Raw genomic sequence first — 55,644 nt, 5'->3', positions numbered from 1 at the left:
GCCAGCCGACCGTCGCTGCTTTGCCTTTTTCCATCCTCGCCTCGCCGACGAGCCGCTTGTCTTCGTCGAGGTTGCACTCACGCGGTCGGTACCAAACACCATCGCGGACGTGCTCGACGAAGGCAGAGAGCAGATCAACGCCGACGAGGCGACGACGGCTGTCTTTTATTCGATCTCCAATTGCCAGGACGGCTTGCGCGGAATTTCCTTCGGCAATTTTCTGATCAAGCAGGTCGTCGAGGACTTGCGGCGAGACCTGCCCGGATTGAAGAATTTTGTGACGCTGTCGCCCGTGCCAGGCTTTGCCCGCTGGCTTGCCAATCAGCGTGCCTCGACCGCCAGCCCCTTGCCGTCGGATGCCGATCAAAAGGCCCTTGCGCGACTTGACGACCCGAAATGGGCAGACGACAAGGCCAAGGCGGCCGAGGTGGAGCGCGTATTGCTGCCTCTTGCGGCGCGCTATTTTTTGATCGAACGCACGCCGCAGGGTCGCCTGCTTGATCCCGTCGCCCGTTTCCATCTCGGCAACGGAGCGCGATTGGAAAGATTGAATTTTCTCGGCGACCGCTCGGCCCGGGCAATGGCTCAGGCCCACGGCCTGATGGTCAACTATCTCTACAAGCTCGACGACATCGTAGCCAACCACGAGGCCCTGGCGCAGCGTGGCGAAGTTGCAGCCTCACCGGCCGTCAAAAATCTCCTCGACCGCAGCGGGGACGCCACAAAAGTCGTCAGGCTTCGCGGACTTTCACGCGAACCGTAAAACAGCAATTGGAGGAGCGCGACATGAGCAACCATCTTTTCGACGCCATACGGGCCGCCGCACCCGGCAATGCGCCATTCATCCGCATCAATGGCGGACGGATTTGGACCTACGATGAGGCGCTCGATCTTTCAGGACGCATCGCCAGTGCGATCGACGCCCTCGGTATTCGTCCCGGCGATCGGGTTGCCGTGCAGGTGGAAAAGAGTGCCGAAGCCCTAATCCTCTACCTGGCCTGCCTTCGCTGTGGCGCCGTCTATCTGCCCCTGAATACAGCTTACACGCTCGCCGAACTCGACTACTTTATTGGTGATGCCGAGCCGCGCCTGGTTGTGGTCTCGCCGGCTCAGCGTGAGGCGGTGGCAGCAATTGCAAAGGCTCATGGCGCAATCGTCGAAACGCTTGACGCCGACGGTACGGGCTCGTTGCTCGATCTTGCAAGGGACGAACCAGTCGATTTCGTGAATGCGTCACGTTCAGCAGATGATCTGGCGGCTATCCTTTACACCTCAGGAACCACGGGTCGCTCCAAGGGGGCGATGCTCACGCATGGAAATCTCCGTTCAAACGCCACGACCTTGCGCGATTGCTGGCGCGTGACTTCCGGCGACCGTCTGATCCACGCACTACCCATCTTCCACACGCACGGGCTGTTCGTTGCCACCAACGTCACGTTGCTTGCCGGTGCCTCGATGTTCCTGCTGTCGAAATTCGATGCAGACGAGGTCGTGGCGCTGATGCCGCAGGCTACCATGTTGATGGGTGTCCCGACCTTTTACGTGCGCCTCCTGCAGAGCCGTCGCCTCGACAAGCAGGCGGTCGCGAATATGCGCCTCTTCGTTTCTGGTTCGGCGCCGCTGCTTGCCGAAACGCATGTCGAGTTCGAAAAACGCACCGGTCATGCCATCCTTGAGCGCTACGGGATGACAGAAACCAACATGAATACGTCCAATCCCTATGACGGAGCGCGGATCGCCGGAACCGTCGGCTTTCCCCTTCCCGGAGTGACGGTGCGCGTTACAGATCCTGCCACCGGCGCCGTGCTGCCACCCGATGAAACCGGGATGATCGAAATCAAGGGGCCGAACGTCTTCAAGGGCTATTGGCGAATGCCGGAAAAGACGGCAGCCGAATTCACTTCCGACGGGTTCTTCATCAGCGGCGACCTCGGCAAGATCGACAAGGACGGCTATGTCCATATTGTCGGTCGTAGCAAGGACCTGGTGATTTCCGGCGGATACAACATCTACCCCAAGGAGGTCGAAGGCGAGATTGATCAACTCGATGGCGTCGCCGAAAGTGCCGTCATCGGAGTTCCACATCCTGACTTCGGAGAGGGCGTCACGGCCATCGTGGTGCGCAAAACCGATTCGGCGCTTGACGAAGGCGCCATTCTTCATGCGCTCCACGACCGGCTCGCTCGTTACAAGCAGCCCAAGCGCATTATCTTCGCCGAGGACTTGCCGCGCAATGCCATGGGCAAGGTCCAGAAGAACGTCCTTCGGCAGAAATACGCCGACCTTTACGCAAAAACCTGATCCGCCTGTGCGCCTTCTGGGAGGACGGCGCGCAGACATTTTCAATTGTTGCAAACGAAAAGCTGCCGGCGCGAGAGCGCCGGAGGGAGGGGAATCATGAGCATCGAAATACTATCCATACTCTTGCTGATCGGCATGTTTGTCGTCGCAACGATCCAGCCAATCAACATGGGCGCACTTGCCTTTGCCTGCACGTTCGTACTCGGAACGGTCATCATCGGGATGAAAGCTACCGATATCTTCGCAGGCTTTCCAAGCGATCTGTTCCTGACCCTGGTCGCCGTCACCTACCTTTTTGCGATTGCGCAAATCAACGGCACCATCGACTGGCTTGTCGAATGTGCCGTCCGTCTGGTGCGAGGACATGTCGCATGGATTCCCTGGGTGATGTTCATGGTCGCAGCGATCATCACCGGCTTTGGAGCACTGGGGCCGGCAGCCGTGGCCATCCTTGCGCCGGTGGCGCTGAGCTTTGCCGTGCAATACAGGATCCACCCTGTGATGATGGGCCTGATGGTCATCCATGGCGCACAGGCCGGCGGCTTTTCGCCGATCAGTGTCTATGGCGGAATTACCAACCAGATCGTCGCAAAAGCGGGCCTGCCCTTGGCTCCGACGTCGCTGTTCCTCTCCAGCTTCTTCTTCAATCTGGCGATTGCCGTACTGGTGTTCTTCGTTTTTGGCGGTGCGCGAGTGATGAAGCAGCAATCGGTATTGTCCGGCCCCTTGCCCGAACTGCACCCTGAAGGCGTATCGGCATCGATCCGGGGCCATGGGGGTACGCCCGCAAAGCCGCTCAGAGAGCATGCCTATGGCACGGCCGCCGACACAGCTGCAACATTCCGCCTCACCAGCGAACGGATATCCACCCTGATCGGCTTGACGGCTCTTGGCATCGGTGCCCTGGTCTTCAAGTTCAACGTGGGTTTGGTCGCCATGACTGTCGCTGTCGCTCTGGCACTGCTGTCACCAAAAACCCAAAAGGCGGCAATCGACAAGGTGAGCTGGTCGACCGTGCTGCTGATTGCCGGCATCATTACCTATGTCGGCGTCATGGAAAAGGCCGGGACGGTCGACTATGTCGCGCACGGCATTTCAAGTCTGGGCATGCCGCTCTTGGTTGCGCTGCTGCTATGCTTCACAGGCGCCATCGTCTCGGCCTTTGCATCCTCGACAGCGCTCCTTGGTGCCATCATTCCCTTGGCGGTGCCTTTCCTGCTGCAAGGTCATATCAGCGCCGTCGGCGTAGTAGCGGCAATCGCGATCTCGACAACGATCGTTGATACCAGCCCGTTTTCCACCAATGGCGCACTCGTCGTTGCCAACGCCCCGGATGACAAACGCGAGAAGGTGCTGCGTCAACTGCTGATTTACAGCGCCCTGATCGCGATCATCGGGCCTCTGGTTGCCTGGTTGGTCTTCGTCGTGCCTGGCGTTGTCTGACGCAGCGCGCCGCAGCCGAAAGGAACCGCCTGCCGACGATGAAACGACCGGCGCCCGTCAGATCCCATGGGCGCCGGTAAAGCGTGCCTGGTGCATGACTACGGCCCAGCCGGCCGCAATTCGGCTGTGCAGCCCACGCCAACCGCAGCTACACGGAATGCGGCTCGGTCAGATCGCCGGATCGTCGAGGCATGTAGTGGAATACATAAGTCGTTAACGCAAGCAGCGGCCGGCTACTATGACGAGGCGGTCTCAAATGCCCCCATGTGCGCTCAGATCAAGATACGATCGAGTGCGTCTTTCACTCTTGGCATGTCGGCCCGCTGCAGGGGCAGGATTGGCCGTGGAGGCGCGGGGCGGCAAAGGCCAAGGATGTCAGCTATCGCATACATTACGCGGAAGCTGCCGAACTCCTTGAAGAGCCTCCATAAAGGTTGAAAGGCCTGATCGAGGCGCTTGACCTCGCAGACGTCTCCTGCTTGGGCTGCTCGCGTGAGAGCAACGGCTTCGGACGGCAACAAGCCTCCGATTACGCTGTACCAGGCGTCGCAGCCCGCCAGCAGTGCATCAGCTGCGCCCCAATCGCCACTGTAGCCGATTGCGAAACCGTCCGGTGTGGAGCTTCGCAAACGCGCAAGTTCAGCCTTAACATCCCCATCGGCGGGAAGCGGCATTTTCGCGGCGACAATGTTCGGTGCGCTCGCCAGACGGACGATCAGATCGTCGGTGAAGGTGAAGCGCGTGGTGCTCGGGTTGTTGTATATGCACAAGGGCAGCTCACCCGCGTCCGCAACCGCCAAAATATGCTGAAACACTTCCTCTTCCGTCAGGGGAGTATAGGACATGGGTGCCAACAGAAGACCATGCGCTCCCGCCTTCCTGGCATCACGGGCATGCGCCTGGGCCTCGTCGGTTCTCAACGCGCCGACACCGACGATGACCGGTATCTTCCCGCCAACGCACGCCATTGCCGCCTCAACGGCACGCTGCCGCTCGTGTCTCGAAAGAAAAGCGTAACCGCCGGTGCTTCCCAGCAGTCCGATCGAGTCGACGCGAGCCGCAGAAATGCGTTCGAGGAGGCGTGCAAGCGCAGCCGTGTCGACACATCCGAAGGCATCCGTGGGCGTGATGGAAAAGGCCGAGAGGCCAGCAAAGAGCTTCATGATGTTTCTCCCATACCTTACGTGCGCGCCAGTAGCAGCCGGAGACCGGCAACGCCGAAAAACAGGGCCAGTACTCCTTCGATCCAGCGCCTCGCCAGGCGGTACAAGCGCACCATGGGTGCGGTCGAGAAGATGACCGCATAGCCGCAAAAGATGGTCACGCTCAACACCGCGCAACCGCCAAGGATCGCTGCAAGGGTGTGCCATGACGAATTCGGGCCGAGACCCAGAGTTACCAAGGCGATCCACGCAAGGATCGATTTCGGATTGCTCAGATGCATGAGTAAGCCGCGCCGGTAGAGCTCGGTTCCCGACACTGCGGCGCCATTTGCCCCCTTTTGCGACACAGTCTGATCGCCCGAGGCAAGCGCGGCTTTGCCCGCCTTGAAGGCAAGATAAAGAAGATAAAGACCGCCGAAGATTTTGAGTACAATCAGCGCTTCCGCATAGCGGGTCAGGACTGCCGAGACACCTGTTGCAGCCATCGCACCCCAGAAGATCGAACCGCTGACCACGCCGGCAGCGAGTATGAGGGCTGCACGCCGGCCGTTATGCATCGCCACCCCCATGATGCGCATATTGCTGGGGCCCGGGCTTCCGGCGGCTATTACATAGGCGGTGTAGACGATCAGGAGATGGTGGAGTTCGGAAGACAAGCTGAGGCCCAATCACTGTTGGCTGTTAGGGAAGGTCGATCGAAGCGTAACGTGCAAACCGGGCGCCTGTCTCTATCTTTGGGCGAACGATCGAATTTTTTATGACGTCGCCGAAAGCAGATAGCGGGCGGTGCAATCCCGGCCTATGCGGACCTCGCGGCAGATCGGCGGCTACATTTCCCTCAACAGGTTAAAGGCAATCAGCCACATTGTAAAAGTAATGAGCGTTTCCAGAATTCGCCACGATGCCGGCTTCGAGAAGATCGGCCGTAGCCAGGTCGCACCGTAGCCAAGCGAAAAGAAGAACAGAAGCGAGCCGGTTGCGGCTCCCGCCGCGAACGACACCTCGTATCCAGGAAACCGGGTCGAGATGGTGCCAAGCAGCACGACCGTATCGAGGTAGACGTGCGGGTTGAGCCAGGTAAGAGCAAGACAGGTCGCAAGGGTCGCTCGAAAATTCGGTAGAGCCGCCTCCTGCACCGTGAGCGCTCCCGACGAGCGAAAGGCAGAATAAAGGCTTTTTGCGCCATACCAGATCAAGAACGCCGCTCCTCCATAGCGCATTGCCGGATCGAGCCAGGGCAGCAACGCGCTGATCTGCCGGAAACTGGTCACCCCCAAGGTAATGAGCAAGGCGTCCGACAGCCCACATGCGAGGCAGACGGCGAATACATGCTCGTTGCGCAGGCCCTGGCGCAGCACGAACGCGTTCTGCGCACCAATCGCAACTATCAGGCTGAGCCCCATCATGAGGCCGGTCCCAAAAACTGGAAAATTCACCTTGAAACGCTCCCGAAATATCGAGACTTTCCGCTATCGCATCCCGTCAATTTAGTATAATTAATGCTGCTAATCCTGATTAAGCAAAACTAATGATCGATTACTCCGCTCTCCGCGCCGTTTCGGCGGTCGTTCAAACAGGCAGCTTCGAAAAGGCCGCAGGCATTCTCAATGTGACGCCCTCGGCCGTCTCGCAGCGGGTGAAACAGCTTGAGGAACGTCTTGGCATCGTCTTGGTCGCGCGCGGCACTCCCTGCACTGCAACGGAGAAGGGAGAATGGCTCTGCCGGCACATGGAGAATGTCGGAATGCTCGAAGCCGACCTGTTCAAGCGTCTGCCCGCCCTCGTGGATCCGGCAAAACCCGAGGCGAGGGTGACGCTGCACATTGCGACGAATGCCGACAGTCTTGGAACATGGTTCCTGACCGCCATGTCAAGTTTCGCCAGACGCTCTGCGTATCTCTTCAATATTGCGATTGATGACGAGGATCATACCGCCGAATGGCTACGGCGTGGGCAGGTAGTCGCTGCCGTCACCAGCCTGGAGAAGCCGGTTCAGGGCTGCCGACGAATGTTTCTCGGCGCGCTCCGCTATCATGCAACGGCAAGCCCCGATTTCGCCGCCCGGCATTTTTCAAAGGGCGTAACGGCAGGGGCCATTGGCAATGCGCCCGCGTTGACCTTCAATCAAAAGGACCGGCTCCAGAGCCGTTGGATACGTCAGGTGCTCGCAGAAGACCTCAGCCCTCCGACCCATTGGCTGCCTTCGACGCAGGCGTTCATCGAGGCCAGCCTTTCCGGCATGGGATGGGGCATGAATCCGGCCCACCTCGTGCGCGAGCACTTGGAGTCCGGGCGTCTCGTAGAATTGATTGCACAAACGCCACTGGACGTTCCTCTGTACTGGCAAATGAACCGTCATGCAGCAGATCGGCTGGTCGACTTGACGCGAGAAGTCACGACCGTAGCCAAGCATCATCTGCTGGGCTGAAACGCGCGCTAGTCTAAAATCGGGAACTTCGCGTCCAGAGGGATCGGAAGCGGCGAAAATTGTCCTTTCTAAGCCCGAGCGACTTGCGATTGGCTTTGTGCCAGTATCCACGCCCTGAAAGCATCCATGGCAGGTGTCGGCTCCTTGCTCTGAAGCCTGGTGAGCCAGTAGCTGCCGGTAGAAATCAAATAGGGAAAAGGCTGAACAATTGTGCCAGCTGCCAGTTGACGATCGAACATAAGCGGTGGCGCCAGGGCAACGCCAGCGCCCTGAATTGCGGCCTCCATCATCGAGAGCGAAGAATCGAACACCATTCCTCTTAGTGGCGAGGGCGGATTTTGAACCCCGGCGGCTGCAAACCATTTCGGCCATTCATCACTGCGATAGGACATCAACAGTGTGTGCCGCATCACTTCGTCCGGCGATGATAGCTGGGCTGCGATATCCGGATTGCACAAAACCGATAGGCGAGCCACGAAAAGCTCGCTTGCGTCCAGACCATGCCATGCGCCGGATCCGAAGCGGATTGCAAAATCAAGTCCTTCTGCCGCAATGTCGACACGATTGTTATTGGTCGAGAGCCGAAGATCGACGAAAGATGCGTGGCTGGCAAAGTCGGTGAGGCGTGGCAGCAGCCAGCCGACTGCAAAGGTTCCAACCGCCCCAACCGTCAGGACCTCTCGGGCCTGGCCGCCTTCGAAGCGGTCAAGCGCGCTTCCGATACGGTCGAAGACATCCCGCACGACCGGAAGCAGTGACAAACCTTCCTCGGTAATGAGCAAGCCGCGCGGAAGCCGGCGGAAAAGTGATACTTTCAACATCTCTTCGAGACGCTTTACCTGATGACTGACAGCTGCCTGCGTGACGCAGAGTTCAATTGCTGCTCGGGTGAAACTGAGATGTCTGGCCGACGCCTCGAAAGCGCGAAGCGCGTTGAGCGGCAATCGAGATCGATCCATCGAAAACCCAAAAAATCTAATGCACAGTCGAATATCATCGTTTGCTGCAACAAAGCTAGGTCCCTACAGTCGCGCTAGCGAACCTGATGAAATCATCGAGGTGGCGTGTCGGTCTGCACCTCGTGAGGCCGACGCCGGTAGAGATTTTCAGTTGCACGCGGAAACCTTAGGGTCAATGCGATGCGAAGGATTCGTATCCTGCGCGTCTTTCAATGGCAGGCAAAATCGCCTGCTGAGATAGGAGAATAGGTGGGCTTTTTATCCCAGGCCGGCGGCGACGTTGCCATTCGAAAATATGCGGTCTTGCTCCTGTCGCAGCCTCCACAGCTCGGAACTTGCATCGATTTCGACGTCACCACATAAGATCACGTTTCCCCCCGATACCGGTCGAGATAGCCTGCGGTTGGCGGCGAGATAAAAAGGCACCGGGCTTTCGGCCGACATCGCCTGCGCCGGCACCATCCTGCCGGAAACGTTGGTAATCGAATGATGGTGGCCGCTTGCCGCAAGCAGCGTCCCCGCGGGCAGGTCGGCATCGGCATGCGCGACGAGGTCAATGACCGGCTTCGGCTCCTCGGCCCCGCTCGACACGCCCTTGAGACCAACCTCCAGGATGCTGCTTGCCGCCTCGATGCCCAGGAGGTGGCGTGGCAGGTAGAGCATTGCGGTGCGCCCCGACCTGCTGACCACGTGCCCCTTTTCAGCAAGCATGGCCCATGTCTGTGCATCGTTGCATTCGACGGTAACGAAGACGCCACCGGCGAAGCTGACTTCGCCAGGGCGCCGAAGGCAATGAAACACGTCAAGACTTGTCTTGCGAGTGAGCAGGCCACCCTCCTCCACCGGAGAGAAGAAGTCTGCCACTTCGCCGATCCGAGCGATGGGGGCGTGCAGGTCCAGCCGATCCACTGTGAAGCCGGTCGCATTGGCAACAAGGGTCAGTTCGCAAAGGTCGGGCACCGCCCTCTGGGGCAGCGCTGCGGCTGCTTGCGCCCTGCCCGCGGCAACATCTGCGGCAGCCAGGTCACCCAGCTCGAGCCAAGCGGCAAACTCCGGCACGCAGACCGACGTGCCGTTGCAGGTCAGGACGTTTTCGGCCGGATCATAGACGAAGTCGTATTCGCTGGATTTGCCGGCAGCGATGATGTTCAGACCGAGAACCTGGGCCCAGCTGATGAGCCCCATGAGAAGGCTTGGCTGGTCGCCATCGACAGGGGTTACCAGCACATTGTTGCGGCGTGCCCGCGCAGCGAGACCAGGGCCTACCACGCTGTCGACCTCCTTTGAAACGAGCGCCACATGCTTGCTAGCATCGATGGCAAGGCGCGCATGCCGCGCGCCGGCTTCGGGATGGCCAGTCGCCTCGACAACCACGCTAAACGGCAGACCAAGCACTGTCTCAAGGTTGTCCGTCGCGATGAACAGATGCTCGGCCCAGGCAGCCGCGGCCTCCTCTTTTGTCCGGCAAAGGGCGATTTCATCGGCAGGTACCCCGATCGAATGGAGTGCAGCCACTGCAGTTTTCGAGGAAAGATCGACCGCGACACGCGTGCTGACGAGCGGCGTTCTGCGGCTCTGGGCAAGGAAGCTGCGCCCGAAGGCGCCGGTGCCGACGATGCAGCATTCAACGGGGGCGGCGCCTTTGGCAAAGTAGCTATGGTAGTTCATGATCACTCCAACCTCGTAAGAAATAGCGGCGGCCGGCCCTAGTGGGCCGAGCCTGCCGCACCCCGTCGCCGCAACCGGGAGAGCAGTTTGACGGCCTGGGGAATGACGACGAGCGCCAGCGCCAGCGTGGTAATGGTCCCGACAAGCGGATTAGAGAAGAAGACGCCAAGGGAGCCGTCCGAGATGATCATCGATTGATGGAAGGCATTTTCAGCCTTATGGCCAAGCACCATGGCAAGCACCAGCGGGGCAATGGGGAATTCAAGCTTGTTGAAGACGAAGCCTAGGACGCCGAAGACGAGCACCAGCCAAAGGTCGAACGTCTCGCTGGAGACGGTATAAGCGCCCACGAAGCAGATCGCGACGATGACTGGCCCGATGATCGAAAACGGAATGCGCAGGAGCGCTGCAAACATCGGTACCGTGGCAAGGACTAAAATTACGCCGACGATGTTCGACACGTACATGCTGGCGATCAAGCCCCAGACGAAATCGGGCTTCGTTGTGAAGAGCATCGGTCCAGGCGTGAGGCCCCAGATCATCAGTCCTCCCATCATTACGGCAGCAGTCGCCGAACTCGGCAAGCCGAGCGCCAGCATTGGCAGCATCGCGCAAGTTCCCGCCGAATGATCGGCCGTTTCTGGCGCAACGATCCCTTCGGCCCGCCCGCTGCCAAAGGCCTGGCCCGGCTTGGAGCACTGCCGTGCGATGCCATAGCTCATGAATGACGCCGCAGTTGGCCCCCCCGGAGTAATCCCCATCCAGATCCCGACCGCGCAGGAGCGGATGACTGTGGTGAGGTATCTGGGCAGTTCAGCGATAGTGCGGAGCACGTCGCGCAGATCGATCCTTGACGAGAGGCCGCGAAATTTGTGGCCGTCCTGGACCGTCGCGAGGATTTCGCCAATCCCGAAAAGTCCGATGACGACCACAAGGAAGCTGATGCCGCCAATGAGCACGTCGAGCCCGAATGTCAGACGAAGCGATCCGGTGACGGTATCCATGCCAACTGTCGAGAAGAGAAGACCAAGTCCCAACGAAACCACCGTTTTCAACGGAGCAGCGCTGCCCATCCCGACGAAAGCGCAGAAGGCAAGGAAATAGACGGCGAAATATTCCGGTGCGCCGAATCGCAAGGCGAAGCCAGCTGCCCACGAAGACAGCAGCGTAATGACAACAACCCCGGCAAGCGCACCGATGCCCGCCGACATGAAGGCAAGTGTCAGCGCGCGCGTGGGCTGGCCTGCGCGGGCCATCGGATAGCCATCAAACGTCGTGGCGACCGAACTCGGCTCACCGGGAATGTTGAAGAGGATGGAGGTCGTCGACCCCCCGAAGAGGGCACCCCAGTACATCGACGCGAGCAGGATGATGGCCGACACCGGATCCATCGAGAACGTCAGCGGAATGAGCAACGACACGCCATTCGGCGCGCCAAGGCCCGGCAGTACGCCGACGATCAAGCCAAGCATCACGCCCACCACCATGAGCATGATGTGGTAGGGCGTCAAAGCGATCTGGAATCCGTCCAGCAGCAGCCCAAAATTTCCCATCCAAGCCTCCCTGTCGTTCAGTAAACGCCGAACATGTTTTCGAGCGGGCCTTTGTGCAGCGGGATCTGGAAGACGATCTCGAAAATTAGATAAAGTGCCACCGCAAATCCCAGGCCAAGAAAAACGGCTGCAAAGGGATGATATCTGCCCTGTCTCCACGCGACGTAGAAGAGATAGAGCGCGCTGCCGACGTAAAGCCCAAGCTGGATGGCAACGACCACGAAGATCGCCATCGGCAAGAAAAACGAGGCCAGACGTCTGACCTGTTCGGCCTCCAGGAAGATCTCTTGGCGCTTTTGTCCGTGTCGTCGGAGCGCAAGAAGCGTCTGCGCGGCGGAGGCGACGCTCGCCAGGAGCACGATCAGCCCGACATAAAAGGGAAAATAGCCAGGTTGCGGACCAGAGCTTTCCCAACCCACTCCAAGATCGAGCGAGCCCGTCGCAGCAAGAAGTCCGATCCCTGCGGTCAGTGTTGCGGCAACCAGCTCCATGTGGATGCGTCTAATGTGCATTTGCTATCCTCCCTATGAGAAAGAACCGGTCCGGCGGCGCCCGCCGGACCGATCCTCTCACTGGACGAGCCAGCCTTCGGTCTTGAAGACCTTGACGGCATTCGTCTCGCTGGTCGCGATGAAGTCGCCGAGCGCCTTGCCGGTCAGGAAATCACCGGTCTGCGACGTCTTGCGCACATACTCTTTCCATTCGGAGGTTTCGCTCACCTTGCGAAGGACCTCGGTGTAGTAGGCGAGTGCATCCTCCGGAACATCGGCTGCAGTCCAGACAGTGCGCGGCATCTTGTAGGATTTAATCGGAATCCCAGCCTCGATGCAGGTCGGAATATCCTGCCAGCCCTTGCCGTCATGGATCGGCTCGCTTCTTGCCATTTGCGTGGACGAGAAGACACAGAGAGGTTTCACGGCACCGGCCTGCCACTGGCCGACATTCTCGTTCGGGTTGTTGACGTTTGCAGCCACGTGACCACCGGCCAGTTGCACGCCGACTTCGCCGCCGCCGTTGAACGGCACGTATTTGAAACTCGCGCCGGTCTGCTGTTCAATCAGGGCGACAAGCGTCTCGTCCGTATCCTTGGACTGGCTGCCGGCAAAGGCAATCGTTCCAGGCTTTGCCTTGGCCGCCTCAACAAGGTCCGTAGGCTTCCCATATGGGGAATCGGACTTTACCCAGATCAGGAATTCGTCAAACGCAAGAGCTGCAACGGGCGTCAGATCCTCGGTCGAGTAGGCCATCTTCGCTACATGGGGCAGCAGATAGGCGTTGTTCGTTCCGAAATAGAGCTTGTTTGCGTCGCCCTTGTTCTGCCTTGCATAGAGAAACGCTTCCGCGCCGCTGCCGCCACCCTTGTTCAGGACGACCATCGACTGATCCATCAACTTGTACTTCGTAATGATGGACTGGATGGTGCGAGCGAAATTGTCAGTGCCGCCGCCGGCACCCGAGGCGACGACGAACTCGACCGGGCGGTTCGGCTCGAATGCGAATGCCTGAGTAGCCGTGCTTAGCGCCGCCAGGATAGTGCATGCAATGGAAAAAGGCTTCTTCATCATTACTCCTCCTTTGTACTCATCCGGCACGAACCCTCCTCCGTGCCGGGCGATGCTGCAGATTTCTGAAGTCAGGCCGCAGCAGACAGTGCTGCAGCCCTCCTGGCCATGCGCGCCGCCAGAAGCAGCGCCTCGCGGCTGGCGCCTACATCGGCGATGCCCTTTCCAGCAATGTCATAGGCCGTGCCATGGGCCGGCGTGCACAGCGGGAACGGCAGGCCCCCTATCATTGTCACCCCTTTGTCGAAACCGATCAGTTTCATCGCGATCTGACCCTGATCGTGATACATGGTCAGGACGGCGTGGAACTCTTCCTTGAGTGCGCGCAGAAAGACGGTATCGGCAGGGAACGGGCCCGCGACGTCGAGGCCAGCCTTTTGCGCGGCTGCCACGGCCGGCTCGATGATCTCAATCTCTTCCATCCCGAAGTTGCCGCCGTCACCAGCATGCGGGTTGAGGCCCGCGACGATGATTCTCGGATTTTCGTGACCGGCGCTTTTCAGGCATGCCTGCGTCAGCGCCAGCTCGGCGACAATCCCCTCCACCGACAGAGCTGACGCAACCTCGGCGAGAGGTATGTGCGAAGTCACGCGTGCGTTCCAGACGCGCTCGAGAACATTGAATTCACGCGCCTTGCCAGTGAAACCGATGACGTCGGCAACGAAACGGATTTCGTCGTCGTAGCCCGAATAAGCGTAACGCATCGCCTTCTTGTTGAAGGGGGTAAAGCAGACGGCGTGCGCCCGGCCGCTGTCAGCAAGCTTTAATGCAGTGCGGAAGTTCGATGTGGCGAAAATGCCGCCTGCAAGTGTCGCCTCGCCGCGTACCACGTCGGCGGGATTGAGATGAGCAAGGTCGATGAAGACGTGGCGATCCTTACCCGCCTGCTCGAAACTGTCGAGCGGCGCGCTGGCAAGGCTCAAATCGAGCCCCGCTTGCTTGGCTCCGTCCTCGAGAATACGGCGGTCGCCGATCACGACAAGGTGCGCCGCCTCGCGAATTTCCGGAAGCGCAATGATGCGCGCGGTGAGTTCGGGACTGATGCCGGCCGGATCACCCATCGCAAGGGCGATTACTGGACGCGTTTCGGTGGCGCCGTCTTTGATCATGAACCTCTCCACATGTTTCTCCTCGAAGAAGCAGATACACCGGTTCGGCACTCAATATCAAGAGCTCTGCATGCTGTATGCAGAATATTTCGTTGACTTGATCACTGCGGAGTCATTAGGTGGCTTCAGCACCCTCATATGGAGAATCAAGGTGGCTCGGATGAACTCAGTCAAGGTGGATGCGGGTGATGTCAGCAGCGTTGCGCCGCTGCAACGGACAGCCTTGCACGACACGCTTGTGAACCACCTGCGCGACATGATCATCGAGGGTAATCTCGCACCGGGAAGCCGCATCCATGAAGGCCAGCTCGGTGAGCAGCTTGGCGTTTCAAGAACGCCGTTGCGTGAGGCGATAAAGTATCTGGCGAGCGAAGGCCTTGTCGAACTCGTCCCCAGTCGCGGAGCAGTCGTGAAGCGATTCAGCCCCAAGGATGTCGAAGACATGCTGACAGTGTTGCAATCAATGGAGGAGCTAGCCGGGCGGCTCGCATGCGAGGTCGGCTCCGCCGAGGAGATCGCACATGTTCGCGCCCTTCATGATGAAATGCTGGACAAATACAGGTCGGGCGACCGGCTGAACTACTACAAGCTCAACCAGGCAATCCATACGGCAATCGTCCAGATGGCGCATAATGCAACGCTCTCGAACATGCATACGACGTTGCAAACGAGGCTGAAGCGCATCCGTTTCGTCGGCCACGAAGGCCCTGAGAAATGGGCTGCCGCAGTTGCCGAGCACGAAGAGATGATCCTCGCCCTGGAACAGCGCAACAAGCCGGCATTGTCAGAGGCGCTTGGGCGGCATCTGAAAAATGCGTGGGAGCGCGTCAAGGACGGTGTGTGAGGCCGTTATGCCGGCGCTCAAAGTCTGCTGCTGTGGCGCCCACGCGGCAGTCAGCTGACCTTTTGGGCGGCCCGATGCGCTGGAAGTGTGACGACGAAGCAGGCGCCGCCATCCGAGGGGGAAACATAGCGGACTGCACCGCCATGGCGCTCGGCGATCTGGCGCACCAGCGCCAACCCCAGGCCCCAGCCGCCCGTGGCCTCGCTTCGCCCCGGGGGGCGGTAAAATGGTTCGAAAACACGGGCGCTCTCGCCGTCGGGTATGCCCGGGCCCTGGTCGCGGATCCTCAGTTCCACCGTACCGTCTAACAGCTCAACACTGGCCGTTACAGGAGAAACGCCGTGGCGCAACGCGTTCTGCATAAGATTACGCACGAGTCTGCCGAGCAGGCGCGCATCACCTATGACAGTCGCGGGCGTGCCAAAGACCTCGATGCCGTGGCGCGCGCCTTCTTCCGAGACCAGAGCCAAGAGGTCGATCACCTCAAGCGCATCTAGCCTTTCGATATGGTCGAGCCTGCTCGCCAGCAGGATCTCCTCGACGAGCGTGTCCAGTTCGGCGAGGTTGCGCACGATCTCATCCTTGCGGTTCTCGTCCGGCGCCTGCTCATAGAGATCGAGCGCCATGCGAAGGCGGGCAAGCGGCGAGCGCAATTCGTGACTGGCATTGGCAAGCAGAGCGCGGTTTGACTTGATTAGCCGCTCGACATGATCAGCCGCCTTGTTGAAGCTCTTCGCGACCGCCGCGACCTCATCGCTGCCGTCTGCGGGTACACGCGCCACGAAGTCGCCCCTCCCCCAGGCATCCACGCCCCTGCGCAACCGCTCCAATCGGCTGGTCAGGTGGCGTACCACCGGGTAGGCGGCGAGCCCAATGACGCCAGCGATCAACACCAGATAGGCTAGCGGATTGCGTCCGGGCGGTCGCAAAGGCCGCGCCATGCGCGCCGCCACCGTGCGACCGTCGGGCAATTCGGTCATCATTGTGTGAAAGCTGCCTCTGCCGTGGCGCCAGCGCCCCTCGAGAACGTCGCGCGGAAATGCCTGGCCGGCATTCGCGATCAGCCTGCCGCGCGGATCGTAAAGTGCTATGTCGGCGTCGAATGCGCGTGAGAACTTCTCCAACATCGCCTCGGTCGACTGCAGGTCCATCTCGGGCGGAATAAGTGCGGCGACGAACCGCGCGCGTTGGCTCTGCCAGCTGGACTCCTCCTCTCCCTGTCCCAGCCACACGAAGGCCGCACTGGCAAGCGCGACCGCTGCAAGGCTCGCGAGCAGCGTCAGATAGATTTTTAGGAACAGCCGGCTGCGCATCGCTATCTCTCTTCGTCCTGGAAACGGGCGAAGACATAGCCGGCGCCGCGCACGGTTATGATGCGTCTTGGATGCTTGGGATCGATTTCGATCGCCGCCCTGATGCGCGATATATGGACGTCGATCGAGCGGTCGAACGCCTCCAACTCCTCTCCCTTGACCGTGTCCATCAACCGTTCGCGCGACAGCGTGCGCCCGGCATTTTCGGCCAACGCCACAAGCAGGTCGAACTGGTAGCTGGTCAGGACACATTCGTCGCCGTCGATCCTGACCGAGCGGGATCCCGGATCGATCTCCAGCCGTCCGAAGCGCAGGACGCGTGAAACCGCTGCGCTCCCGTTTCGGCGGCGCAGGATCGCCTTCAGACGCGCCAGCAATTCGCGCGGATTGAAAGGCTTGGGCAGGTAGTCGTCGGCTCCAAGCTCCAGCCCGACGATACGATCTGTCTCTTCACCCTTGGCCGTGAGCATCAAGATCGGCACGTCCGAAACCGCGCGCATGCGCCGGCACGTCTCGAAGCCGTCAAGGTCCGGCAGCATGACATCGAGGATCACGACGTCCGGCATCCGGCGGCCAAGGTCGGTGAGGCCCGCCGCGGCCGTCGCCGCGGCGTGGACGGTGTAACCGTTGCCGGAGAGATAGTCGGCGAGCATGGCGGAGAGGCGCGTATCGTCGTCAACAATCAAGACCCGTTCCGCCATTATCTGCCCTCCGTTCAATCGCTCGGCCCACTTAGCCTTACCACCGGCCGTGGCCCCTGCGCTCTTTCAAATGCTCGACGAGCTTAACGCGTTGTTCCGGCGTCAAAACTGCAGCGGCGTCGAGCAGAGCAGTCGTCATCTTGCGCGAGGCCTCGTCGATGGCCGCAATACGCTCGCTGCGCAGCTTCTCGGCCGCGGCCCGGTCTATAGTCGGAGCCCCAAGGAGTTCGATAACCTGCGCACGCGTCTCGCGGAAGTCCCGGAAAACCGGCCCGATCTCATCGCGAGCCTTGTCGATGATCTCCCAAAGCTTGTCTTCCTGCTCGGATGTCGCATCGAGTTCGTCAAGCACGGAGCCTAGTCGGTGTTCCATAAAGCCGCCACCTCCCATATGTGCTTGCATCATGTGGCCGCCCATGCCGAAGCCGAAAACATCGCTCCGCGCGGCTGCAAAACCGGCCGCGCCCACGACAGCGACGGCTACCAGGCCGCCAATCGCGGCGCGCCGCCCCCATCCTTTCGAGGCTGGCTCGCTGAAAGTCAGGTCCGCCAGGTTCTTGTCCTCATTTTCCATCGTTAGTCTCCCTTCACTCCGCAGCACCTGCTGCAGTGAAGGAACGCTAACAGGGCAGTGTTTCGAGTTTTCTCGATAAATGTAAAGCAATGTAAAGCCGGGGCCGCTCGGTCTCGAAAAGGCTGGGATGCATCAATGCTTCTCAGTCGGCCGTCATGGCGCCCAGTAAAAATTTCTGGGCCCAAACAGACAGTTACAGCGTCAAAACGTTAAAGTATGCCGAAGTGTATTTTCGAGAAAGAAACATTAGACTACAGTCATACTCGCTGGGGTCAACAGCAGGTAAAAGTAGTATTTTTGGGAGGAAATAGAATGTCACACAAAGTGGCCTTGAAGAAACGCGTTCTGACTTCAAACGATCTAGACATGCTGGACGGTTTGCTCAAGGAATGGTGCGACAGTCGCCACTACGACATTTTGAACTTGGAGGCCCAAGAGGCGGCAAGGGAGTTGGTGATGTGGTTTGAGTTTGGCGTCGATAAACCCCATCAACTTCGGGAATTGCTTGCAACGCGTTAATCGATAATGCCCGTCTGGTAAGCGCCAGATGGGCACATCAATCCGGGGTTTCGCCACGGCATAAAAGCCTGAGCTGCCTGCGGCGTATTTTTTAGTTTCCAGCCCGCAGATGCTGCCTTTAGTCGGCAGGTCCCGTCAGCCTTCAGCCCTTGATCTGACTCAACAGGCGTCTTCCATGCTGCTTTCCAGGCGAAGCGGGAGAGTTTGCCACGGCGATCTGTTCAATCAAGGAAGCGTTTGGCTTCATGGATGATCCTGCAAGATCGGCGGCCGAGATCGTCGTCTTCGGAACCTACGCGTCTTCTGCGGCATTAGGAGCATTTGCCGTGATTGTTTCAAGGGAGGCCAAGACGTCAGGAAAGAAGAAGAGCGTTCGCACCAGCGCCGCTCCCGTTCGGCAACATCGCCCTCGCCCGAAGCGAGGGGCACGCTTTCGCGTGTTCCAAAAAGCCAATCGCCAAGCCACACAGATCGCCTGGCTCGTCGTTGTCACCTTCGTTGCCGCCATCGCACTGCATGCTTTGTTGACCTGATCAACATTGGTCGCACTCTCTGATGAGTCGATGTGAGCGCATTTGCGAAGTCGGACCAGGTGGCAAGTCCTTCTGATATTGCTCGTTGGTACACGCAAATCCCGCTTGGATGCCGCGGCAAAGGAATAGCGCCTCGCGCAAATGCTTGGCAGACCGTTCTCGGATAGATGATGGAGATCCGAAGATTTAGTCGGATCAGCTCATGCGACAAGCGCGGACGAATTCCCCATTCCGGCAGTTCGGGGCTTCTTGTACAAGAAGGTCAGACTCCTCCAACTGGCGAATTTATGGCAGTATTAGCGACGCCTTAAATGAAAGGGAGGAAACACTCGTGTCTCTGATAACGAAACTGCCAGCGGGCCAAACTGTCCTTGAGTTCGAGGGGCACAAGTTCTGGGTTGATATTTCGGAGAAACCGAAATTCGAAATGAGGGTTGGCATGGTCCCAGAAGGTGACGATCCAGAACTGGTAGTGAAACTTATGGCCGCTCTCGAAGAAGGAAGTAAATGGAAGAAGAATAAAGACGGTTCTTGGAAGTGTGTCGATGAAAGAGGGTCGGCAACTGACGGCATGCACAGAACGAAGCACTGAAAGAGGAGACCATCCGGCTTGGCGAGATGGGCGTTCGAAAATTGCGCCCCGGCCAGAAAATCTGCAGCATCAGGGTGATCGGCGAATTTTCGCCATTGCCTAATGCATCAGAACCACTGCATGGCGTCGTTCCTTCGATTGATGATGCGCATTCTTTTGGCGAAACGTCGCGAGGCATTCGAATGTCGCCTATTCATAGCTCCCGGGCGGTAGGCTTAACCGACCGCCGATGATCGCGATCAGCTAACCCGGAAAGGTCACCCGACAAATTGAAGAGCTGCTGCGCAATCAGGCGGACGAATGACGCCCACTGGTTGCGCCATTTTCTTGGCGATCCGTCATGACGCGTGATATCCATGAATGTTGAAATTCCGAACCTTGTTCTAATTTTGATCGAGATGAACGTCCGACAACGAGATTCCATGCGAGGCGACCAGCAAAAGGAGATGGCTTCCTGGTTGCAGTCACTGGAGCCTGTCCAACCAAGGCACATGATCGGGCTTTGGAAAGGCGTTGGCATCCCCTCCGGTCATCCCCTGGATGGCGTCCTCGAAAATTTGCACTGGTTCGGAAAGCGCTTTTATGCCGACATGCGAGCGGATGCTTTGCTCTTCCAACGGCGGTCTGGAAGGCTTGTGGCGATCGATCCCAGCTATATCCCCATCGGGCTCGCCATCAAGGCGGCACCGTTGGGACGAACGGCTCTTGCAAGGATCCTGTTTCTGCATCTTCAGGAGTCGTTGCGTGCAAAAGATACAACGGCCTCGATAACGCTCCGAACACTCGTACAGGTCGAGAGCGCGGCAATGATCTATGACAAGCAGCCCATCGTGGACCACTTCCGGCTTGCAGGCCATGGCGACCTGGTAGGGATGATGTGCGTGCGCGAGGACCCACGTCGGTATTTCTTCAGGCTTCGAAGAGTGAAGGAAATAGGCACGTAGGGCATGGCTTGGGCTGCGCCGCCCGGAACATTTTTCGGGCTCCGATCGTTGGCAGGACGAGCAGCAAATCGGAGGATCATATGAGCAATCTTTATAACGATAGCGCCCCCCCGGTCTCGGGCGAGCTAGCAAAAAGCGTCCTGACAGCGTTCTTTGACTCTCAAAGCGAAGCGGAGGATGCCGTCGAGCGCCTGAAAGAAGCAGGCGTCACCGACGTCCGGCTGATGCCGGGCTACGAAGCCGATGCCGAAAAGACCACAGTCGAAGGCTACGATCGCGGACGGTTCTGGTATCGACTTGAAGGCTGGCTTCTTCCGGACGAGGACCGTGCCGTTTATGCCGAAGGACTTCGCCGCGGTGGCTTCCTGGTGTCCGCTTCGGTGGACGAGGCCACATACGAGACGGCCCACGACATACTCGACGATGAAGGAGCAATCGACATGGACGAGCGCGCCGACCTTTGGCGCAGCGAGGGCTGGGACGTCATGCAGCCGAATCGGAACGAGCTGGGAGATGCCGACCGCGACCAGGCGGCCTTCGGCTCTCGCGACGATGTGTTCGAACCCGACGCCGCCGCAAGGTCTCGCACGAGCGCAGGTCGGTACATGAGAGGCGGCGGATCGACGCCTTCGCGCGTGCGCGCCTATAAGCTCGATGAGGAAGTTCCCGTGGACGAACATCTGGACAGCGACATCCTGCCGACCGGTCATCAGCAAACGGTTGCCGAGGGGCAGGATCCTGCCGAGCGCGAACTTCGTCAGAGCCAGGACCTGGGCGGGCTGCGTCAGGGGCAGACCTTCCCGCGCAGCCGATAAATTCGGGCTCTTGACGCTGTCGGCGCAGATCGATGCTACACAGGGAGCCGGACGTTTGTGCCGTCTCCCCCACATTTTTTGAGCTGGCCGCTTGACGCTCACTGCGGGAATATCGGCATGGGCGGCAACGGCTAAAGGCGTCGCGACTCCTTGCCGATTTTGGCAGCTGCATCCGCTCGTCGATGACGCCGACGACATCGACGGAAATCTCATTCGTCCGAGGAGAATGCAAATGAAGAGCAAGGAACTTGCCGAAAGTGATCCATGGCGCGAGCGAAACTTTGTGCTCGTCCTCGAGGATGGCGAAGAGGCCTTCGAAGCAATAACGCGCTTTGCCGAAGAGCAAAAGATCGGCGGCGCGTCGCTAACCGCTATCGGAGCCTTCAGTAGCGCCACGCTCGGCTTCTTCGAGTTCGCGACGAAGAATTATAAGGAAATCCCGGTTGAGGAACAGACCGAGGTCCTAAGTGCCATTGGCGACATTGCTACCGGCGACGACGGCAAGGCCAGCCTGCATATGCATGTCGTCCTCGGCCTGCCAGACGGAGCCACCCGAGGCGGCCATCTTATCAAGGGCGCGGTTCATCCTACACTGGAGATCATCATACGCGAAGGCGCAGCCGGCTTCCGCCGCAGAAAGCGCGAAGACCTCGGAATCGCCCTTATAGACCTGTAGACGGTGGTCTGGAACAGGTGGTCATCGACGAGTAGATCGGCGCTCGCTCGGTCGATGTTCGGCGATCATGCATCTCTTGTGCTGAAAGGCGGCACCTGGCGGCACGCAGGGCTCTGGCTTACCAGGATCGAATTGCGCCTACAACGGCTGGCTGCTGCCAAGCCAGTCTGACATCAATAAAGACTGTTCCGATCAATTGCATGGCCTTGTAGAGCAACGGCGTGGAAACGACGACGGTGGCCCGGAGGTATCTGGACAACGCCTGCCGCAACTCACCCGAAAGCTTTCGCTCAAACGTCTCAATGCCCTCGCCATCATGATCATCGTTGCCTGAAAGCATTACTTGCCTGTCCTTCCACCAAAAGGGGTTCGTCGCTAAATCCCTGGAGAGCAGCCAGCTGCCCTGAATAAACCCAATCGGACCAAAGTCTTGAGTGCTTCGGGCCAATGGTCTGAGGGAGGGAACTGCTGCTGGGTGCGGTCGTTTGCTCCCCTGTGAGGCTGCCAAGACAGCCATGGAAATGGAGAAGAAAATGTTTAGCAAAATCTTCATCTCTACCACCGCGATCGCCCTCATGTCGGGTGCTGCCCTTGCAGGGTCTTCGACGGTTAACGGCGCGGTCGGCGGTGCAGCCACAGGCGCAATCGTCGGCGGTCCGGCCGGCGCCGCAGTCGGTGGCGCAGCAGGTGCGGTCGTCGGGACGCTGCTCGATCCGCCGCCGCCGAAGGTTGTGACCTATGTGCGTGAAGCGCCTCCTCCGGCAGACACCGTCGTCATCAAGGAGAAGGTCGTCGTCGGGCAACCTCTGCCTGAGGCCGTCGCAATCACGCCGGTGCCCGATGATCCTAAATACGCCTATACGGTGGTCAACGACCAGCGTGTGATTGTGGAGCCCTCCTCGCGGAAGGTCATACAGATCGTTAACTGACGACAAGGTTGGACCCGCATGCGCATCCAACCTGCAGACTCAAAACCAACTAGACACCACAAGGACGCCGTGCTGCGCTGCCCTGAGGCGGAGCGCGGCCTCGGCTGGGAGTTAAAGCTATGAACCGCAAGATCCTACCTGCCCTGCTCGCCTCGCTCGCGCTTGGCGCTTCGCCAATTGGTCTGATTTCAACAGCCGCGCAGGATGCCACCCCGATATTGCCCAAGAAAGGCGCGCCGCAAGGCGAACAGCCGCAATCCGGAACATCGCAGCAGCCGTCAGGCACAGAAGCGCCAAGCACTGGCTCGGGTCAAGAAGCCCCGTCCGGAGGATCGGGCAACGCCACAACCGAGCAACCCGATAGCGGAGGAACGGGAACGTCCGGCTCGGCTTCACAAAGCACTGATAAGCCTGCCACTCAACAGCAAGACACAACGAAACCTGCCGAGGGATCCACTTCGCAGCAGGCGCCTGCAACCGAAAGCGAAAGCGGAAAGAGCTCGACTCAGAGCTCCGGCGAAACAACTTCGCCTGATGGAAAAGCCCCATCCGACAAGCCGTCCGACGCCACTGGATCGGGCGAGACTGGCACGACGGGGGCAAGCCCGTCGACGGAAACGTCCGGCCAATCCACTTCCACGACCACTGAGACCGATGTCAATATCTCTGTCGAACAGAAGACCGAAATCCAGCAGGTCGTGAAGGAAGTCAATGTCGAGCCGGTTCGCGAGGTCGACTTCACTGTTGAGGTTGGCACAGCCATACCAAAGACGATCCGACTTGAGCCGCTGCCGCCGCGGATCGTCAAGATCGTCCCGCAATACGAAGGCTACCGCTTCTTCATACTGGCAGATGGCAGGATCGTCATCGTCGAACCATCGACGTTCAAGATCGTCTACATCATCGCCTGAACGGCACCGACGTCCCCCGGCGGCAAAGCCGGCCGGGGGACGAGAGAAACCTTGTTGACGCTCGTTCGCTGTTACGGGAAAAGGCGATCGATTTAGCCCGCTCTACTTGTGCAAGAACCATCCCATCCAGCGAAGTAGATACGGCAACGCGCCGAAAAACATCGTGATTACGATCAAGGCTGTAAAGATCACCATGCGCGGGATGAACGGCACCGGTTCCAGAACGGGGAACAGGAACCATATGTAGAAGGATGCGATGGGAAAGATGCCCATCCAGATCACGATCGCCATGCGCCAGCGCGGCGGCTGGTTGTTAACCGTCAGTCCCGTCGTCGAGAACCAAAGATCGGCCGTGTTGAATGTCCGGTATTCTGGAGTGTGTGCGCAGACCTCGTTGATGCGTTCGTGCCATTCATGGGCAGCCCGGGACTGCCGCCAGGCATCAAGATCAGCCTGCGACGCGAAGGTCTGAACGACATGGAACTCCTCGCCCTCGACACGTGGAGGGATGAGCGTGGAGAACAGATAACCCTTGGCGCGCGAGCAGGCCTCGAGCATGCCCCTTGCGAGTTCCTCATAGTCTTTCTCCCGGCCGGGATCGGCCCGACGGTGCATGATGCGTGTCACCTGTTCCATGTCACGCACACTCCGTACCGACTGACACCTTAATGCCAAGGATGAAGGTATCGAGATGGGGAAAACATTCTGCGAATTTCGGATTGCCGCAATGCTTCATGGTGACCTCGATGAGGAGCTTGAGACCGGCGCAGAATTCAAAGACTTCGGCTTCGGGACCCTCGTTGCGCCTTTCCTTCTTTGTGATCTTCGTCAGGTCGTCGTGGGTGTTGAATTTGGATTCGTACACTGTTTCTCCGACGGGATTTTCTCGCTGGCCGGAAAGATGCTTGAGCGTCAGATGGTATGTGTGCGGCAAGGCCGAGTCTCCGTTCGCGAAATAGGTTGACAAAGTCACCTACTTACGAACGATTGACATTGTCAACCTTTTCCGACATTCCCTGCTTTATGAGCGAAGAAATCACCAACCTGCTGAGCGAAATTTCCAGGCGATTCCGGATGCAACTGCGCGCGGCGGCCATCGACGGCGAAGAGCCGACGCCGTTTCAGAGCGAGGTCGTGGCCATTGTCGGCCGCAACAGCGGTATCGGAACGCTCGCGTTGGCGCAGCTTTCCGGGCGCGACAAGGCCCAAATAACGAGGATTGTCGCCGAGCTGGAAACGCTGGGACTTGTCAGACGCGAACGCTCAACGCGGGATCGCCGGTTGTCATTGCTGACGTTGACCAATGCCGGAGATGACCTGTTTCGACAGATAAGCGCGAGACGGACTGCACTCTCCGCCACCATGCTGGGCCCGCTCACTCTTGGAGAGCGCGAGCAACTGCTAGTGATGTTGCTGAAGATGCGGTCTGCTCTCAAAAGCAGTGCCGAGAGCGATGACGAGACGACGGGCGTCGTCGGGTCGAGCCACTCTCGAAGCGCGCGCCCCTTGTGAAAACCACGTTCCCGTCATCGGCTGCCCTAACACACTTCGCCTTAGTGCAGCACAGCCGTCGGCAGGCGAACGATGCTCGTAATCGTCTCGAGCAGTTCAGCGAACTGGTCGAGGACCATTCCAAAATTCTTGTCATCCATCCGCGCTATCTCCGGGATCGTGTCGTAGGTGCGTGCGACGAGGTCGCCGAGGCCCGTGCTGTTGGAAAGCGGGCTGTTGGAAAAGTTGCTGCTTCGCACCGCATGCAATTCGTCCACAATCCGGCGAACCAGACGCTCGCGATCTTTGATTGACAGGCTCAACAGTTCTTTCCGCGCATCGCGAATTTCGGTGATGATATCGTGGGACATGAGCCTCCCCGACGTAACAGTGGCGGCAGCGCGCCTTGCCTGTAAACGCACTGTAGCAGCTCCTTGGCGACAGGACGTCGGACCTTGGTCTGATCGCTCCCTTCACTTGAGACCTAAGTCCCCGATACCCACGTCATTTACCCGCAGACGCCCTTCAAGTCGCAGTCGCGTAGCATCTGTAGGCGTTTTCATTGCGACGTCATGCCCGTCCTATGGAGGTCTCACCGATCTTCTGGCGCACGCTAAAGAATGGTCTCAAGGAACGCGGATAATGGCGTGCAAGCGCATCACGGTACGCGGTTCCATCGTCGGCACACGGCAGGACCTGGAGGAGGCATTGGCCTTTGCAGGCGACGGCAAGGTTTCGGCCCATTTCGCTTGGGACAAGCTCGAAAACATCAACGCCATTTTCCATCGCACGGAACAGGGCAAGATCGACGGCCGTATCGTCATCGATCTGACGGCCTGATCACCTGATAGACCACCGGCGGGGTCCTACACTGAAGCGGCAGGCCTAGAGGTGCGCCGTTCATCCGCAATTAAAGGACGACGAGGCGCGCCATCGCACCGCGCAGCGTCCGCCGCCGGTATCGCATTCGACCAGGACCCCAAGCGGCTTGCGTTCGGCGAAATGCGCTGATGCCTTCGGCGAAATGCGCTGAAAGGCCTTCTGGCAATTGATGCCTATGGCCCGGGCGGCGACCTGAGCTGCGGCAGGCGTTGGGGACTTTGTGCGTCTTGAATGCACACGCAAATGCAGGTCGTGTGCATCCATGTAGGATTGCACCCGGCTGATGTTTACCGTCATTCGGTCTTCATCGGCGATCGGCCGCGGCGTCGAAAGATCAGATCCCGTCGTCCACCTCGGCGACAGCGGCAAACCGGTTTTCCCGCATCTATGCGGATCCACGTTCATTTCCATGAGGGTGGGCCACCATCGGCCAGATGTTTCTCGGTGCCCGGCGATAGGGCGTCTTGGCCGGATTGTTAGGATATGGCGTCCCCGCGGAACAATAGAGGATTTCGGTGGCAATCTTCGAAAACGACGCGAAGAAGTGGTTCGTAGATTTGATGACCAGGATCTTCTTCTTGGTCGGATCAATGCCCATGACTGTAAAAAGGCTGGCATCAAAGCTCTGGGCACGCGTTGAGTTCAAGATGATGTCGAGGCCGTTGAGAACCACATGAGCAGCATCGCCGAAGGGTGCGAGGCTCTCGCCGAACTGCATTTCGGCATCTCTCACGAGCTTGACGACCGTCACTGTTCCATCGATCGGATTTCCGGTGCCGGGCGCCGATTTCGCACCGAATCGAAGCGGAATCTCAGCGCCCTCCCCTGCCGCAAAACAGATCTGCACAGCCATCGGGTCCCAGATCGTGCCGATCGCCGTATCCGTTGCCCCATGGCTCAGCAATTCTTCGAGAATGACGGTTGCATCACCTGCGGTACCGCCGCCCGGATTGTCCCAGATATCGGCGATGACAACCGGCCAGGCGGTGGCAGCCAGCGCGCGCGCGACCGCTTCCTTCTCGTTTATCTGAGGTGCCATGAAAGTTCCGCGCTTGCCAAACAGTTCAAGGCCCAGGTCGCGGGCAAGCGCTGCTCCCTTTTCCGGCTTGTCATCCGTCACCACCAGCATCTTCGTTCCCATTTCGGGAACGTCACCGACCATGAAGCCGTGAACAACGGAAATCGACAGGACTTCAGGGTCGTCCCTTTCGATCTCGATGATCCTGTCGACGAAGGAGCGCATCGGTTCGCGCGACGTGGGGAAGACGTCGATCATTCGGCAATCGAAGACGGAAACGACAGGTTTTACCCTGCCTTCAAGCGTATCGACGGCGATGCGCCACAGATCTTCGGCGCGCTCGACGAAATCCGTGTGCGGGAATTCCTTGAAGTAGACGGCAAAGTCGAGGGCCGCCACGCGCTTTGCGGTCAGATGGCTGTGCGGGTCGAGCTCGGCGCAGACGAGAATATCAGGTCCCACGATCTCGCGGATGCGCGCAAGAATGTCGCCTTCGGTATCTTCGTATCCGGCCGCCACCATGGCTCCGTGCAGCCCGAGGACGACCGCGTCAACCGGCATCGCGGCACGCAGCTGAGCAAGTATCTCGTCGCGCAAATCTTCATAGGTGGAACGGTTGACGAGCCCGGCCGGATCCGCCCAGGTTGCCGTCCCTTCAATCAGGTCCCAGCCCTTTGCCGCGGCCACACGCCTGCCGACGGTGATCGGGGCAGTGCAAAGCGTCGGCGTTTCTGGGTGCTGTCCCGGTGGTGCGTAAAGCGAAGCCTCGAAAGCCCGCCGGTCGACACAAATTGGTGAGAAGGTGTTGGTCTCGGTCGCCAGAGCTGCCGTGAAAATGCGCAAGAGATTGGCCTTTATGTTTTCGACACCGCCTCAACCCATCGGATTCGGCAGATAGCCGGTGAACCCCGAGATCTTCCAGCGCCCCTCGTGAAGCCGGCAGTAATAGAGCGTCTGCCACTGCATGACATCGCGGCTGCCGTCGGTCTTGGCAATGCCGCCATCGAACTTCTTGCGCACCAGCGCCATACCGCCTTCGATTTCGATATCCTCGAGCGTCGTCGTAGCGAAAATTGCAGTGCGGGCGTCTTCCGCAAGACTTTCCTTGGCAAACGCCCTGGCCTGCCGCAGCCACTCGTCGCGATAGGCGGCAAGGCTCGGAAAGGCAAGCCGCCATTTATCCGGGCTCAACTGCTTGCGACCATCGATCCCGATGAAACCATCTTCCACGAAGTCGTTTTCAACCATCGACCAATCGCCAGCCAAGAACGCCTCGATGTCGCGCGAAACGAGCATTTCCCAGATGGAGTGCCGGGCTGCGTCGGACGACGGGAAGGGATTCTTGAAAGGATCGCGCATGCTCGCCCTTATTTAAATTCTTTTCATAAATCGCGTTTTTCTCTGGCCAAATTCCGCTTTCTATGGTCACTTGTCAACTTATCAAGAAAATAATTTGCAAGGATCCGGAATGCACATGAAGCGCTATGGCACTGTTCAAACCGGCGCCGGCGGCAAGTCCCTGCCGTTTGCGCGCGCCGTCGAAGCCGATGGCTGGCTCTATGTTTCCGGTCAGGTTGCAATGCAAAACGGCGAGATCGTCGAGGGCAACATCATCGCTCAGACGCATAAGACAATTGCCAATGTGCTAGCGATCCTCGAAGAGGCCGGCTACGGCGTCGAGGATGTCGTGCGCGTCGGCGTCTGGCTCGACGACCCCCGCGATTTTTGGACCTTCAACAAGGTCTATCAGGAGTATTTCGGCGAGCATCCCCCGGCACGCGCCTGCGTGCAATCTTCAATGATGGTGGATTGCAAGGTAGAGATCGACTGCGTCGCCTATAAAAAGAAAGACCAGTAGCGGCGACATCACCGGGAGGATCGGTTGGATATCTTTTCCACATTGCAGGAAGACAAGGGTCGCCTCTCTCCATCGGAGAACCGCATTGCCGAAATCATCGTCAACGATTTCGAATTTGCCGTGAACGCCTCCATCATCGAGCTGGCGGAAAAAGCCGAGGTTTCGCCGCCGACCGTTACGCGCTTCTGCCGCCGGCTCGGCTGCGAAAGTTTCTCTGACTTCAAGGTACAACTCGCCCGCACGGCCCATATTGGCGTCCGCTATCTGAAGCCCGAGTCCAAAAGCAGCGATCCCGCCGACGTGGCGCAGGACATCATCACCAAGGCCCAGAACGCGCTGTTCCTCCTGCACCGCTCGCTTGACATCGCCTCAATCGGACGCGCCGCCGACCGGATCGCCAAGGCGGATATGATTTATGCCTTCGGTTCAGGTGGCAATTCCTCAATGATCGCCGACGAGTTCCAAAACCGCCTCTTCCGCCTGGGCCTGCGCATCACGGCAAGCTCGGACCACAGCATGCAGCTGATGATGGCGGCGGCAGCGCGCGCGGGCGACGTGGTGATCGGTTCGTCCTTTTCGGGGCGCAATGCCGAACTTGTTCGCGCTTTCGGGCTGGCGCGCGAAGCCAAAGTCACGACAATTGCACTGACGCAGACCGCAAGCCCGGTGGCAACGGCGGCCGAGATCGTCGTGCCGGTCGATCTGCCCGAAGGAAACAATATATTCCGCCCCACCTCGACGCGCATCGCCTATATCGCAACCGTCGACATCATCGCGAGCCTTGTCGCCTATGCCATCCAGCCAAAGGCGGCGGCAACGCTAAGACGCATCAAGCAACAATTGGTCGCCCACCGCGATGGCGACGACCGTCAGCTCCTCGGAGACTGAGGACGTGCAAAGGGAAGGATGAAGCATGACGCAATCGGTCGCTATCGTGACGGGAGCTGCTGGAGACATCGGCGCTGCGATCGCCGCCAGGCTCGCCGACGACCATGACATCGTCCTGCTTGCCGACATCGACCTTGATGCGGCTGCGGCCGTTGCCGCCACGCTTGGTCCGCAAAGCCGTTTTATTGCGGCCGGGTGCGACGTCACCAGCGAGGAGAGCGTTTTTCGTCTTGCAACGCATTGCGCCGAACTCGGACAGTTGCAGACGCTCGTCAACAATGCCGGCGCGGCACGCGCTGTCAGCCTTCGTGATACCACGCCTGCCATCTGGCGCATGGATAATGCCCTCAACCTCGAAGCTGCATTCTTATGCTTTCGCGCTGTCGAGAACATGCTGAAGGTCTCCAAAGGCTCGGTCATCAACATCGCCTCCGTCAACGGCATCAACGTTTTCGGTCATCCAGCCTATAGCGTGGCGAAGGCGGGGCTTCTCCACTTCACCCGGTTGGTGGCCGTCGAGTATGGCAAGTTCGGCATCCGCTCCAATGCTGTCGCCCCCGGCACGGTCAGGACCCGGGCCTGGGAAGAGCGCGCGGCTGCCAATCCCAACGTCTTCGAGGAGGCACGGCGATGGTATCCGCTCGAGCGGGTCGTCGAACCCAAGGATGTTGCCAATGCCGTTGCCTTTTTGGCCGGACCGCAGGCGGCAGCCATCAGCGGGGTTTGCCTGCCCGTGGATTGCGGCTTGACGGCGGGCCAGGCCGAGCTCGCCCGCACGTTCTCGCAATCCGACCATTACTGAAATCCATAATCAAAAGAGAGGAACAGGACATGAAACCGGTTTACTATCGCTTGGAAAACAGCTGGACCCCAAAGGGCGGGCCAAACGGCCAGTTCACCTTCACGCTGTTCAACCTCTCCGAAAGCCCGCTTTCCGGTTTCAAGCTCGTCTTTACGTCCCTGACGCGAGTGAGCGACCCTGAAGCCTGTCAGAACGCCCAGTTCCTAAGGCGCAACGCGAACTTCCATGAATTCTCGCCGCCGCCGGGATTCCTTCTTGCGCCCGGCCAGAGCTGGATCTTCACGGTAGCCGGCCTTCATCGCAAGGCGCAGCACTGCACGGACGGGGCAAAATCCGCCTATCTGACATTGGCCGACGGCACGCATGCCGACGTGGCCGTCTCCGATCTGCTTCTCGAAGGCAGCCCGAGCGAGCCGCCGCCGGTGCTGATGCCGGAGGGCCGCCTTGATCTTCCCTTCGCGCTCCAGCCATGGCCGGCAGAGATTGATGCAATGCCTGGCGACAGCTTTCCTGTCGTGCTTTATCCGCAAGGCGCAAGCTGCGACGAGCTGCTTTCGATTTCAATGGTGATTTCCCTTTCGCGCCGGCTCTTTGAAAGTGACCATTCCGTCTTCAGCCTGTCACCATCGGCGCAGGGCCGACCGCTGGTCTTCGACCGCCAGGCCCGGCTCGATGCGGAGAGTTACCGGCTAACCTTTGCCTCTGACAAGGTCACGCTTTCCTATTGCGATGCGGCCGGGCGCCAGTATGGGCTGACCTCGCTTGCGCAGTTGCTCAACGGGGCGCGCACGACCAAGGGCAGGTTCCGTTTTCCGGTCTCCGGCAGCATCTCCGACAAGCCGCGTTACAGCTGGCGCGGCTGCCATCTCGACGTGTCGCGTCAGTTTTATCCGGTTGCCGACGTCAAGCGGCTGATCGATATCCTTGCCTGGTTCAAACTCAATATCTTTCATTGGCACCTGACCGACGACGAGGCGTGGCGGTTGGAGATCAAAGCCTATCCGCAGCTGACCACCACCGGCGTCCTGCGTGGTCCGGACGAGCCGCTGCTGCCCCAGCTCGGTAATGGCGCTGAGCCCGTCGGCGGTTTTTACTCGCAAGACGATATCCGCGACATCGTCGCCCATGCCCAGGCATTGAATGTCGAAGTCGTGCCGGAGATCGATATTCCCGGCCACAATGCCGCAACGCTGGCCGCTCTCGCGGAACTCACCGATGGTCAGGAGGCACCGGACAGCTACCACTCCGTTCAGGGCTATCCGAACAACGCGTTGAACCCGGCCGTGCCGTTCACCTACGAATTCCTGGAGAAGGTCTTTGACGAGATGGTCGAGCTCTTCCCCTCCTCCTACATTCATGTGGGCGGCGACGAAGTGGCGAACGGTTCATGGCTTGCCTCTCCGCTGGCAAAGAAGCTGATGGCCGAGGAAGGCATTTCCGGTACCTCCGGCCTGCAGTCCTATTTCCTGACACGAATTAAGGACATGCTCACAACGCGCGGACGCAAGCTTGCCGGCTGGAACGAGGTGGCCCATGGGGGCGGCGTCGCGGCGAAAGACACGCTCTTGATGGCCTGGGAAAATCCTCAGGTCGGAATCGACCTCGCAAGGGAGGGCTACGACGTCGTCATGACGCCGGGACAGGCCTATTATCTCGACATGGTGCAGGCAGAAGCCTTCCAGGAGCCGGGGGCGAGCTGGGCAGGCACGGTGCCGCCGGCACATACCTATGCCTATGAAGCGGAAGGGGATTTCCCCGAAGATCTCAAGGACAAAATGAAGGGCGTACAAGCCTGCATCTGGTCCGAACACTTTCTGTCGCGCGGCTACTTCAACCGCCTGGTCTTTCCGCGCCTTCCGGCGATCGCCGAAGCGGCGTGGACCCCGAAGGCCAAGAAGGACTGGAACCGCTTTGCGGCCATCGTCCCTCTAAGCCCGGCACTCTAGGCCCCCAAACTCCAGGACGGTAGCGATGCGGATTGCGGTCGGCGGAATTCACACGGAATGCAGCACATATTCGCCGGTGCTGATGGCAATGGAGGATTTTCGCGTCATGCGCGGGGCAGATCTCCTCGGTTCTGACTATTTCAACTTTCTGAACACGGAAGGGGTCGATCACCTCCCGCTTCTCCATGCGCGTGCCATCCCCGGCGGACCGGTGTCGCATGGCGCCTACGAGGGGTTCAAGACGGAGTTCCTCGATCGCCTGCAGGCGGCCATTCCGCTTGACGGTCTCTATCTCGCCATGCACGGCGCAATGAACGTCGAGGGCGTGGATGACGCCGAAGGCGACTGGATATCGGCGGCCCGGGCTGTCGTCGGCCCGCACTGCATCGTCGCCGCGAGCTACGATCTGCATGGCAATGTCAGCCAGAAGATCGTCGACCAGCTCGATATCTTCGCGGCCTACCGCACGGCGCCGCATGTCGACGTGCGCGAAACCATGGTGCGCGCCTGGTCTATGCTCGTCGACGCGCTTACGAGCGGGAGCCGCCCGGGCGTGGCCTGGGCGCCGGTGCCTGTCCTGTGGCCAGGCGAGCGGACTTCGACTGAGGATGAGCCGGCAAAGGGCCTCAATCTGCGGCTTGCCGACTTCGACCGCCGCCACGGCATTCTCGATGCCAATCTGATGATCGGCTATGTCTGGGCCGACGAGCCGCGGGCGACGGCCTGTGCCGTGGTGACGGCATCGGACAAAGCTGCTGGCGCAAAAGCCGCACAGGAGATCGCGCTTGCCTATTGGAATGCCCGAAAGGATTTTCGTTTCGGACCGATCACCGGTCCGCTCGACGACATGCTTGATATCGCGGCAGCTACGAAGACTGCGCCGGTCGTTCTTGCAGATTCGGGGGACAATCCGACCGGCGGCGGTGTGGGCGACCGGGCCGATGTCCTGAGCGCCGTTCTTTCCCGCAAGTTCGAAAACACGCTCTTTGCCGGCATCACCGACCGGCCGGCGGTCGAGGCCTGCTTTGCCGCAGGCAAGGGAGCGATCGTGCCTCTCTCAATCGGCGGCAGCCTCGATCCGGCGAGCGTTCCCGTTCGCGTTGAGGCCGAGGTGATCCTGCTCGACGATCCAGGCTCCGGGGCCGAACGCCAGGCGGTGATCCGCACCCGTGGTGTGACGGTGGTGCTTGCCGCCCGCAGGCGTCCCTATCACAACATCGCAGATTTCGCGCGCCTTGGGCTCGATCCCAGATCGGTTCAGCTGCTTGTCGTGAAATCCGGCTATCTTTCGCCCGAGCTTGCGCCGATTGCCAATCCGAACCTCATGGCACTGACTGCGGGCGTCGTAAACCAGGACATCGAAAGTCTAGCCAGCCATCGCCGAACCCGGCCGATCTTCCCGTTCGACCGCAATTTCGTCTACCAACCGCAGGCGCGACTCTCGGCGCGCTGGCAGGACTGACATTTTGCGTCAACAAATCGCCTGGCACGGCCAGAACGCAGGCCGCCCGACCGCCAGATCATTCCTTTCGCTGATAGCCGCATGAACCGCTTTCTTCCCGATGTCCTTCGCAGTCCGGCAATTCGCGTCAGCATGATTGCCATTTTCTTGTTCGGGTTTGCGGGAGCGACAACATCGCCCTATCAATCCGTCGTCGGCATTCGCGAGCTGGGATTGAGCAACGGTCTTTATTCAGCCCTGATCTTTGCGGCCGCGGCGGTCAATGTCCTGGTCAGCATCCTGCTTGGCAACCTTGCCGACCGTCTCGGCGAATATCGTTCGATGATGCTGGTGGCCGCCAGTTTTGGCATTTTCGGCTATGGCGCGATATATTTCCTTCCGACCCAGACGAGCTTCATCACCTGCTCGCTTCTGTTGCTACCAATCTATGGTTCGCTCAACTCCCTGCTTTTTGCCAATGTCCGGGCCGCCACCGCCGGAATGCCCAAAAGCGAGGTCAACACCGTCAACTCAGGCGTCCGGGCTATGATTTCGCTGTCGTGGGTGCTGGTACCTGGCATGACAGGCGCCCTGCTTTCCGCGTCGACGAGCATGCTTCCCGCCTATCTTTTCGCCTGTCTCTCCTGCGTATTATGTTTTGCCCTGATCAGCGCATTCCTGCCGCCCCAGAAGGGCACGGACAATGCAGCGACGCATCACCTCTCTCATCTTGCAGCTCTCGCCGAAGTGGTTTCGCCGAAGATTTTCACGCCCCTGATTGCCGTTGCACTCATCACGAGCACGCTCCATGTCAACGGTGCGATCCTGCCCTTGATCGTCACCGGAGCGGTTCACGGGACAGTCAGCGATGTCGGCGTTCTCGTCGGTATCGTTGCCTTCCTCGAGATCATCTTCATCATCGTCTGGGCGCGACTTCTTAGGCAGATGGGGCAGGTTGCAGCACTGGTCACCGGCACCATCATATATGCCACCTACCTGTTGCTGCTCGGCCTTGCTTCAGAGCCCTGGCATGCTTACGCCCTGACGATCATCAGCGGTATCGGCGCTGCAGCGCTGATCAGCATCCCCATCACCTACCTTCAGGACCTCATTGAAGAGCGGCCAGGTCTCGGCAGCGCCCTGATATCCGTCAACATTTTCCTCAGCGCCGGCGTGAGCGCACTCGTCTTCGCCATCGGCAGTTCCACCACGACCTATTCCGGGACCTCCATTATTGGTGCGCTCTTCGGTCTCGTCGGAATTGGGCTTCTGATTTACCGCAGCACCAGGCTCAGGGCTGTTTGATAGAGGACTTACCGCCCGATGAAGAAGGACGGCGCCTACGCCAAGCATGAGGCGAGGCCGCTCTCCCACCAGTCGCCTTGACCTGATTGACAGCAAAGCAAGGCGCTTGAACCACCGGAGCAGGATTGGCAAGCTTCCGTTTTTGCGGGATTTTCATCCTAATCGGCCAGGATCGAGGATCTTGACGCGGCATGGCCATGTCGGGGCATCGAGCCGGGTCCCCGACAAGGAGGGTGGTCCTGGCTCCTACTTCATTGCGGAACTGTCCTCCTTTTCAAGAGCGATATAAGCCGCTGCCGTCCATGAGAATCCGAGCCCACCGCATCCTTCGCCGGTTGTCGGATCGAAATATTCGGCAAAGCCTTCGGTCTCGATCGCGCTGATCGTCGATTGGCGCAGTTCCTCTGCAAGTCCTGCGTGGCCGTTGCGGTATAATCCCTTGATCAGGAGCCAGTTGATGATCGCCCAGGCCGGACCGCGCCAATAGCGCTTAGCCTCGAAACTCGCGGAAGTGGGTTCGGTCGTGGGGAAGACGACTTTCATCCCCTTGCACCATCTGCGCATTTCGGCGGCCGCAGCGCCGGCCGTCGCCTCGTCAAGGTCGAGCGCAAGAAGAGGAATGAAGCCGGCCTGCGTGGCTGCCGCGACATCCTCACCGGCCAGCAGATCCCGCGAGACGAAACGCGAAAGACGAGGACGCCACTGCGTCTTCAGGGCCTGCCGGGTGCGCTCGTTCAGCGCTGCAATCTCATCGGATTCGCCTCCGCGCCCGAGGACACCTGCCAGATAATGCAGATCTTCTCCGGCCTTCAGCAGGATCGCGCTGGTCTGGATATCGGCGATCTTGAACGTGGTTTTTTGCCACTGCTGGACCGGGTCCCAGCCACAGGCCGCAAAGCTATCTAGGAGATGGATGAAGCGGCCATAGTCCTCGTCGCGCGGGCGCATTTGCGGGTTTACGTGCCCAATGTCCTTTCGCACGACTGGCGTTTCGGTTGTCGTCGGAACACGCGCCAAGGCAGTGTCCCAGGCGGGCGAGTTGTCGCTGCCGCTTTCCCAGGGATGCAACAGGGCGACGAGACCGGTGCCTTCCGGATCACGAGCGCGGTACCACCACCGGTGCCACTTCAAGGCGACTGCGTAGAGTTTAAGCGTTCGATCGCTTGCGTCAGAGCCGGCGGCGACCGCCGTTTCGTAGATCTTTCGAAGAGCCATCGCGAAGACCGGCGGTTGCGTGATGCCGGAGGTCGGGATGACATGGTTCGTGCGCCAGACGTCAGGGCCGGGGAAATAGCTGTCGCTCGGCTGATGAAACACGATGTGTGGGATCATCCCATCGGCCCATTGTCCCTCGGCCAGACGTTCGAGTTCACGATAGGCGCGATCGATGTCGTAGGTGGCAAACCCCATGGCCACGAAGGCCGAATCCCAGTTCCACTGAAAAGGATAAAGCCGGTCGGTCGGTACCGTGTAGCCGCCGCGGTCATTCGCCGCCAGGATCGCCTTGGCTTCATCGATGTATTTCGTCATGCCATACTCCAGATATTCGTCAGGCAGCGGCCGCCAGGTAGGCCTTGCCGCTATCGGGTGCGAGCCAGGAAATGCGCGCGGGATCAGGTTTCAAGCCGATGACATCGCCGCTTGCGACCTTTTCGGTGGCCGGCAGGATGACGCGAACAGGCTGGTTTTCGATCAATCCCGTCAGAAGAAGATGCGATCCCATCGGTTCGGCGACGCGAACGCGCATTTGAAATCCTTCCGACGCTTGCGCAAGCACCACGGCTTCCCCGCGCAGCCCGAGGATGATTTCGGGTCCGGATTCCGGCGGCACCGGAAAACGCTCGCTGCCCACGATCACGTGCCCGCCGGTCACTGGCATGTGGATGAAATTCATTGGCGGATTGCCGATGAAGCCGCCGACGAACCGCGTGGCGGGGTGGTTGTAGATGTCGACGGGATCGCCAACCTGCTCGATCTCGCCGTCGTGCATGACGGCAATCCGGTCCGAAAGACCCATCGCCTCCGTCTGGTCGTGCGTCACATAAATCGTCGTCGTGCCGGAGGACTGCAGGACCGTCTTGAGTTCGGTTCGCATTTCCAGGCGCAGCAGCGCATCGAGATTGGAAAGCGGCTCATCCATCAACAGGACCTTCGGCTCGACAGCGAGGGCCCGAGCAACGGCAACCCGCTGGCGCTGGCCGCCCGACAGCTTGTTCGGGTAGCGGTCGAGATAGGGCTCGATATGCAGAAGAGCTGCTGCTTTCTGGACCTGCTGGCTGACGCGCGCCTCATCGGCCTTTTGCATCCTGAGGCCGAAGGCGACATTTTCAAACACCGTCATATGTGGGAAGACAGCGTAGTTCTGAAAGACCATGGCAAGGCCGCGGTCCTTCGGCTGAAGCCCGGCCACCGAGCGGTCACCGATCCGAATGTCGCCGGCGCTTTCGGATTCAAGACCGGCGATGATGCGCAGCAGCGTCGTCTTTCCGCAGCCAGAGGGGCCGAGAAGGGAAACGAACTCCCCGTCGTTGACTGTCAGCGAGACCTCCTTCAGCGCTTGGAAGGCTCCGAAGTTCTTCCGGATGCGGTCGATGACGATGTTGGCCATGAAACTGTTCCCGTTACTTGGATGGGTGGATGACCGTCACTTGGATGAAATGCCCCAGATCGCGAAGAGATAGCGCCTGACAGCGAAGATGAAGACCACGGAGGGCAGGATGAGCATGAGGCCGCCCGCAAAGCGGTAATGCATCGGGCTTTCCGCCAGAACGGTCAGCAGATAGGCCGTCAGCGTCCGGTTTCTGACGGTGAGCACGGACGCGGCGAAAACCTCGTTCCAGGAGATGACGAAGGCAAAGACGGCAGTCGCGGCGATACCTGGAAGGGCGAGCGGAGCGACGATCTTGAAGAATGCCTGGATGCGCGAGCAGCCGAAGACCCATGCCGCTTCCTCAAGTTCCCTCGGAACGCCAAGAAAGATGCCTTGCGTCACCAGCACGGCGAAAGGCAGGGCAAGGACGGTATGGACGAGCCCGACGCCCGTTACCGTATCATAAAGGCCGAGACGGATGTAGGAAACGGTCAGCGGCAGCGCAAGAATTGCCAAAGGAAAGGCGCGGGTCAAAAGGACCATGAGCCGGAAGGAATCCTTGCCGTGAAAATTATAGCGTGCGAGCGCATAGCCGGCGGGCGTTCCGAGAAGCAGGGATAGGGCAACCGTGATCGCTGCGGCCCCGAGTGAGTTCAGGAAGGAACCGAGGACGCCTTCCGTCCTCAGAAAAAGCAGGAAGGGCTCGAAGGAAAGGCCTGTCGGCAGACCGGTCTTCGGCCAGAGGTAAACGGCGCTGCGTCCGCCGAAGGCGCCGAGCGCGATTAGATAGATCGGCACCAGCACCCAGGCGCAAAGCGCGCCGATCCCGCTCCAGAGCAGAATGCGGCGGGACGAAACGAAATTTGCGGCGCGGGTCGTGCTCATGGAAGACGCTCCGGATCGACCTTGATGGCCTTTAGGTAGAACATGGTGGCCGCAAGCGAGATGAGCATGATGAGAACCGCGTAGGCTGCAGCAACTCCATAATTCTGGTTCTGGTTCTGCCAATTGTAGGCCTCTCCGACGAGCACCGGGAAATTACGGCCGCCAAGAGCATAGACAACGGCAAAAACCTCGAAGGCCAAGACGGTGCGCAGGATGAGCGCCGACTGCAGCGCCGGCCGGATGAGCGGCAAGGTGATGCGGAAGAAGCGCGTCCACGGGCCTGCGCCGAAGATTTCTGCCGCTTCCCGGTATTCCTTCGGCACCTGGTTGAGACCGGCAACAATGACGACCATGACGATCGCTGTTCCTCGCCATATTTCGGCGGCGGCTATGCCGAGAAAAAGTGCGAACGGCGTCTGGTAGGAAAGCCAGCTCGCCTGCCGTTCGATGATGCCCAGGCCGTAAAGGAAGGAATTGAGATAACCGCTGTTCTGCAGGATCGACAACCAGACGAGACCGGCTGCAAGATCGGAAATGGCGAGCGGAATGGTCCAGATCCACAGGATCGTTTCCCGGCCCGCTGCCACTTTCGCGACCATCGTTCCCATGGCGAGAGCAATGACGATCTGCACCGGCACAACGGCAAGCGTCAGAAGAAACGTGTTTTGTACCGAGCGCGTAAAGTTGAGGTCACCCACCATACGCTGGACATTGGCAAACGAGGGCGTGCCATTGTCGGAGACGGCAAGCCAGATCGTCTGCAAAAGCGGCACGACGAAAAGCAGCGCCAGGAACGCCACCGAGGGCAAGATCAGCAGATAGGGGATCCAGGTGCGGTTGTTCGGCATTGGCTTTCGCTTTGCGGCTCATCTGGAAGCGGCCCGGGCGCTAGCGCCGGGGCCGAAAGCTCATTCGACAGGGCAGGCTCCGTCGCTTTTGGTGTCGGGCGCCCAGCACGGGGCCTTGGTATCGGACATCAGCTTTGCAAGCGTTGCGCCCTGCGCCTTCAGGACGTCGCCGACGGCTTCGTTTTGGAGGATGATCCGCTGGAAGCTGTCCATATAGACCTTGTTGAACTCGCCCCCCTTGTCGCCAAGGCCGACGGGAAGTAGCGAAATCAGCGCGTCCGGCGCGGCCTGGGTTGCGTTGACGGCAGCCGCGAGCAGACCTACACCGGGATCGATGTCGGAGGGCAGCTTGGCGTCAAGTGTCGGAAAGAACCCCACCTTCTGCGCTGTCAGCAATTGCGTGTCGAGGGTGGTCAGGTGTTCGATGACGGCGATCGCGCCTGCCTTGTCTGGGGCTCCCTTCGGAACGGCGAGGCCCGCGACAACGGGCATGTAACCGCGGCCTTTAGGCCCGGCCGGAGCAGGGAAGACGACATACTGATCGGGCTCGGAGGAGATCGCCTCCTTGAGGCGGGCAACGTGATCCCAGGCGACCATGACCTCGCCGGCAAGCAGAGGCTCCTGCATGAAGTCGTAGTTCGTGGAGTTCGGATTGACCACCGACCAGAGCTCCTTCAGCTTCTCCCAGCCGGCCGCAGCGTCAGCACTTTTAAACGGCCGTACGACGCCGCCTGTGAAGGAGGGATAGAAGTAGCCCTGGAAGAAGCGGGACATCAGTCCCTTTGGCCCGGCAGGAAAGCCGATCTGCGGCTGGCCGGTCGCTTCCTGCATCTTCTTTCCCCATTCAGTCAGTTGATCGTAGGTGAGCTTGTTCACATCCGCGCCTTGGGGAAGATATTGCAGGGCTTCCTTCCTGGCGGCCATGACATAGGTCGCCTGCATCCAGGGGATATATTGCTGGCTGGACTTGCCAAGCTTGCCGAGATCAAGCAGAGGTTGCGGCATGCCTTTGGATGCGAGCGTCTTGGCGATGTCGTCGAGGGGCTCAAGGCCGTCGTTGTCGGCAAGCGGCGACAGCTCGCCGTGCAAAGCGCCGACAAGGCTGATCGTGTGCGTTCCAGCCTGGCGCTCGGCCTCCATGCGAACCGCAAATTGCGGCGGCTCCTCGACCACGTAGTCGACCGGGTTCTGGACGCCCTTGAGCAGTTCTTCGCGAACCACGGTCGCTTCTGCGATCGGGCGAAGTTGCGTTGACAGGAACACCGTGTCGGCAAGCACCGGCGTTACGGCCAGAAAGACGGTCGATGCCAGAATTCCAAGTGACGCTAGACGTTTCATTTTCTCCTCCTCTTTGGTTCTTCTCTATGCATTTGGCGGTGCCCGCCGGTGGCTCTCGCGGTCGACGAATTCGATCGGGTGCAGTTCCTGAAGTTCTTCCGAAGGCTCGCCGGCAATGGCGCGAAGCAGCAGCGAGGCAAAGCTGCGGCCAAGATTGTCGCCCGCCATGCGCATCGTGGAAAGCGGTGGGCTGGTATAGGCAGCGGTTGGTAGATCGTCATGGCCGACGATGCTGATCGTCTCGCCGCCGTCAATTTCACGAAGCGCCCGCAGGGCCCCAATCGCCATTTCGTCTGTCGCGCAGACGATGGCAGTTGGTCGACGCGGATGACGCAGTAATTCCAGCGCCGCCAGGTATCCACCCTGCTCGGTCGGCGCACCTTCGGCACAAAGTTCGCTCGAAAGGCCACTTTCTTCCATGGCTGCCTGCCAGCCCATGCAGCGGACGTGGGCAAAATAATAGTCCTGGGGACCGGCAATATGAGCGATCCGACGATGACCGTCGGCATGAAAGCGAAGGCTTGCCGCCTGAAACCCAGCAAAGCCGTCGCCGTCGAGATAGGGATGCGGCACCACCGACTCGGTCCGGCCGTTGGTGACGAACGGAATGCCTCGCGCCTGAAGGAACTCCACCCGCTCGTCCCTGCGTTTCGTGCGCACGAGCAGCATCGCATCGACCCTTTGCCCGTCGACGAAGCGGCGGCACATGTCGAGCTCGCTCTCGCCGCGCGGCACAGGGGCAATCACAAGGTTGAGGCCGGCGGTCGCAAGATGTTCTGCGCAGCCCGAGAGCATATCGAGAAAATGCGGCGGACCGATCTGGCCCGGATCGCTCGGCAGTGTCACGGCGACAAGTTCGGCGCGCTGTTTGCGAAGGCGTCGTGCAGAAGCATTGGGGCGATAACCGGTGAGCGCTGCTGCTTGCCGCACGCGCTCTCGGGTTGCCGGCGAGACGTCCGCATAGCCGTCGAGCGCGCGCGAAACCGTCGTGATCGAAAGGCCGAGCGACTGGGCCAACTGCTTCAGATTGGACAACCCTGTACCTCCCAGACATGTGTTCAATATGAACCAAAACGTTTTGGGTATCAAGCCAAAACGTTTTGGAAAACGGCGACTGGCAGTGCTGAGTGGGCCGGCAAGTTCGTGGACTCATCGATCAAACGGATGGGGACCGAGGCGCATTGCCTGCCGCGGCCAAGCAGACATGGAAAACCCGGACGCAGGTGTCGATGAAGAGGTTGATGTCGAGGAAAATGCTCGCTTTCCCGCTCCGCAAGCGGCTTGCTACCCCTTTGCAAATCTCCGGGCCGCACCTTTAGGACGGTGCTAGGAAGCTGCACATCCGGCCAATCGCTCGGCATTTGCAACAAACGCTCCAGGTCGACGTTAGGTGTATTAAAGTCAACTCTGAGGCGACCATGGTCTACAAGCGGTACGGTTTAGAGGAGAATTCTGACGGCACGTGGCATGTCATCGACTACCACGAGGGAAGAACGGCAGAGATGCACGGGACGATTCTCAATCGGTTGCCTCATGACGTCGCGACTGACCTGATGATCATCCTTAATGCAGAAGAAAAAAGAAGGGCCGAGGCCGGGCAACAGCACCCAAAGACGCACCTCATGGCAAGTGGGCGCTATAGCCGTCGCAAGAACCTCAACAACTATTGGGCGGTTGTCGATGCAGTGACCGGCCAGGCGGTCGTAATCGATGGAGTGGTCATGGATATGCTCACCGAAGAGGATGCCGAAGAATTGGTCGAGCGTCTGAACCTCAAGGATGAAGAAGGCAAACCCTTTAGTCGTCCCTGATATTGCCGCTGAACAGCCAACATGAAAGCCCAGAGGGGAACCTTACGGCGCTAGTTCAGGACCTAATAACTCCCATTGATGCCGCGGTTGATGACCGGCGAGTCGTCAGTGGCATCGTCTATGTGATCCGCAATTGACTGCAGTGGAAGGACTCGCCGACCGGCTACGGTCCGCATAAGACGCTCTATAACCGCTTCATCCGCTGGAGCCGGATGGTGTTCGACCGCATCTTCGCCGGGCTCGCCGGCAAAGGTCTGAGACCCGAGGCGTATCATGATCGACGCGACGCATCTGAGGGCCAACCGCACCGCGGAGAGCCCCTTAAAAAACGATCTTCCCTATCCGTATGGGGTGAACGGTCTGAACTCGAAGCTTCACATCGTTTGTGACGGCGAAAGGCAGGGCCGAGCATCCTGCTCCTGTGGGAAGGCCAGATGAGCGACCACAAGGGCGTCGGTATCGTGCTCGGCGCGCTCCCACCGGCCTCTCAGCCGATCGCCGATCGCGGCAAGGACAGCGCCTGGTTCCGAGAGGAACTCGAAGCCAGGGGCATCGAAGCGTGCATCCCGTCGAGCCGAAGCCGGAAAAGTTCCATACGCCTACGACACCGCCCTCTATCGTCAACGCTACAAGGTCGAGAACCTGTTTGCAAAGCTCAAGGACTGGCAGCGCATCGCCACCCCCTACGACACATGCGCCCACACCTTCTTCTCGGCCATCTGCATCGCAGCCGCCGTCATCTTCTGGCTCTGATCAATGAGCCCTGAGCCTAAACCTTGCCCAGATGCTTCGGCCAGAATTCCTGGTGGACTTCGGCGGCTTCGCCTTCGAGGTTCGTCGGGCCAACCACGGTGACGGCACGCGCACCGGTCTGCAACACCGCCCGGCTAGGCACGTTCAACCCGATCCCAGCAATCTCGCCAAGCCGCGTTTCGGAGCACGCAAACACCATCCGCCCGATACCCGACCAGTAGATCGCCCCGGAGCACATCGCGCACGGCTCAGTGCTGGTGTAGAGCGTGCAGTCAGCGAGAAAAGCAGGGTCGTAATGCTGCGCCGCCTGTTTAACCAGGTTCATCTCGGCGTGATTTGTCATATCGTGGCCGGTGAAGACGCTATTTTCGGCGCGTAAGATGACTTCGCCGTCCTTTACCAGTACCGAGCCAAACGGTTCGTGATTTTCCATGAGAACCCCCAAGGCTAGAGCGGGATGATCTTCCCTCGGATCGAAGGGATTTCCAAGGATTGCAAATCAGATTGAAGATCGGTGATCTGCATCGCTGCAACCGTCATCTTCTGGTTTCAAGCAGTGAGTCCTGAGCTTTACTCAAAAATGGCAGGCAAGCCGCCCCGTTTGAATTGCCGAGAAAGACGTCCTGCTTCAGCGTGATTAAAAGCTGCCTGTGGCGACGAGTGGAACAAGCTGGTCGTTCGGATGTTCGTCATTTTCAAACATCAGGATTCTGCCGCCATGCGAGTTTTTTCCGCCATCGCCCTAACTTGTGCCACCTGTCTTTTTTCGAACGCGTCCGCTTCTGAAGAAGACTTCTTGAAGTCGATCGAAGGGCAGTGGACGGGCGGTGGAGCGGTCCTGACAAAGCTCGGCGGAAGCAAGGTTGATGTCTCGTGCAAAATGCAATCCGATGCCAATTTGTCCAGCTTCTCGATGAACGGCTCGTGCCGAGCATTCGCCGTTGTCACGCGCAGCTTTACCGCCAAAGTCAAGGCGTCTGGAGAAGCATATTCCGGTATTTATGTCGGAGCGTCTGGCAAACCGTCCAAACTCGTGGGCAGCCGAGACGGGAATACGATTAAACTGGATGTTACCTGGGCCAACAAGATCTATGGGGATCGCCAAGCGAAGATGACGATCGAGAAGGTGGGCGAGGACGGTCTTCGAATTCGAACGATCGACCGAGATCCGGCATCTGGGAAGTCGATTGTCACCACTCAACTGGAATTGCGGCGACGTTGAGCCTCCACCTTTGCCGAGAGACACTGTGACGGCTGGTGTCGTTTCTTGGCCGTCTAAAGTGAGCAGCGCGGGGTCATTGGTCCAAGCTCCACACTGCCGGCCGGCGTATGGATCTACAGCAGGCAAATCCAAGACGGGCCGGGCATAGTATCAGCCGGCAATCTCGTAAGATGGCGTCAAAGGTCAGCGCTGGTCAGCCGATGCCCTGATGAAATCGATGAATGCACGCAGCGGCGCGGGCACGAGGCGCCGTCCGGAATAATAGAGAAACGGCCCAGTGAAGGCCTGCCACCAGGGTTCGAGGATCGGTTCGAGGGCGCCGCTACTGAAATAGGGCCTGAGCCAGTCCTCGAACAGCCCCACAATGCCGACGCCGGCTATCGCCGCATCAACGGCAAGATCGACGGCTCCGCCAATCCCTACCGTCAAAGGACCTTCCGGATCGACCCGCACGACCTCGCCTTCGCGTTCGAACTCCCACGGCGTCATCATCGCACCGCTCGGAAAGCGACCGCGTAGACAGGCATGGCGCAGCAGGTCGACAGGATGATCGGGGCGCCCATGGCGATCAAGATAAGCCGGAGAAGCAGCGGTGGCGAACCGCTGGACACGAGGTCCGATCGGCACCGCGATCATATCCTGCTCCAGCCGCTCCTCGTAGCGGATACCGGCATCGCATCCGGCCGCCAATACGTCGACGAAGCTTTCCTCGGCGATCACCTCCAGCCGGATCCCAGGATAGGCTGCAAGAAATGGCGGAACGATGTTGGGCAGCACCAGCCGCGCCGCGCTGACCGGCACGTTCAGGCGCAACGAACCCGCAGGCCGCTCGCGAAAGCCGTTCACGACGTCGAGAGCAGACTCCACCTCGCTCAGCGCCGGGCCGAGCCGCTCCAGCAGGCCATGACCAGCTTCGGTCAACACGACGCTGCGTGTCGTTCGGTTGAGCAGCCTGACGCCGAGCCGCGCCTCAAGGCGGCGGACCGCCTCGCTCAAGCCCGACGCGCTTGCTTTGCCTGCGCGCGCTGCGTCGCGAAAGCCCTTGGCGCGCGCCACCGCCACGAAAGCACTCAGATCGCCTAGATCGACACTCACTGTTCGCCTCTCCGTACAGCCTGTGCGGATTGTATCCGGTTATCGCACGGATGACCAACGACTATCTAAGCCCTGTCAGAAAGGGGAAGAAACATGACCAGTACCGAAAACCAATCCGAAACCTACGTCCTCGGCGACCGCACCGTGCGGCGCATCGGCTATGGCGCCATGCAACTTGCAGGGCCTGGCGTGTTCGGTCCGCCCAAAAATCGTGACGCGGCATTGGCCGTGTTGCGCGAGGCGGTCGAGCGCGGGGTCAATCACATCGATACCAGCGACTTTTACGGTCCACACGTGACCAACCAGCTGATCCGCGAAGCACTCGCGCCCTATGGCGACGATCTCGTCATCGTCACCAAGATCGGCGCTCGGCGCGGCGAGAATGGATCATGGCTCCCGGCCCTGTCGCCGCAAGAACTGACCCAGGCCGTGCATGACAATTTGCGAAACCTCGGGCTCGACACGCTGGATGTCGTCAACCTTCGAATCATGTTCGATCCCCATGGCCCGGCCGAGGGATCAATCGAGGCGCCGCTCAGCGCCTTGGCAGAACTCCAGCGGCAGGGCCTGGTGCGACATATAGGACTTAGCAACGTCACCGTCAGTCAAGTCGTAGAAGGGCGCCGGATCGCCAAAGTCGTTTGCGTGCAGAACCAATACAATCTAGCGCATCGGAGGGACGAGGCGCTGATTGACAATCTTGCCGGCGACGGCATCGCCTATGTGCCGTTTTTTCCGCTCGGCGGGTTCAATCGGCTGCAGTCGTCTATCTTGTCCGACGCCGCTCAACGCCTCGGCGCCACGCCATTGCAGGTGGCTCTGGCCTGGCTTCTTCGTCGGGCACCGAACCTCCTACTGATTCCTGGTACCTCTTCGGTTGCGCATCTGCGAGAGAACCTCGCGGTGGCGGAACTCGATCTGCCGAATGATGCGCTTGATGCACTCAACGGCATTGCACCCAGTTCTTTCTGAAGAGCCGGCGATTGACTTGTTTCGCAAGCGCGGTGCAGCCGACGGCAATCGGGTAGAAAGCTGACAGCGCAATCGGAAAACGGCCGTTTCCATTTCAAAACTGATCTCATGCGCTCACCGAATTGCGTTCGAGGCAACACCGCCGACCTCACGCCGTCACGCCGTCGACACGGGAGGTAATTGAAGTAATCACCATATGTCAGTGAGGAAGGAGCGCGTCAGTCCGGCTCCACTGGCCGGATCGTATCGACCGAGACGTCGCCATCAAGGATGCCGCGCGCGACGTCGGTACGATCACGGTCGATCTCGATTACGGTGTAAAGCTTGTCGTCCCGAAAAGCGCTCGCATTCGCTGTCGTCACGTCTTCTGCGGGCGCTGCATCGACCTCCATGAAGTCCAGCTCTCGACTGGCCGCCATGATCCGTGCATCGCCTGGCGTCCTCGCCGCCACTACGACAACTCCATGTCCTGGAGAGTTGGCCCATCTTGGATCATTTGGCGCGGCGATCGGCTCGAGACGGTAGATGTTGAGTGGCTCGTCTGCGCTGCCGGGCGCGCTCTGCGCGGCCGCGTCAGCAATTTGCGCCTGGCTTTCGACCGAGCGACCAAACGTGGTCGGGCTGATTGCAGTGTTGATCTCGTCGGTACCTGTCTTCGAAATGTTCGACATTGCGTCCTCCATGACTGAGAACAACGATCGCGGCACCCAACAGTTCCGCACTCCCGAACTCGCAGAACCGGGCCGGCAGAGCGCTCAAGGTGATCCTTAGCTCCCAGGCAAGACCACGTATGCAAAGGCAATAGGAGCGTGCAGGTCCCCGGCCCATGAGCGTCTATTGGCCCACTTAAGATGGCGCTTTCAAATGGACCGCCCGAGGTCTGGCTACGGGGCTAATGTTCAACGCGTCACGTAGACGTCTTCGTCCCGCAGAACGTGTGTCGTGCCGACGGCGCCGCCGATCCAAGCCGCAATAGCACCTAGGGCTAGTGCGATGAATGCCAGGATCGCTCCCGCCGAGAACGCTGTCGCTGCGGTTTCAGCGGCCTCGGTCGCCTGCTGCTTCGCCTCAGCAACGGCGTCCTTGTACTGCTGCTCGTACTGAGCGACCTGCTGCTTGGCCTGGTCGACAGGAATGTTCTGAGCTCGGGCGATGGCGTCGGCAGCGCGATTGCGTGCTTCTTCTGCTTTGGCTTGGTCGCCCGTCAGAACTGCGCGCACGGAGGCGACTGCGGCATCGCGAAGCGCTGCTGGATCGTTGCCGCCACTTGCCTCTCGGATGCTCTGCTCGACGCCGGCCATTGGATCGGTGGCCCTCGCAAGTGCAGGAGCTGCTGTCGTGGCGGCCGTGGCCACTGTGGATCCGGCACTGGAGACGATGCCGCCCAAACCAGAGAAGACGCCACCGACGAGCGCACCCACCGATGTGGTCAAAAGATAGACGACGACCAGCGTCGTGACAGCCCACGACGTGACGCCATGGAGAGATCCCGTTGAACGGAGCGGGCGTCCGGACAACCGGCTGGCAATGTAGCCGCCGGCGAAGGAGGCGATCAGGCCGCTGACCACGAACCAGATTGCCGTACTGACCGAGAGCGTTGTCGCACTGGGATTATCGCTCGAATCCGGATCGATGACGGCAGCGCCGAGACCGGCACCCAGGAGGTTGAGCAGGAGCTGAACCACAAGTGCCACTACGACGCCGGCGAACACGGCGCCCCAGGAGACCTTGTTGACGGCTGCGTTGAGATAGGGGTTATCGTCGCGCGTATGAATGTGCGCCACGGAAGAAGCGGGTTCGGTCATAGGAGTCTTCCTTTTTTCACGAGTTCGTGAAGTGGCAATCAAACTCTCAGATGTGCCCATTGTTCCAGTTGGCTGAACGTCATTGGAAAAGAGTGGATGCCAATCCCGCGTCCTTTGCTTGCAGCATCCGATAGGTTCGAACCGCACCGGTGCTTCCTTCAACCCTCTCCAACAAAAAGAACCGGCGGAGACCGCTCTGTCTTGTTCGCCCGAATGCGCACGGTGCCGTCTTTAAGCACCACCGTCATGACACTTGCCCTCAGAACGATCTTTCCGTTCGACCGCTTGTCCAACACGGCCTTGAGAAGGCGCGGATGAAACTTGTCGATGGAGCAGGGATTTCGAAGACCAGTTATCTCCAGCTCGACCTTCGCCCGGAATTCGACAACAGCTTGGCGCAGAGCAACCGATCTGCAACCTCCAAACATTGTCCTCTGGTTGTCGAAAAGCCGAGCACGCTGGTGCCGCCGTCGATGACGACGACAGGTTCGTCGGGGGCTCGCCGATCTTCTTTATTTCACGATGGTTCTTATCGTCGCCATGGCTTCGAGTGTGCGATGGACCGGGCATTTGTCGGCAATTTCAGCAATCTTGCCGCGAAGCTTCTCGGAGACCTCGCCTTCGATGGAAATGACGCGCTCGAAACGATCAATCCTGCCGCTACCGCTGCGTTCCGCTTCGGTGCAGTCCGCGCAGTCGTTGACATGAATCTTGGCATGCGAGACGTCAACGCCGATGCGCCCGAGCGGTAGCTTTTTGTGATCGGCATAGATGCGCAGCGTCATCGAGGTGCAGGCGCCAAGTGCCATCGACAGGAAATCATAGGGCGACGGCCCGGAATCGAGCCCACCCAGACTTTCCGGTTCATCTGCGAAAAGCCGGTGGCTGCCCGCCTGAACCGAATTCTGAAACTTGCCTTCGCCCGTTTCCGTCACGCGGACATCTTCGATTACGCCGGTGCCCTGCGGCGTGTCGGCAGCAAGATAACGCGTCAGCCATCCCGATATAACTCGTCCGGCGAAGGTTGCGTCCTCAGGGTCGGTGAGCAGGTGATCGGCCGTGTCCAGTGAGATGAAGCTCTTGGGATGTCTGGCCGAAAGGAAGATTTCGTTGGCGTTTTCTATTCCGACCGTCCCATCCAGCGGCGCGTGAAGGATGAGGAGCGGCTTTTTCAGACTCGCAACCGCATCCTTGAGACGGTGTGCTCGCGCATCCTCGACAAATTGCTTTTTGAGAAGGAACTTTCGCCCGGCGAGATCGACTTCGGCCGCACCACTTTTTTCGATTGCCTCGAGGCTCGTCCCGAGATTCTTCAACACGTGACCAACATCGGCTGGCGCACCGATCGTGGCAACGGCGCGCACTTCAGGTATGTTCCTGGCGACGGCCAGCACCGCTGCGCCACCGAGCGAGTGGCCAATCAGCACAGACGGTGCCCGATAGTGCTTTCGGAGATAGTCGGCCGCCGCAAGCAAGTCGGCAACATTGGAGGAGAAATTTGTCGAGGCAAATTCGCCTTCGCTCGATCCCAAACCGGTGAAATCAAAACGCATGACAGCGATTCCTTCGCGCGCAAGCTCCGCTGCGATGCGGCGAGCTGCGGCCAAATCCTTGGAGCAGGTGAAGCAATGCGCAAAAAGTGCGTAAGCGCGTAATGGCCCGTTCGGCATGTCGAGGCGGGCAGCTAAAGTGGCGCCAGAATGACCGACAAATTGAAGCCGTTGCGTGTTGAAGGCCATAGGATTGCTCCGTCGCTGTGGGAAAATGAGCATTTTACATTAGCGATGGAGACCGACTACCTCGATGTTCGCTCAGAGCCCCATCTTAGCCTGGATGTTTGTGTCAGCGCCGCGCCGGCACTGCCGGCGCACCTTGGTAGCGGCGTCCAGATTGCACAAAAAAGTTCCTGCTATGCGCCGGCGGATCGGCCGGATTCTTCAGGATTTCGAATGACCGCCAATCTGTGCGTCCAGGCGACAGACGGTCGCCTATTCGGCCGCCGCGCGCACCGGCAGCACCCAGTTGGGGCGCGGGAAATGGCAGGTGTAGCCATTTGGATAGTGCTGCAGGTAATCCTGGTGCTCCGGCTCCGCCTGCCAGAAGTCTCCGACAGGCTCCACTTCGGTGACAACCTTGCCCGGCCACAGGCCTGAAGCCTCGACGTCTGCGATGGTGTCCTCGGCTATCCGCTTCTGCTCGTCGTCAGCGTAGTAGATCGCCGACCGATACGAGGCGCCGACATCGTTGCCCTGCCGGTTTCTTGTCGTCGGATCATGGATCTGAAAGAAAAACTCCAGAATCCGCCTGTAGCTGATCGCCTCGGGATCGAAGATGATCTCGATGCCTTCGGCGTGGGTACCGTGATTTCGGTAGGTCGCGTTCGGCACATCGCCGCCGGTATAGCCCACGCGGGTCTGAATGACCCCGGGAAGCTTGCGGATCAAGTCCTGCATGCCCCAGAAGCAACCACCAGCCAAAACAGCTCTCTCGGTCATTTAGATATCCTCCACCTGGTTGAGATATGCACCATAGCCCGCTGCCTCCATTTCGTCGCGCGCAATGAAGCGCAGGGCGGCGGAATTGATGCAGTAACGCAGGCCACCGCGATCCTCGGGGCCGTCGGGAAACACATGGCCGAGGTGACTGTCGCCATGTATCGAACGCACCTCGGTGCGGATCATACCATGCGAGTCATCCCGCAACTCGTTGACATTTGCCGCTACGATCGGCTTAGTGAAGCTCGGCCAGCCGCAGCCGGAATCGAACTTGTCGGCCGAGGCAAACAGCGGTTCGCCGGAGACGATGTCGACATAGATGCCTGGCCTTTTGTTGTCATTATATTCCCCGGTGAAGGGGCGTTCGGTGCCGTTCTGCTGGGTCACCCGATACTGTTCGGGTGTGAGCCTGCTGACCGCTTCGTCGGTCTTTGTATAGGTCATTGCCCTGTCTCCGTTCTGGATCAGAATATGGCGAGGCCCAAGGGGGATTTTCAATATCAAGTGGGCATAGATTCCACAGCCGCGCGATGCGCCGGTTTTTTACGCCCCGTTGATACATTTCGGCGCGAGAATTTAAGGATCAGCCTGTCGTGCAGGCCAGCGCGATGGCGTCTGCGACCTCGCTGCACCGATCAGAAAGATTGCCCGTTGCGACCCTGATATGATTGCTGGGCAGGATCGAGAACTTAGCGCCGGGGTGCACTGCGATCCCTCTCGCCGCCAAGGTGACCATCGCAAAGGGCTCCGACGAAACCGGAACCCAGGCGCAGAGGCCTTCTCCGTCGTCCAACTCGACGTGGCGCTCGCGCAGCGCATTCGTCAGTTCATCGTGGCGCTGCTGATAGATATTGCGTGCGCGGGCAAGAATTTCGTCGGTTCTAGGATCGCGTAGCAGCCACGCCGCTGCCGATTGCAGAATCCGGCTGGTCCAGCCGGCGCTGAAACTCCGATAGGATTGAATCTGCTCGACGATCGCCCGGGAACTCGACAGCACGGCAAGACGCAGGTCCGGACCCAGCGTCTTCGAATAGGAAAGGATGTGTATGACGCGGTCAGGATAGCGCCCTCCCAAGGAATGCTTGGTTGCGACGGAAATATCGGCCACGCCATCATCTTCGATGATCAGCGTATCGCTCCCCGCCAAAACATTTCCCAGAGCTTCCAGGCGTGCCTTGCTGACGCTTTGGCCGGTCACGGAGTGAAGCCGCGGCTGAAACAGAAATGCTACAGGGCGATATTTCATGGCCGCTTCGAGCGCCGACGGCAGGGGACCGTGCTTGTCGCACTGAACTGGCAGGATACGCACACCCAGATCCTCCAGGATGTCGAGAAGGCGCATGGCCGTCGGATTTTCGATTGCGACTGAAGCGCCAGGCATCACCAATGCATGCAACAGCGTATAGACGGCGTTGTAGCCGCCGTTTGTTGCAAGGAAGGCCTCCGGCTCGTAGGGCCAGTCGCGCCGCACGGCCGCTTCGAGCTCCGGCAGTATATGGCTGCGTTCGTAGCTGTTGAGGCTTTCCGCCGAGGCGCCGTATGTCAGAGCGTCTGCTAGGGGCGGTAGCAGGCCTACATCGGGGACCGCCGCCGTAAGGTCGAGCACACCCTCGCCGTAGTTGCCGGAGCTCGCAAGCCTCTCTGGCTTCGCAACGAACCGATCGCCGCTGATCCAGGTGCCGTTGCGGCCCCGCCCGCTGATGATCTTCTGGCGGCGCAGTTCGCTCCAGGCCTCAGAAATCGTCGCTGGGCTGACGCCAAGCGCGAAGGCAAGGTCGCGGATCGCAGGCAGCTTGGTTCCGACGGGAAGCGCGCCTGCACGGATTAAGGCGCTGGTTTCCAACGCAATTCCGCGAATGGAGGTATCGCTTAATTTTTCGGCAAACCAATCGGCATTTCGTGTTTCGCTCATATTTGCACCACGATTAAATGTTCAATAACGTAATAACATTTGATCGCAGCAAACTGAACATTTAATTACGAGCGGAAATGTCTTTTTTGAGAGCGAAATGCATGACTGTAACGATAAGGCTGGCCCTGCGCGACTGGGACTACATGACCCCGCTGGTGTTGGGGGAGGTCTCTTCACCCCGTCTCGACGTGCAGATCGAAAGGGTTGGCACGCTCATCTCCCATATCGGAAAGGACGACGCTCCCGACGCGGCGGAAATGTCCTTCAGCCGATATGCCCAGCTTCGCGCCGACGGCGACGAGACTGTGATCGGCATCCCGAACTTCATCATGCGCGGCTTTCGCCATCGCTGCATCATCACGACGAAAGAGAGCCCGATCACGCAACTGCGCCAGCTTGCCGGAAAGCGGATCGGTGTGACGGGATGGCGCGATTCTGGAAACACCTGGACGCGCGCAGCCTTGCGACGTGAAGGTGTCGGCGTCGAGGATGCGATGTGGTTTGCCGGTCGGTTGACGGAAGCCCACCCCATCACCGATCGTCTCGATGGCTTTGGTCGCCCGGGACGCATCGAGGCAGCACCTGGAGAGCGGCCGATGGTCGAACTCCTGAAAGACGGTGGGCTGGATGCGGTTTTCACACCCTTCATGCCCGAGGGATTTTTCGATAAAGATTCGCCGTTCCGCCAGGTGCTTGCAGATTTTCGCCATGCCGAGCGCCGGTATTTCGAGGACGTCGGCTATGTACCGGGAATGCATCTCATCGGCGTCAAGTCGACGGTAGCGGCGCAACACCCATGGCTCCTCGAAGAACTCAGCAGCTTGATCGATGAATCCAAGCGCGTCTGGACCACGAAGCGCCGCAAATATGCCGACACCACGCCGTGGATGCTCGATGAGCTTTTGAAGGTCTCGGCAGATCTGCCGCCGGACTGGGACGAAAGCGGAATGGCCGATGATGCGGACCTTCCGAAGCTCAACGTCAACGAGGAACTGCGGGCAAAGCTACCCGAGGAGATCAAGACCGCCGGCAAGATCATCTCGGTCAACAACGGCTCCTTTCCCCCCTACGAGATCGTCACCGGAACGAAGATGGAAGGAGCGAGCGCCGACCTTACGGACGCGCTCGGCCAAGTGCTCGGCGTTACGATCGAGCACGCAACGGTGGGTGGTCTGCCGGCACTCCTCGCCGGCGTCAATTCCGGCCGCTATCAATTCGCCTTCGGTCCTGTCGGCGACTTCAAGAGCCGCGAAGAGGCCAATGACTTCGTCGACTGGGTGCAGGAATTCGTCGTCTTTGCTGTGCACAAGGGCAATCCGAACGGGATAACCTCGCTCGACACCGCTTGCGGACAGCGCATCGCAGTCATGGCTGGCGGATCGGCTGAAAAGGTCATCAAGGTCCAGGCCGAAAAGTGCAAGTCCGACGGCAAGGACGCGATCGAGGTGCAATCCTTTACCGACCAGCCGAGCTCGATCCTCGCCGTCAGGTCCAAGCGCTCGGACGCGTTCTTCTCCTCTCAGGCGCCCCTCACCTATTTCGTGTCGCAGTCCAATGGTCAGCTCGAGCTCACCGGCGTCGGCCAGAAGAACGGCTTTGAAGATCTCTATCAAGGCGCCGTCGTGCCGAAGGGATCGCCCCTCGGCCCCGTGCTGCGCGATGGCATGAAAATTCTGATGGAGAACGGCACCTATGCGGCGATCATGAAGAAATGGGGTCTTGAGAACAACATGATTAAAGAGCCGGGCATCAATCTCGGCGGGATGTTGCCAAAATGAGTGCAAGCGACCATAAATCCGCATCGCCTTCGGGCGGTGCCGATCCCCGCGACGTCGTCAACGCGCATAAGCCGTTTCGCACCGATCGCCTCGTCCTTTGGGCCCTGACAGTGGGCATCGCGGCCAATTTTGCCTGGATCGTCGCAAACAACGAGAATTTCGGCTGGCCGGTCGTCGCACAATATTTCTTTGACCCGACGGTCATCAGCGGCCTCTACGTCTCGCTGGGACTGACTGTTGTTGCCATGCTGATCGGCATAGCACTTGGTCTGCTGCTTGCCATTGCACGGTTGTCGAGCGACCGGCTCGCCCATTCTCTTGCCGGTCTCTACATCTGGTTCTTCCGCGGCACGCCGCTCCTGGTGCAGCTTATATTCTGGTACAATCTGTCGACGCTCTTTCCATCAATTTCAATCACCGTGCCCTTCGGACCGACATTGGCCAGTTGGGACACCAATTCTGTCATCACGCCGATGACGGCAGCAATCGTCGGCCTGGCGCTCAACGAGGCGGCCTACATGGCCGAGATCATCCGCGGCGGCCTTCTGTCGGTCGATAGGGGCCAGGCGGAAACGGCGGAAGCCTTTGGCATGACGCGGGCACGCGCGCTGCGCAGGATCATCATACCGCAAGCGATGCGCTCCATCGTTCCGCCAACCGGCAACCAACTCATCAGCATGATCAAGGCGACCTCTCTCGTCAGCGTGATCGCCATGGCCGACCTGCTCTATTCGGTCCAGTCGATCTATAACCGCACCTTCGAGATCATTCCGATGCTGCTCGTCGCGGTGGTCTGGTACCTGCTGATCACCTCGATCCTCAACATCGGCCAAGGCTATATCGAACGCTACTACAGCAGAGGCGACAGACGCTCCTCCAGCGCACCGAAGCCTGCCGGACAGGCAGGCACGCCGATCGTATCGGATAGCCCCTCACCCGTCATCGCACAGGAGGCGAGCCATTGAACGCCCT

General features: G+C 59.6%; 58 protein-coding genes and 2 pseudogenes (2 of these 60 only partly in view). 27 read left to right on the top strand and 33 right to left on the bottom strand.

Features of this window, described 5'->3' with window-relative positions:
• From EV130_RS04150 to EV130_RS04140, 3 genes are all read left to right on the top strand, one after another.
• Window positions 1-763 carry the 3' portion of a malonyl-CoA decarboxylase gene (locus tag EV130_RS04150; RefSeq protein WP_132548890.1) on the top strand. Its footprint begins 623 nt before the window's first position, so 763 of the gene's 1,386 nt are visible here — the last part of the coding sequence; its start codon lies beyond the left edge, outside the window; the stop codon is at window positions 761-763.
• Between the two features lie 23 nt (window positions 764-786).
• Entirely contained in the window at window positions 787-2,301 is a 1,515-nt protein-coding gene (locus EV130_RS04145) for a malonate--CoA ligase (protein ID WP_132548893.1), read from the top strand.
• A 96-nt stretch (window positions 2,302-2,397) separates the two neighbouring features.
• Window positions 2,398-3,744 carry an SLC13 family permease gene (locus EV130_RS04140; RefSeq protein ID WP_132659360.1) on the top strand — a complete coding sequence of 449 codons (1,347 nt, stop codon included), beginning with the start codon at window positions 2,398-2,400 and terminating at the stop codon, window positions 3,742-3,744.
• 272 nt (window positions 3,745-4,016) lie between these two features.
• Here the strand turns inward: EV130_RS04140 and EV130_RS04135 are convergent, their stop codons facing one another.
• The 3 genes from EV130_RS04135 to EV130_RS04125 all read right to left on the bottom strand — a co-directional run bounded on the left by EV130_RS04135 (window position 4,017) and on the right by EV130_RS04125 (window position 6,343).
• Window positions 4,017-4,907, bottom strand: a complete 891-nt coding sequence (locus EV130_RS04135; protein ID WP_132659358.1) for a dihydrodipicolinate synthase family protein — start codon at window positions 4,905-4,907, stop codon at window positions 4,017-4,019.
• Between the two features lie 17 nt (window positions 4,908-4,924).
• The gene (locus EV130_RS04130; protein WP_132659356.1) at window positions 4,925-5,563 is read right to left on the bottom strand and encodes a LysE family translocator; all 639 of its coding nucleotides are present in this window, start codon (window positions 5,561-5,563) and stop codon (window positions 4,925-4,927) included.
• A 171-nt stretch (window positions 5,564-5,734) separates the two neighbouring features.
• Entirely contained in the window at window positions 5,735-6,343 is a 609-nt protein-coding gene (locus tag EV130_RS04125; protein ID WP_132659354.1) for a LysE/ArgO family amino acid transporter, read from the bottom strand.
• 92 nt (window positions 6,344-6,435) lie between these two features.
• Between EV130_RS04125 and EV130_RS04120 the strand changes: the two genes are divergently transcribed.
• Window positions 6,436-7,335: a LysR family transcriptional regulator ArgP gene (locus EV130_RS04120; protein ID WP_132659352.1), complete on the top strand. Its 900-nt coding sequence runs from the start codon at window positions 6,436-6,438 to the stop codon at window positions 7,333-7,335.
• A 68-nt stretch (window positions 7,336-7,403) separates the two neighbouring features.
• Here the strand turns inward: EV130_RS04120 and EV130_RS04115 are convergent, their stop codons facing one another.
• From EV130_RS04115 to EV130_RS04090, 6 genes are all read right to left on the bottom strand, one after another.
• Window positions 7,404-8,294 (bottom strand): LysR family transcriptional regulator, encoded by an 891-nt coding sequence (locus EV130_RS04115; RefSeq protein ID WP_074064189.1) that lies wholly within the window; start codon window positions 8,292-8,294, stop codon window positions 7,404-7,406.
• A gap of 258 nt (window positions 8,295-8,552) precedes the next feature.
• Window positions 8,553-9,962 (bottom strand): NAD(P)H-dependent oxidoreductase, encoded by a 1,410-nt coding sequence (locus EV130_RS04110; protein ID WP_132659350.1) that lies wholly within the window; start codon window positions 9,960-9,962, stop codon window positions 8,553-8,555.
• 38 nt (window positions 9,963-10,000) lie between these two features.
• Window positions 10,001-11,515, bottom strand: a complete 1,515-nt coding sequence (locus EV130_RS04105) for a tripartite tricarboxylate transporter permease (RefSeq protein WP_132548905.1) — start codon at window positions 11,513-11,515, stop codon at window positions 10,001-10,003.
• A gap of 17 nt (window positions 11,516-11,532) precedes the next feature.
• Window positions 11,533-12,027, bottom strand: coding sequence for a tripartite tricarboxylate transporter TctB family protein (locus EV130_RS04100; RefSeq protein ID WP_074064186.1), 495 nt, complete (start codon window positions 12,025-12,027; stop codon window positions 11,533-11,535).
• 57 nt (window positions 12,028-12,084) lie between these two features.
• Window positions 12,085-13,077 (bottom strand): Bug family tripartite tricarboxylate transporter substrate binding protein, encoded by a 993-nt coding sequence (locus EV130_RS04095; protein ID WP_237358646.1) that lies wholly within the window; start codon window positions 13,075-13,077, stop codon window positions 12,085-12,087.
• Between the two features lie 71 nt (window positions 13,078-13,148).
• On the bottom strand, window positions 13,149-14,186 hold the full coding sequence (locus EV130_RS04090) for a 4-hydroxythreonine-4-phosphate dehydrogenase PdxA (protein WP_074064185.1): 1,038 nt from the start codon (window positions 14,184-14,186) through the stop codon (window positions 13,149-13,151).
• 160 nt (window positions 14,187-14,346) lie between these two features.
• On the opposite strand from EV130_RS04090, the gene EV130_RS04085 reads away from it, so the two are divergent.
• Window positions 14,347-15,030 carry a GntR family transcriptional regulator gene (locus EV130_RS04085; protein WP_132548908.1) on the top strand — a complete coding sequence of 228 codons (684 nt, stop codon included), beginning with the start codon at window positions 14,347-14,349 and terminating at the stop codon, window positions 15,028-15,030.
• 50 nt (window positions 15,031-15,080) lie between these two features.
• On the opposite strand, the gene EV130_RS04080 is transcribed toward EV130_RS04085, so the two are convergent.
• The 3 genes from EV130_RS04080 to EV130_RS04070 are packed head-to-tail and all read right to left on the bottom strand — an operon-like array spanning window position 15,081 to window position 17,618.
• Window positions 15,081-16,343, bottom strand: coding sequence for a sensor histidine kinase (locus tag EV130_RS04080; protein WP_074064184.1), 1,263 nt, complete (start codon window positions 16,341-16,343; stop codon window positions 15,081-15,083).
• Between the two features lie 2 nt (window positions 16,344-16,345).
• The gene (locus EV130_RS04075) at window positions 16,346-17,044 is read right to left on the bottom strand and encodes a response regulator (protein WP_074064183.1); all 699 of its coding nucleotides are present in this window, start codon (window positions 17,042-17,044) and stop codon (window positions 16,346-16,348) included.
• Between the two features lie 37 nt (window positions 17,045-17,081).
• Window positions 17,082-17,618 (bottom strand): Spy/CpxP family protein refolding chaperone, encoded by a 537-nt coding sequence (locus EV130_RS04070; RefSeq protein WP_074064182.1) that lies wholly within the window; start codon window positions 17,616-17,618, stop codon window positions 17,082-17,084.
• A 312-nt stretch (window positions 17,619-17,930) separates the two neighbouring features.
• On the opposite strand from EV130_RS04070, the gene EV130_RS04065 reads away from it, so the two are divergent.
• The 6 genes from EV130_RS04065 to EV130_RS04040 all read left to right on the top strand — a co-directional run bounded on the left by EV130_RS04065 (window position 17,931) and on the right by EV130_RS04040 (window position 21,697).
• Window positions 17,931-18,137 carry a hypothetical protein gene (locus tag EV130_RS04065; RefSeq protein ID WP_074064181.1) on the top strand — a complete coding sequence of 69 codons (207 nt, stop codon included), beginning with the start codon at window positions 17,931-17,933 and terminating at the stop codon, window positions 18,135-18,137.
• Between the two features lie 245 nt (window positions 18,138-18,382).
• Entirely contained in the window at window positions 18,383-18,670 is a 288-nt protein-coding gene (locus tag EV130_RS04060; RefSeq protein ID WP_132548911.1) for a hypothetical protein, read from the top strand.
• Between the two features lie 331 nt (window positions 18,671-19,001).
• Window positions 19,002-19,262, top strand: a complete 261-nt coding sequence (locus tag EV130_RS04055) for a hypothetical protein (RefSeq protein WP_132548913.1) — start codon at window positions 19,002-19,004, stop codon at window positions 19,260-19,262.
• Window positions 19,263-19,660: 398 nt separating this feature from the next.
• Window positions 19,661-20,206, top strand: a complete 546-nt coding sequence (locus EV130_RS04050) for a GXWXG domain-containing protein (protein WP_132549977.1) — start codon at window positions 19,661-19,663, stop codon at window positions 20,204-20,206.
• Window positions 20,207-20,286: 80 nt separating this feature from the next.
• On the top strand, window positions 20,287-21,021 hold the full coding sequence (locus tag EV130_RS04045) for a hypothetical protein (protein WP_132548916.1): 735 nt from the start codon (window positions 20,287-20,289) through the stop codon (window positions 21,019-21,021).
• 232 nt (window positions 21,022-21,253) lie between these two features.
• Complete coding sequence (locus tag EV130_RS04040; RefSeq protein ID WP_074064176.1) at window positions 21,254-21,697, top strand: PPC domain-containing DNA-binding protein; 444 nt, start codon at window positions 21,254-21,256, stop codon at window positions 21,695-21,697.
• Between the two features lie 118 nt (window positions 21,698-21,815).
• Here the strand turns inward: EV130_RS04040 and EV130_RS04035 are convergent, their stop codons facing one another.
• The gene (locus EV130_RS04035) at window positions 21,816-22,250 is read right to left on the bottom strand and encodes a hypothetical protein (RefSeq protein WP_132548919.1); all 435 of its coding nucleotides are present in this window, start codon (window positions 22,248-22,250) and stop codon (window positions 21,816-21,818) included.
• On the opposite strand from EV130_RS04035, the gene EV130_RS04030 reads away from it, so the two are divergent.
• Entirely contained in the window at window positions 22,231-22,626 is a 396-nt protein-coding gene (locus tag EV130_RS04030; RefSeq protein WP_132548922.1) for a DUF1236 domain-containing protein, read from the top strand. The two genes, EV130_RS04035 and EV130_RS04030, sit on opposite strands and share 20 nt — an antisense overlap.
• 119 nt (window positions 22,627-22,745) lie before the next feature.
• Window positions 22,746-23,537 carry a DUF1236 domain-containing protein gene (locus EV130_RS04025; protein WP_132548925.1) on the top strand — a complete coding sequence of 264 codons (792 nt, stop codon included), beginning with the start codon at window positions 22,746-22,748 and terminating at the stop codon, window positions 23,535-23,537.
• A gap of 102 nt (window positions 23,538-23,639) precedes the next feature.
• Here the strand turns inward: EV130_RS04025 and EV130_RS04020 are convergent, their stop codons facing one another.
• Window positions 23,640-24,173, bottom strand: a complete 534-nt coding sequence (locus tag EV130_RS04020) for an antibiotic biosynthesis monooxygenase (RefSeq protein WP_132659348.1) — start codon at window positions 24,171-24,173, stop codon at window positions 23,640-23,642.
• Between the two features lies 1 nt (window position 24,174).
• Window positions 24,175-24,471, bottom strand: a complete 297-nt coding sequence (locus tag EV130_RS04015; protein WP_165918484.1) for a DUF3861 family protein — start codon at window positions 24,469-24,471, stop codon at window positions 24,175-24,177.
• An 89-nt stretch (window positions 24,472-24,560) separates the two neighbouring features.
• On the opposite strand from EV130_RS04015, the gene EV130_RS04010 reads away from it, so the two are divergent.
• Window positions 24,561-25,049, top strand: coding sequence for a MarR family winged helix-turn-helix transcriptional regulator (locus EV130_RS04010; RefSeq protein WP_132548934.1), 489 nt, complete (start codon window positions 24,561-24,563; stop codon window positions 25,047-25,049).
• A 41-nt stretch (window positions 25,050-25,090) separates the two neighbouring features.
• Here the strand turns inward: EV130_RS04010 and EV130_RS04005 are convergent, their stop codons facing one another.
• Window positions 25,091-25,399: a hypothetical protein gene (locus EV130_RS04005; RefSeq protein ID WP_074064169.1), complete on the bottom strand. Its 309-nt coding sequence runs from the start codon at window positions 25,397-25,399 to the stop codon at window positions 25,091-25,093.
• 280 nt (window positions 25,400-25,679) lie between these two features.
• Between EV130_RS04005 and EV130_RS04000 the strand changes: the two are divergent.
• Window positions 25,680-25,868: pseudogene (locus EV130_RS04000) on the top strand (zinc-dependent alcohol dehydrogenase); the annotation flags it as partial.
• Window positions 25,869-26,072: 204 nt separating this feature from the next.
• Here the strand turns inward: EV130_RS04000 and EV130_RS33970 are convergent.
• The 3 genes and pseudogenes from EV130_RS33970 to EV130_RS03990 all read right to left on the bottom strand — a co-directional run.
• Window positions 26,073-26,295, bottom strand: a pseudogene (locus tag EV130_RS33970) (D-TA family PLP-dependent enzyme); the annotation flags it as partial.
• A complete protein-coding gene (locus EV130_RS03995) occupies window positions 26,296-27,771 on the bottom strand; it encodes a M81 family metallopeptidase (RefSeq protein ID WP_132659344.1) in 1,476 nt (491 codons plus the stop codon).
• Window positions 27,772-27,801: 30 nt separating this feature from the next.
• Window positions 27,802-28,287 carry a hypothetical protein gene (locus EV130_RS03990; protein WP_074064166.1) on the bottom strand — a complete coding sequence of 162 codons (486 nt, stop codon included), beginning with the start codon at window positions 28,285-28,287 and terminating at the stop codon, window positions 27,802-27,804.
• Window positions 28,288-28,396: 109 nt separating this feature from the next.
• On the opposite strand from EV130_RS03990, the gene EV130_RS03985 reads away from it, so the two are divergent.
• The 6 genes from EV130_RS03985 to EV130_RS03960 are packed head-to-tail and all read left to right on the top strand — an operon-like array spanning window position 28,397 to window position 35,168.
• A complete protein-coding gene (locus tag EV130_RS03985; RefSeq protein WP_074064165.1) occupies window positions 28,397-28,786 on the top strand; it encodes a RidA family protein in 390 nt (129 codons plus the stop codon).
• Window positions 28,787-28,810: 24 nt separating this feature from the next.
• Complete coding sequence (locus tag EV130_RS03980; protein WP_074064164.1) at window positions 28,811-29,674, top strand: MurR/RpiR family transcriptional regulator; 864 nt, start codon at window positions 28,811-28,813, stop codon at window positions 29,672-29,674.
• 25 nt (window positions 29,675-29,699) lie between these two features.
• A complete protein-coding gene (locus tag EV130_RS03975; RefSeq protein WP_132659342.1) occupies window positions 29,700-30,476 on the top strand; it encodes an SDR family oxidoreductase in 777 nt (258 codons plus the stop codon).
• 29 nt (window positions 30,477-30,505) lie between these two features.
• Window positions 30,506-32,422: a beta-N-acetylhexosaminidase gene (locus tag EV130_RS03970; protein WP_132659340.1), complete on the top strand. Its 1,917-nt coding sequence runs from the start codon at window positions 30,506-30,508 to the stop codon at window positions 32,420-32,422.
• Between the two features lie 25 nt (window positions 32,423-32,447).
• Window positions 32,448-33,884, top strand: a complete 1,437-nt coding sequence (locus EV130_RS03965) for a M81 family metallopeptidase (RefSeq protein ID WP_132659338.1) — start codon at window positions 32,448-32,450, stop codon at window positions 33,882-33,884.
• Between the two features lie 21 nt (window positions 33,885-33,905).
• Entirely contained in the window at window positions 33,906-35,168 is a 1,263-nt protein-coding gene (locus EV130_RS03960; protein ID WP_342635796.1) for an MFS transporter, read from the top strand.
• A gap of 246 nt (window positions 35,169-35,414) precedes the next feature.
• Here the strand turns inward: EV130_RS03960 and EV130_RS03955 are convergent, their stop codons facing one another.
• Genes EV130_RS03955 through EV130_RS03930 form a run of 6 tightly spaced genes read right to left on the bottom strand, consistent with a single transcriptional unit; the run spans window position 35,415 to window position 41,864 of the window.
• On the bottom strand, window positions 35,415-36,698 hold the full coding sequence (locus tag EV130_RS03955) for an MGH1-like glycoside hydrolase domain-containing protein (RefSeq protein WP_132659334.1): 1,284 nt from the start codon (window positions 36,696-36,698) through the stop codon (window positions 35,415-35,417).
• A 19-nt stretch (window positions 36,699-36,717) separates the two neighbouring features.
• The gene (locus EV130_RS03950) at window positions 36,718-37,776 is read right to left on the bottom strand and encodes an ABC transporter ATP-binding protein (protein WP_132659332.1); all 1,059 of its coding nucleotides are present in this window, start codon (window positions 37,774-37,776) and stop codon (window positions 36,718-36,720) included.
• Between the two features lie 36 nt (window positions 37,777-37,812).
• Complete coding sequence (locus EV130_RS03945) at window positions 37,813-38,643, bottom strand: carbohydrate ABC transporter permease (protein WP_074064157.1); 831 nt, start codon at window positions 38,641-38,643, stop codon at window positions 37,813-37,815.
• Entirely contained in the window at window positions 38,640-39,491 is an 852-nt protein-coding gene (locus EV130_RS03940; protein ID WP_074064156.1) for a carbohydrate ABC transporter permease, read from the bottom strand. The genes EV130_RS03945 and EV130_RS03940 overlap by 4 nt, the downstream gene beginning before the upstream one ends.
• Before the next feature lie 60 nt (window positions 39,492-39,551).
• Window positions 39,552-40,829 carry an ABC transporter substrate-binding protein gene (locus EV130_RS03935; RefSeq protein WP_132659330.1) on the bottom strand — a complete coding sequence of 426 codons (1,278 nt, stop codon included), beginning with the start codon at window positions 40,827-40,829 and terminating at the stop codon, window positions 39,552-39,554.
• 24 nt (window positions 40,830-40,853) lie between these two features.
• On the bottom strand, window positions 40,854-41,864 hold the full coding sequence (locus EV130_RS03930) for a LacI family DNA-binding transcriptional regulator (RefSeq protein ID WP_132659328.1): 1,011 nt from the start codon (window positions 41,862-41,864) through the stop codon (window positions 40,854-40,856).
• 383 nt (window positions 41,865-42,247) lie between these two features.
• Between EV130_RS03930 and EV130_RS33965 the strand changes: the two genes are divergently transcribed.
• Window positions 42,248-42,640 carry a hypothetical protein gene (locus EV130_RS33965; RefSeq protein WP_342635791.1) on the top strand — a complete coding sequence of 131 codons (393 nt, stop codon included), beginning with the start codon at window positions 42,248-42,250 and terminating at the stop codon, window positions 42,638-42,640.
• Between the two features lie 769 nt (window positions 42,641-43,409).
• Here EV130_RS33965 and EV130_RS03910 read toward each other — a convergent pair.
• Window positions 43,410-43,826, bottom strand: coding sequence for a nucleoside deaminase (locus tag EV130_RS03910; protein WP_132659326.1), 417 nt, complete (start codon window positions 43,824-43,826; stop codon window positions 43,410-43,412).
• A 249-nt stretch (window positions 43,827-44,075) separates the two neighbouring features.
• On the opposite strand from EV130_RS03910, the gene EV130_RS03905 reads away from it, so the two are divergent.
• Entirely contained in the window at window positions 44,076-44,615 is a 540-nt protein-coding gene (locus EV130_RS03905) for a hypothetical protein (protein ID WP_342635790.1), read from the top strand.
• Window positions 44,616-44,798: 183 nt separating this feature from the next.
• Here EV130_RS03905 and EV130_RS03900 read toward each other — a convergent pair whose 3' ends face one another.
• Window positions 44,799-45,710: a LysR family transcriptional regulator gene (locus EV130_RS03900; protein WP_132548946.1), complete on the bottom strand. Its 912-nt coding sequence runs from the start codon at window positions 45,708-45,710 to the stop codon at window positions 44,799-44,801.
• A 93-nt stretch (window positions 45,711-45,803) separates the two neighbouring features.
• Between EV130_RS03900 and EV130_RS03895 the strand changes: the two genes are divergently transcribed.
• Window positions 45,804-46,682 carry an aldo/keto reductase family oxidoreductase gene (locus EV130_RS03895; RefSeq protein WP_132659324.1) on the top strand — a complete coding sequence of 293 codons (879 nt, stop codon included), beginning with the start codon at window positions 45,804-45,806 and terminating at the stop codon, window positions 46,680-46,682.
• A gap of 218 nt (window positions 46,683-46,900) precedes the next feature.
• On the opposite strand, the gene EV130_RS03890 is transcribed toward EV130_RS03895, so the two are convergent.
• From EV130_RS03890 to EV130_RS03865, 6 genes are all read right to left on the bottom strand, one after another.
• Window positions 46,901-47,353 (bottom strand): hypothetical protein, encoded by a 453-nt coding sequence (locus tag EV130_RS03890; RefSeq protein ID WP_074064149.1) that lies wholly within the window; start codon window positions 47,351-47,353, stop codon window positions 46,901-46,903.
• A 228-nt stretch (window positions 47,354-47,581) separates the two neighbouring features.
• Window positions 47,582-48,487 (bottom strand): PhnA-like protein, encoded by a 906-nt coding sequence (locus EV130_RS03885; RefSeq protein WP_074064148.1) that lies wholly within the window; start codon window positions 48,485-48,487, stop codon window positions 47,582-47,584.
• Window positions 48,488-48,999: 512 nt separating this feature from the next.
• Window positions 49,000-50,226 carry a bifunctional alpha/beta hydrolase/OsmC family protein gene (locus EV130_RS03880; protein ID WP_132659322.1) on the bottom strand — a complete coding sequence of 409 codons (1,227 nt, stop codon included), beginning with the start codon at window positions 50,224-50,226 and terminating at the stop codon, window positions 49,000-49,002.
• 249 nt (window positions 50,227-50,475) lie between these two features.
• The gene (gene msrA / locus EV130_RS03875; protein ID WP_132659320.1) at window positions 50,476-50,982 is read right to left on the bottom strand and encodes a peptide-methionine (S)-S-oxide reductase MsrA; all 507 of its coding nucleotides are present in this window, start codon (window positions 50,980-50,982) and stop codon (window positions 50,476-50,478) included.
• A complete protein-coding gene (msrB, locus tag EV130_RS03870; RefSeq protein WP_132658934.1) occupies window positions 50,983-51,426 on the bottom strand; it encodes a peptide-methionine (R)-S-oxide reductase MsrB in 444 nt (147 codons plus the stop codon).
• A 139-nt stretch (window positions 51,427-51,565) separates the two neighbouring features.
• Window positions 51,566-52,894 (bottom strand): aminotransferase-like domain-containing protein, encoded by a 1,329-nt coding sequence (locus EV130_RS03865; RefSeq protein ID WP_132659318.1) that lies wholly within the window; start codon window positions 52,892-52,894, stop codon window positions 51,566-51,568.
• A gap of 947 nt (window positions 52,895-53,841) precedes the next feature.
• Here EV130_RS03865 and EV130_RS03860 point away from each other — a divergent pair.
• The 3 genes in view from EV130_RS03860 to EV130_RS03850 are tightly spaced (each overlapping or abutting the next) and all read left to right on the top strand, a layout consistent with a single transcriptional unit that may run on beyond the window.
• Window positions 53,842-54,672 carry an ABC transporter substrate-binding protein gene (locus EV130_RS03860; RefSeq protein WP_245520017.1) on the top strand — a complete coding sequence of 277 codons (831 nt, stop codon included), beginning with the start codon at window positions 53,842-53,844 and terminating at the stop codon, window positions 54,670-54,672.
• On the top strand, window positions 54,669-55,637 hold the full coding sequence (locus EV130_RS03855; RefSeq protein ID WP_074064140.1) for an amino acid ABC transporter permease: 969 nt from the start codon (window positions 54,669-54,671) through the stop codon (window positions 55,635-55,637). The genes EV130_RS03860 and EV130_RS03855 overlap by 4 nt, the downstream gene beginning before the upstream one ends.
• On the top strand, window positions 55,634-55,644 hold the 5' end (the start) of the coding sequence (locus EV130_RS03850) for an amino acid ABC transporter ATP-binding protein (protein WP_074064139.1). Its footprint extends 769 nt past the window's final position; 11 of the gene's 780 nt are visible here — the first part of the coding sequence; the start codon lies at window positions 55,634-55,636; its stop codon lies off the right edge, out of view. The genes EV130_RS03855 and EV130_RS03850 overlap by 4 nt, the downstream gene beginning before the upstream one ends.

Origin of the sequence: Rhizobium azibense, from assembly GCF_004342325.1 — a bacterium.
In the GTDB taxonomy this organism is placed as follows: Bacteria; Pseudomonadota; Alphaproteobacteria; order Rhizobiales; family Rhizobiaceae; genus Rhizobium; species Rhizobium etli_B.
This window is presented reverse-complemented; position numbering and strand designations above follow the sequence as displayed.

Excerpts from the sequence above, each read along its gene's own strand:
- EV130_RS04095 (WP_237358646.1), bottom strand. The coding sequence starts at position 13,077 with ATGAAGAAGCCTTTTTCCATTGCATGCACTATCCTGGCGGCGCTAAGC.
- EV130_RS04080 (WP_074064184.1), bottom strand. The coding sequence starts at position 16,343 with ATGCGCAGCCGGCTGTTCCTAAAAATCTATCTGACGCTGCTCGCGAGC.
- EV130_RS03990 (WP_074064166.1), bottom strand. The coding sequence starts at position 28,287 with ATGCGCGATCCTTTCAAGAATCCCTTCCCGTCGTCCGACGCAGCCCGG.
- EV130_RS03855 (WP_074064140.1), top strand. The coding sequence starts at position 54,669 with ATGAGTGCAAGCGACCATAAATCCGCATCGCCTTCGGGCGGTGCCGAT.
- msrB (WP_132658934.1), bottom strand. The coding sequence starts at position 51,426 with ATGACCTATACAAAGACCGACGAAGCGGTCAGCAGGCTCACACCCGAA.
- EV130_RS04100 (WP_074064186.1), bottom strand. The coding sequence starts at position 12,027 with ATGCACATTAGACGCATCCACATGGAGCTGGTTGCCGCAACACTGACC.
- EV130_RS03970 (WP_132659340.1), top strand. The coding sequence starts at position 30,506 with ATGAAACCGGTTTACTATCGCTTGGAAAACAGCTGGACCCCAAAGGGC.
- EV130_RS04060 (WP_132548911.1), top strand. The coding sequence starts at position 18,383 with ATGGATGATCCTGCAAGATCGGCGGCCGAGATCGTCGTCTTCGGAACC.
- EV130_RS03955 (WP_132659334.1), bottom strand. The coding sequence starts at position 36,698 with ATGACGAAATACATCGATGAAGCCAAGGCGATCCTGGCGGCGAATGAC.
- EV130_RS03945 (WP_074064157.1), bottom strand. The coding sequence starts at position 38,643 with ATGAGCACGACCCGCGCCGCAAATTTCGTTTCGTCCCGCCGCATTCTG.
- EV130_RS03885 (WP_074064148.1), bottom strand. The coding sequence starts at position 48,487 with ATGACCGAACCCGCTTCTTCCGTGGCGCACATTCATACGCGCGACGAT.
- EV130_RS03935 (WP_132659330.1), bottom strand. The coding sequence starts at position 40,829 with ATGAAACGTCTAGCGTCACTTGGAATTCTGGCATCGACCGTCTTTCTG.
- EV130_RS04145 (WP_132548893.1), top strand. The coding sequence starts at position 787 with ATGAGCAACCATCTTTTCGACGCCATACGGGCCGCCGCACCCGGCAAT.
- EV130_RS04005 (WP_074064169.1), bottom strand. The coding sequence starts at position 25,399 with ATGTCCCACGATATCATCACCGAAATTCGCGATGCGCGGAAAGAACTG.
- EV130_RS03940 (WP_074064156.1), bottom strand. The coding sequence starts at position 39,491 with ATGCCGAACAACCGCACCTGGATCCCCTATCTGCTGATCTTGCCCTCG.
- EV130_RS04120 (WP_132659352.1), top strand. The coding sequence starts at position 6,436 with ATGATCGATTACTCCGCTCTCCGCGCCGTTTCGGCGGTCGTTCAAACA.
- msrA (WP_132659320.1), bottom strand. The coding sequence starts at position 50,982 with ATGACCGAGAGAGCTGTTTTGGCTGGTGGTTGCTTCTGGGGCATGCAG.
- EV130_RS04085 (WP_132548908.1), top strand. The coding sequence starts at position 14,347 with ATGAACTCAGTCAAGGTGGATGCGGGTGATGTCAGCAGCGTTGCGCCG.
- EV130_RS03910 (WP_132659326.1), bottom strand. The coding sequence starts at position 43,826 with ATGGAAAATCACGAACCGTTTGGCTCGGTACTGGTAAAGGACGGCGAA.
- EV130_RS04075 (WP_074064183.1), bottom strand. The coding sequence starts at position 17,044 with ATGGCGGAACGGGTCTTGATTGTTGACGACGATACGCGCCTCTCCGCC.
- EV130_RS03890 (WP_074064149.1), bottom strand. The coding sequence starts at position 47,353 with ATGTCGAACATTTCGAAGACAGGTACCGACGAGATCAACACTGCAATC.
- EV130_RS04025 (WP_132548925.1), top strand. The coding sequence starts at position 22,746 with ATGAACCGCAAGATCCTACCTGCCCTGCTCGCCTCGCTCGCGCTTGGC.
- EV130_RS03950 (WP_132659332.1), bottom strand. The coding sequence starts at position 37,776 with ATGGCCAACATCGTCATCGACCGCATCCGGAAGAACTTCGGAGCCTTC.
- EV130_RS03965 (WP_132659338.1), top strand. The coding sequence starts at position 32,448 with ATGCGGATTGCGGTCGGCGGAATTCACACGGAATGCAGCACATATTCG.
- EV130_RS04065 (WP_074064181.1), top strand. The coding sequence starts at position 17,931 with ATGTCACACAAAGTGGCCTTGAAGAAACGCGTTCTGACTTCAAACGAT.
- EV130_RS03905 (WP_342635790.1), top strand. The coding sequence starts at position 44,076 with ATGTTCGTCATTTTCAAACATCAGGATTCTGCCGCCATGCGAGTTTTT.
- EV130_RS04030 (WP_132548922.1), top strand. The coding sequence starts at position 22,231 with ATGTTTAGCAAAATCTTCATCTCTACCACCGCGATCGCCCTCATGTCG.
- EV130_RS04020 (WP_132659348.1), bottom strand. The coding sequence starts at position 24,173 with ATGGAACAGGTGACACGCATCATGCACCGTCGGGCCGATCCCGGCCGG.
- EV130_RS04045 (WP_132548916.1), top strand. The coding sequence starts at position 20,287 with ATGAGCAATCTTTATAACGATAGCGCCCCCCCGGTCTCGGGCGAGCTA.
- EV130_RS04110 (WP_132659350.1), bottom strand. The coding sequence starts at position 9,962 with ATGAACTACCATAGCTACTTTGCCAAAGGCGCCGCCCCCGTTGAATGC.
- EV130_RS04115 (WP_074064189.1), bottom strand. The coding sequence starts at position 8,294 with ATGGATCGATCTCGATTGCCGCTCAACGCGCTTCGCGCTTTCGAGGCG.
- EV130_RS04070 (WP_074064182.1), bottom strand. The coding sequence starts at position 17,618 with ATGGAAAATGAGGACAAGAACCTGGCGGACCTGACTTTCAGCGAGCCA.
- EV130_RS04040 (WP_074064176.1), top strand. The coding sequence starts at position 21,254 with ATGAAGAGCAAGGAACTTGCCGAAAGTGATCCATGGCGCGAGCGAAAC.
- EV130_RS03985 (WP_074064165.1), top strand. The coding sequence starts at position 28,397 with ATGCACATGAAGCGCTATGGCACTGTTCAAACCGGCGCCGGCGGCAAG.
- EV130_RS03860 (WP_245520017.1), top strand. The coding sequence starts at position 53,842 with ATGGCCGATGATGCGGACCTTCCGAAGCTCAACGTCAACGAGGAACTG.
- EV130_RS03865 (WP_132659318.1), bottom strand. The coding sequence starts at position 52,894 with ATGAGCGAAACACGAAATGCCGATTGGTTTGCCGAAAAATTAAGCGAT.
- EV130_RS33965 (WP_342635791.1), top strand. The coding sequence starts at position 42,248 with ATGGTCTACAAGCGGTACGGTTTAGAGGAGAATTCTGACGGCACGTGG.
- EV130_RS04090 (WP_074064185.1), bottom strand. The coding sequence starts at position 14,186 with ATGATCAAAGACGGCGCCACCGAAACGCGTCCAGTAATCGCCCTTGCG.
- EV130_RS04050 (WP_132549977.1), top strand. The coding sequence starts at position 19,661 with ATGAACGTCCGACAACGAGATTCCATGCGAGGCGACCAGCAAAAGGAG.
- EV130_RS04105 (WP_132548905.1), bottom strand. The coding sequence starts at position 11,515 with ATGGGAAATTTTGGGCTGCTGCTGGACGGATTCCAGATCGCTTTGACG.
- EV130_RS03975 (WP_132659342.1), top strand. The coding sequence starts at position 29,700 with ATGACGCAATCGGTCGCTATCGTGACGGGAGCTGCTGGAGACATCGGC.
- EV130_RS04135 (WP_132659358.1), bottom strand. The coding sequence starts at position 4,907 with ATGAAGCTCTTTGCTGGCCTCTCGGCCTTTTCCATCACGCCCACGGAT.
- EV130_RS04035 (WP_132548919.1), bottom strand. The coding sequence starts at position 22,250 with ATGAAGATTTTGCTAAACATTTTCTTCTCCATTTCCATGGCTGTCTTG.
- EV130_RS04010 (WP_132548934.1), top strand. The coding sequence starts at position 24,561 with ATGAGCGAAGAAATCACCAACCTGCTGAGCGAAATTTCCAGGCGATTC.
- EV130_RS04140 (WP_132659360.1), top strand. The coding sequence starts at position 2,398 with ATGAGCATCGAAATACTATCCATACTCTTGCTGATCGGCATGTTTGTC.
- EV130_RS03880 (WP_132659322.1), bottom strand. The coding sequence starts at position 50,226 with ATGGCCTTCAACACGCAACGGCTTCAATTTGTCGGTCATTCTGGCGCC.
- EV130_RS03895 (WP_132659324.1), top strand. The coding sequence starts at position 45,804 with ATGACCAGTACCGAAAACCAATCCGAAACCTACGTCCTCGGCGACCGC.